This is a genomic window from Candidatus Epulonipiscium viviparus (assembly GCF_000171335.1).
Classification (GTDB): domain Bacteria; phylum Bacillota; class Clostridia; order Lachnospirales; family Cellulosilyticaceae; genus Epulonipiscioides; species Epulonipiscioides viviparus.
In genome coordinates, this window is record NZ_ABEQ01000009.3 from 1 (window position 1) to 47206 (window position 47206).

Annotated in this window: 43 protein-coding genes; 16 read left to right on the plus strand and 27 right to left on the minus strand. The window is 37.8% G+C overall.

What is annotated here, in order from left to right:
- The coding region (locus EPU_RS13855) for a hypothetical protein (protein ID WP_010166364.1) at positions 1–408 on the plus strand (408 nt) is incomplete at its 5' end.
- A 223-nt stretch (positions 409–631) separates the two neighbouring features.
- Here EPU_RS13855 and EPU_RS02245 read toward each other — a convergent pair.
- The 3 genes from EPU_RS02245 to EPU_RS11285 all read right to left on the minus strand — a co-directional run bounded on the left by EPU_RS02245 (position 632) and on the right by EPU_RS11285 (position 4664).
- Positions 632–1876 carry a family 43 glycosylhydrolase gene (locus EPU_RS02245; RefSeq protein WP_010166366.1) on the minus strand — a complete coding sequence of 415 codons (1245 nt, stop codon included), beginning with the start codon at positions 1874–1876 and terminating at the stop codon, positions 632–634.
- Between the two features lie 22 nt (positions 1877–1898).
- A complete protein-coding gene (locus EPU_RS02250) occupies positions 1899–3374 on the minus strand; it encodes a sulfatase-like hydrolase/transferase (RefSeq protein ID WP_010166368.1) in 1476 nt (491 codons plus the stop codon).
- A 72-nt stretch (positions 3375–3446) separates the two neighbouring features.
- Positions 3447–4664: a NosD domain-containing protein gene (locus EPU_RS11285; protein ID WP_010166369.1), complete on the minus strand. Its 1218-nt coding sequence runs from the start codon at positions 4662–4664 to the stop codon at positions 3447–3449.
- Between the two features lie 154 nt (positions 4665–4818).
- On the opposite strand from EPU_RS11285, the gene EPU_RS02260 reads away from it, so the two are divergent.
- Entirely contained in the window at positions 4819–5574 is a 756-nt protein-coding gene (locus EPU_RS02260; protein WP_010166370.1) for a DUF6062 family protein, read from the plus strand.
- A 53-nt stretch (positions 5575–5627) separates the two neighbouring features.
- Here EPU_RS02260 and EPU_RS02265 read toward each other — a convergent pair whose 3' ends face one another.
- The 5 genes from EPU_RS02265 to EPU_RS11290 all read right to left on the minus strand — a co-directional run bounded on the left by EPU_RS02265 (position 5628) and on the right by EPU_RS11290 (position 12947).
- Positions 5628–8051, minus strand: coding sequence for a hypothetical protein (locus tag EPU_RS02265; RefSeq protein WP_029487839.1), 2424 nt, complete (start codon positions 8049–8051; stop codon positions 5628–5630).
- A gap of 157 nt (positions 8052–8208) precedes the next feature.
- On the minus strand, positions 8209–10632 hold the full coding sequence (locus EPU_RS02270; RefSeq protein WP_029487840.1) for a hypothetical protein: 2424 nt from the start codon (positions 10630–10632) through the stop codon (positions 8209–8211).
- A 100-nt stretch (positions 10633–10732) separates the two neighbouring features.
- A complete protein-coding gene (locus tag EPU_RS02275; protein ID WP_010166373.1) occupies positions 10733–11074 on the minus strand; it encodes a hypothetical protein in 342 nt (113 codons plus the stop codon).
- An 80-nt stretch (positions 11075–11154) separates the two neighbouring features.
- Positions 11155–12259 (minus strand): peptide chain release factor 2 gene (prfB, locus tag EPU_RS02280; RefSeq protein WP_156778385.1). Its coding sequence is split into 2 segments (ribosomal slippage): positions 11155–12183 and positions 12185–12259, totalling 1104 coding nucleotides; the frame shifts between segments, so codons are not numbered across the junction.
- A gap of 139 nt (positions 12260–12398) precedes the next feature.
- Positions 12399–12947 carry a CAP domain-containing protein gene (locus EPU_RS11290; RefSeq protein ID WP_029487844.1) on the minus strand — a complete coding sequence of 183 codons (549 nt, stop codon included), beginning with the start codon at positions 12945–12947 and terminating at the stop codon, positions 12399–12401.
- Between the two features lie 148 nt (positions 12948–13095).
- Here EPU_RS11290 and EPU_RS02290 point away from each other — a divergent pair, with 148 nt between their 5' ends.
- Positions 13096–14268: an amidase domain-containing protein gene (locus EPU_RS02290; RefSeq protein ID WP_010166378.1), complete on the plus strand. Its 1173-nt coding sequence runs from the start codon at positions 13096–13098 to the stop codon at positions 14266–14268.
- Here the strand turns inward: EPU_RS02290 and EPU_RS02295 are convergent.
- From EPU_RS02295 to EPU_RS02350, 12 genes are all read right to left on the minus strand, one after another.
- Positions 14265–14456 carry a hypothetical protein gene (locus EPU_RS02295; protein ID WP_010166380.1) on the minus strand — a complete coding sequence of 64 codons (192 nt, stop codon included), beginning with the start codon at positions 14454–14456 and terminating at the stop codon, positions 14265–14267. The two genes, EPU_RS02290 and EPU_RS02295, sit on opposite strands and share 4 nt — an antisense overlap.
- Before the next feature lie 118 nt (positions 14457–14574).
- Positions 14575–15480, minus strand: a complete 906-nt coding sequence (locus EPU_RS02300; protein ID WP_029487845.1) for a dihydroorotate dehydrogenase — start codon at positions 15478–15480, stop codon at positions 14575–14577.
- A gap of 3 nt (positions 15481–15483) precedes the next feature.
- Positions 15484–16227, minus strand: coding sequence for a dihydroorotate dehydrogenase electron transfer subunit (locus EPU_RS02305; protein ID WP_010166383.1), 744 nt, complete (start codon positions 16225–16227; stop codon positions 15484–15486).
- A gap of 143 nt (positions 16228–16370) precedes the next feature.
- Positions 16371–16895 (minus strand): transcription repressor NadR, encoded by a 525-nt coding sequence (locus tag EPU_RS02310; protein ID WP_010166384.1) that lies wholly within the window; start codon positions 16893–16895, stop codon positions 16371–16373.
- A 90-nt stretch (positions 16896–16985) separates the two neighbouring features.
- Positions 16986–17348 (minus strand): PH domain-containing protein, encoded by a 363-nt coding sequence (locus tag EPU_RS02315; RefSeq protein ID WP_029487846.1) that lies wholly within the window; start codon positions 17346–17348, stop codon positions 16986–16988.
- A 76-nt stretch (positions 17349–17424) separates the two neighbouring features.
- Positions 17425–17784 (minus strand): PH domain-containing protein, encoded by a 360-nt coding sequence (locus EPU_RS02320; RefSeq protein ID WP_010166387.1) that lies wholly within the window; start codon positions 17782–17784, stop codon positions 17425–17427.
- A gap of 21 nt (positions 17785–17805) precedes the next feature.
- Positions 17806–18183, minus strand: a complete 378-nt coding sequence (locus EPU_RS02325) for a PH domain-containing protein (RefSeq protein WP_010166389.1) — start codon at positions 18181–18183, stop codon at positions 17806–17808.
- Between the two features lie 63 nt (positions 18184–18246).
- Positions 18247–19710, minus strand: a complete 1464-nt coding sequence (locus tag EPU_RS11295; RefSeq protein WP_044149320.1) for an ASKHA domain-containing protein — start codon at positions 19708–19710, stop codon at positions 18247–18249.
- Positions 19694–20377 (minus strand): hypothetical protein, encoded by a 684-nt coding sequence (locus EPU_RS02335; RefSeq protein ID WP_010166393.1) that lies wholly within the window; start codon positions 20375–20377, stop codon positions 19694–19696. The genes EPU_RS11295 and EPU_RS02335 overlap by 17 nt, the downstream gene beginning before the upstream one ends.
- Positions 20347–21252, minus strand: a complete 906-nt coding sequence (locus tag EPU_RS02340; RefSeq protein ID WP_010166395.1) for a CobW family GTP-binding protein — start codon at positions 21250–21252, stop codon at positions 20347–20349. Before EPU_RS02340 ends, EPU_RS02335 begins: the two co-directional genes overlap by 31 nt.
- Positions 21253–21327: 75 nt before the next feature.
- On the minus strand, positions 21328–22680 hold the full coding sequence (locus EPU_RS02345; protein WP_010166397.1) for a uroporphyrinogen decarboxylase family protein: 1353 nt from the start codon (positions 22678–22680) through the stop codon (positions 21328–21330).
- 21 nt (positions 22681–22701) lie between these two features.
- A complete protein-coding gene (locus EPU_RS02350) occupies positions 22702–23343 on the minus strand; it encodes a cobalamin B12-binding domain-containing protein (RefSeq protein ID WP_010166399.1) in 642 nt (213 codons plus the stop codon).
- Between the two features lie 398 nt (positions 23344–23741).
- On the opposite strand from EPU_RS02350, the gene rsmH reads away from it, so the two are divergent.
- The 13 genes from rsmH to rlmD all read left to right on the plus strand — a co-directional run bounded on the left by rsmH (position 23742) and on the right by rlmD (position 40559).
- Positions 23742–24677 (plus strand): 16S rRNA (cytosine(1402)-N(4))-methyltransferase RsmH, encoded by a 936-nt coding sequence (gene rsmH, locus EPU_RS02355; protein WP_029487848.1) that lies wholly within the window; start codon positions 23742–23744, stop codon positions 24675–24677.
- A gap of 238 nt (positions 24678–24915) precedes the next feature.
- Positions 24916–25275, plus strand: coding sequence for a hypothetical protein (locus EPU_RS02360; RefSeq protein ID WP_156778387.1), 360 nt, complete (start codon positions 24916–24918; stop codon positions 25273–25275).
- Entirely contained in the window at positions 25265–27445 is a 2181-nt protein-coding gene (locus EPU_RS02365) for a penicillin-binding transpeptidase domain-containing protein (protein ID WP_029487849.1), read from the plus strand. Before EPU_RS02360 ends, EPU_RS02365 begins: the two co-directional genes overlap by 11 nt.
- A 64-nt stretch (positions 27446–27509) precedes the next feature.
- A complete protein-coding gene (locus tag EPU_RS02370; protein WP_029487850.1) occupies positions 27510–29453 on the plus strand; it encodes a penicillin-binding transpeptidase domain-containing protein in 1944 nt (647 codons plus the stop codon).
- Between the two features lie 61 nt (positions 29454–29514).
- Entirely contained in the window at positions 29515–30960 is a 1446-nt protein-coding gene (locus tag EPU_RS02375; RefSeq protein WP_010166408.1) for a UDP-N-acetylmuramoyl-L-alanyl-D-glutamate--2,6-diaminopimelate ligase, read from the plus strand.
- Positions 30961–30964: 4 nt separating this feature from the next.
- Complete coding sequence (locus tag EPU_RS02380; protein WP_010166410.1) at positions 30965–32341, plus strand: UDP-N-acetylmuramoyl-tripeptide--D-alanyl-D-alanine ligase; 1377 nt, start codon at positions 30965–30967, stop codon at positions 32339–32341.
- A 3-nt stretch (positions 32342–32344) separates the two neighbouring features.
- Entirely contained in the window at positions 32345–33298 is a 954-nt protein-coding gene (gene mraY / locus EPU_RS02385; protein ID WP_029487852.1) for a phospho-N-acetylmuramoyl-pentapeptide-transferase, read from the plus strand.
- A 207-nt stretch (positions 33299–33505) separates the two neighbouring features.
- Positions 33506–34876: a UDP-N-acetylmuramoyl-L-alanine--D-glutamate ligase gene (gene murD, locus EPU_RS02390; RefSeq protein WP_029487853.1), complete on the plus strand. Its 1371-nt coding sequence runs from the start codon at positions 33506–33508 to the stop codon at positions 34874–34876.
- Entirely contained in the window at positions 34866–36026 is a 1161-nt protein-coding gene (locus EPU_RS02395; RefSeq protein ID WP_044149323.1) for an FtsW/RodA/SpoVE family cell cycle protein, read from the plus strand. Before murD ends, EPU_RS02395 begins: the two co-directional genes overlap by 11 nt.
- Before the next feature lie 117 nt (positions 36027–36143).
- Positions 36144–37295, plus strand: coding sequence for an FtsW/RodA/SpoVE family cell cycle protein (locus EPU_RS02400; protein ID WP_029487855.1), 1152 nt, complete (start codon positions 36144–36146; stop codon positions 37293–37295).
- A gap of 21 nt (positions 37296–37316) precedes the next feature.
- Positions 37317–38036 (plus strand): cell division protein FtsQ/DivIB, encoded by a 720-nt coding sequence (locus tag EPU_RS02405; RefSeq protein ID WP_010166419.1) that lies wholly within the window; start codon positions 37317–37319, stop codon positions 38034–38036.
- Between the two features lie 6 nt (positions 38037–38042).
- Complete coding sequence (gene ftsZ / locus EPU_RS02410; protein ID WP_029487856.1) at positions 38043–39158, plus strand: cell division protein FtsZ; 1116 nt, start codon at positions 38043–38045, stop codon at positions 39156–39158.
- 60 nt (positions 39159–39218) lie between these two features.
- Entirely contained in the window at positions 39219–40559 is a 1341-nt protein-coding gene (rlmD, locus tag EPU_RS02415) for a 23S rRNA (uracil(1939)-C(5))-methyltransferase RlmD (protein WP_052296444.1), read from the plus strand.
- A 58-nt stretch (positions 40560–40617) separates the two neighbouring features.
- On the opposite strand, the gene EPU_RS02420 is transcribed toward rlmD, so the two are convergent.
- The 7 genes from EPU_RS02420 to deoC form a co-directional block, all read right to left on the minus strand.
- Positions 40618–41385, minus strand: a complete 768-nt coding sequence (locus EPU_RS02420) for a nitroreductase family protein (protein WP_010166423.1) — start codon at positions 41383–41385, stop codon at positions 40618–40620.
- A 21-nt stretch (positions 41386–41406) separates the two neighbouring features.
- Positions 41407–42435 carry a LacI family DNA-binding transcriptional regulator gene (locus tag EPU_RS02425; protein WP_010166424.1) on the minus strand — a complete coding sequence of 343 codons (1029 nt, stop codon included), beginning with the start codon at positions 42433–42435 and terminating at the stop codon, positions 41407–41409.
- Positions 42436–42529: 94 nt separating this feature from the next.
- Entirely contained in the window at positions 42530–43714 is a 1185-nt protein-coding gene (locus tag EPU_RS02430) for an iron-containing alcohol dehydrogenase (protein WP_010166425.1), read from the minus strand.
- 30 nt (positions 43715–43744) lie between these two features.
- Entirely contained in the window at positions 43745–44791 is a 1047-nt protein-coding gene (locus EPU_RS02435) for a zinc-dependent alcohol dehydrogenase (RefSeq protein ID WP_010166427.1), read from the minus strand.
- A 23-nt stretch (positions 44792–44814) separates the two neighbouring features.
- Positions 44815–45564 (minus strand): SDR family NAD(P)-dependent oxidoreductase, encoded by a 750-nt coding sequence (locus EPU_RS02440; protein ID WP_010166429.1) that lies wholly within the window; start codon positions 45562–45564, stop codon positions 44815–44817.
- Positions 45565–45578: 14 nt separating this feature from the next.
- Positions 45579–46559: an AEC family transporter gene (locus EPU_RS02445; RefSeq protein ID WP_029487859.1), complete on the minus strand. Its 981-nt coding sequence runs from the start codon at positions 46557–46559 to the stop codon at positions 45579–45581.
- Between the two features lie 64 nt (positions 46560–46623).
- Positions 46624–47206: deoxyribose-phosphate aldolase (deoC, locus tag EPU_RS11300; RefSeq protein ID WP_010166433.1), on the minus strand; the 583-nt coding region annotated here is incomplete at its 5' end.

A 47206-nucleotide genomic window follows, 5' to 3' on the forward strand; every position in this document is an offset into this window, starting at 1 on the left:
GAAGCCGATGCGGAAGTTGCGGAAGCCGATGCAATAGAAGTTGCGGAAGCCGATGCGATAGAAGTTGCGGAAGCCGATGCGATAGAAGTTGCGGAAGCCGATGCGATAGAAGTTGCGGAAGCCGATGCGATAGAAGTTGCGGAAGCCGATGCGATAGAAGTTGCGGAAGCCGATGCAATAGAAGTTGCGGAAGCCGATGCGATAGAAGTTGCGGAAGCCGATGCAATAGAAGTTGCGGAAGCCGATGCAATAGAAGTTGCGGAAGCCGATGCAATAGAAGTTGCGGAAGCCGATGCAATAGAAGTTGCGGAAGCCGATGCGATAGAAGTTGCGGAAGCCGATGCAATAGAAGTTGCGGAAGCCGATGCAATAGAAGTTGCGGAAGCCGATGCGATAGAAGTTGCGTGAGCTGATGCAATAGAAGTTGCGGAAGCCGATGCGATAGAAGTTGCGTGAGCTGATGCAATAGAAGTTGCGGAAGCCGATGCGATAGAAGTTGCGTGAGCTGATGCGATAGAAGTTGCGTGAGCCGATGCGATAGAAGTTGCGTGAGCCGATGCAATAGAAGTTGCGGAAGCATAGCGGACAATGAAAAGGCCGCAGATACTAAATTCTTCTCTGCGGCATAAATCTACTTTGCTTTCAATTCGATATTCTTAATGCTGATCTCACCCATATCCTCGGGGCCAGCTCCAAAAATTCGAATGCATCTAAGATGCGCATCTGCTTCGTGGGTCTCTATAATATCATAAGTTTGCGTTCCTTTGGCTAGTTCAATTGTTGTGGAATGCGTAAAAATGTTTGGATCCTTTGCAAAGCCTCTCATACTTCGAACTGTGTCAATGAGAACTTTGAGTTTAACATCGGCGTTGTAGTTTTCAAGCGTAATTTTGAGAACATAGTCTTTGTCCATAACAAGTCTTGGAAATACTGGGCTCCTAAGGCCAACGTAGCTATTTAACTCATATGCTATGCCATCGTCTACGTGAGTTGCGTCAGCACCATTGGTGAGGAACCAGAAGTCTGTACTGCTAGAAAAATCCCAATATCGATATGTGAATACATCACTTAAATTGTCTGGGTGAAGCACTAGTTTTCCGTCTTCTGCAAACTCTAAACTGGTTATGGCGATTCCTCTAAAATATATATTGACATCGTGCATTTCATACGATAGATATGGTTTGCCGTTGAAAATAAAAAAGTCGTTGTGGTGCCCTCCAGGAAATGTTCCAATAAAAGTATATGGCCCTTTTAAAGTATCCGCCATAGCATATTTGTTTCCACTGGCTAAATAATATTTGTCATTGTGCTTGAACACGGTGGATTTATCACCCATGCCAACGTTTTTGCCATTGGCATCTAGAACGTCAATAGCAGAAGGTGGACCATCGACCGAGATCATATCTTCGGCTAAGTCAACGCAAAAGTATTTTCCTGCACCGAAAAATAAAGTGTATTTGCCATCTTCTTCGTATACGCAAGGATCGTACGACTTTGTTGCAGCAAATTTATCGGGAATTAATGGCTTTCCTAGTGCATCAACAAATGGGCCAGTGGGGCTTTTAGATGTCATAACTCCTATGCTATATGTGAGATTAGAAAAATACCAGTAAAAGGTATCGTCCTTTTTTACAATATGACCCGCAAAACAGTGATTCTTTTCTCCGATATATGTGTCTTTGGGTAAGATATCGGCTTCGTATCGCCAGTGTATAAGGTCATTAGACGAAATTATACTCCATTTGTGCATTCTACAAAAATCTTCTATACGAGTACTTAGATCACGTCCGCAAAATAAATAAACTCTGCCATCATGAATAACTGCATGAGGATCTGCGTAGCCTTCACCCGGAAAAATATTCGCGTTTATAATCATAGATGATTCTCCTTTTTCTAATTTAGTCGACTGAAACTGTTGTCTCAGAAATAAAAGTATCGAGAAGGTTGCGCATTTCGTTGAGCGTGGTTCGATATTCGGGGTTATTAACCAAATTGGTAGTTTCGAGAGGGTCGTTATGAATGTCCCACATTTCTTCGACGATTGGGTGGCATAAATGATATCGAACATACTTGAAATTTTTKGTGCGTACATATTTAGAGTGAATAGATTGGTAATTTTCAGGATTTGGATGGTGACCAATATCGAGATAATTGTCGTTGAAATCATTTTCGCCATAAACAGCATCGTGAATTTCTTCTTTTTGGCCATCGATTAGCGAAATGACACTGTCGCCAAACATTTCGTCGGTTTTGCTAAGACCAGCATATGCCAAAATTGTAGGGCAAATATCTACTGTAGAAACCAATCCATCTACCCATTTTCCAACTTTAGAACGTGGATCATATATAATAAGAGGCGCTTTAATAGATTCTTCATATAGCAATTCCTTGCCACCCAATTGTTTAGATCCACAAAAATAGCCGTTATCAGAAGTGTAAATGATAATAGTATTTTCCGCAAGGCCAAGTTCGTCGAGTTTGTGGCGAATGCTGCCGACTGCTTCATCAACACCAGAAATCAGCCCATAATAATTTCTAAAGTCGTGTTGAAAAGTTGCGTCATCATTCCAAGCTTTGCGAGTATATCTATGTCCGCCCCAATATTCGTCCGCATTGCGGCTGTGAGTTCGAACTACTTCTGGCAAAACGGCAAAATATTCTGGTTTGTCATTATCCATTCTTTTTATAGTCATATCTTTATAAAATTGAACCCACTTGGGACTTGCAGTGTGTGGACGATGCGGTGCCTTAAAACTAACAGATAGCATGAAAGGTTTGCCAGAATCTGCCGCTTTTTCTAAGAAYGCATCTGCTTGGTGAGCATTAAACATAGTTAGGTGATCGTCGTTCCATTGATTTTCATAGCCATTAAACTTGTTTTCTTTGTCCGGAAAATATTTTAGGTTAGAGGGTGAACCGTTCCAAACATCAAAATACTGAGGTGCAAGAGCCTCTTCGCTAAAGTTTCTGGTGGGTTTATAATAAGGATCTTCGGGAAGACTATTAGGATGAATTTCTCTAGTACCATTGTGAGCCTTGACGTTTGCAATAGGGAATCCAAATTTGCCAATAAAGCCTGTAAAATAGCCATTTTGACGTAGCAATACAGGATAAGAATGCTGGTATTCTTCGGTAGTAATGGTATAATCTGTAGGCAAATCGAAGCCGCAGTTATGTTGCGCAATATATTTGCCTAGCTGCATCGATGCTCGAGAAGGCATGCAAATAGGAGCAACATGAAAAGCGTTATTAAACTTGGCAGACTCACTAGCTAGCTTATCAATATTAGGTGTAAAAACTTGGCTGTGCCCCATAAATCCAAAAGTATCGTACCGCTGGTCATCGGTTAAGAAAAATATAATATTTGGTTTCAATATAATAACCTCCATAGAAAATATATTAGAAGCAGTTGAAATAGCCCTGTCAACTGCTTGAAACAAGGAATATTAATTTAATTGCTGATCGGTTAGCTTAATGTTTTGGCACTTGTCTGCAATAGTATAGGCCATTCCGCCTGCTCCATATAATATCATATTACTATATGATGTGAAATTAGTACACATTGTTAACTTTACGACGGGTTCTGTTTGAGCTGTGTCCAACAAGTTGCCTATAAAAATTGTGTTAGAGCAATTATCAAAATCCACAAATGCGCGCCCGTTGGGTTCAGAATCAACAGTGCGAGTTTTGGTGCGGCTGTCGAGGGCATTTAAAACGGTGTTAGAACTAACTGTAAGGTTTTTACATTGCTGTGCAGAGAGAAACGCACCACAGGTGGCAGTTCCGGTGGCCTGATGCCAATTGCGTACAACATTGGAGTTAATATTTATTTCACTAGAATTTTTTAAGATAAAGCATTTGCTTATATACGCAAAAGTATTATTATGAAGTGTCGACATGCAGGCCTTATTTAACTGAATGGCCGTTTCTAGATCAGCAAAACAGTTGTCGTTCATCATGATACATTGCCCAGCGCCATGATAGCGAATGCCATATACCATTTGTCCAAACCAAGAGTGACGAATATTACTGACATCACAGTTGGCAATATCAAGACCCACATATAGATCGGTAAAATAGCAGCTGTCGATTGAAAGCATCTCAGGTTTTTCACTTGCCTTGGCCTGGCTAATAGTGATGGCTCGTTGCCCTTCCAATTCTATATCTGTGTATCGATCGGCGGCAGGGTACCAACAAAATCTTCTAAAGTTGGGTTCATTGTCTTTAAATCGCGAGTATCCATTTTGTGTATCGACATCTGTATTGTTATAACCGACAAAATTAATATTGGCAACAGATATTCGAGTAGTTTTATATGGCCAAGGTGATTGACCAGCTGGAAAAGAATGCGGAGCACTGGCACAAAAGAATGTCAAGCAGCTTGGAAAACAGTCTTTGCCTAATTGAAAAATAGTTCCGCTGGCCAGATTGGTTCCATGAATATCAACGCCCCCATGTGCTGCACCGCGGATGGCGATACTAATAAATTTCAATGTTAAAGGTTTATTAATGTAATAAATTCCAGGAAGAAACTGTAATGTTAATGCTGTTATGCCGATTGAATATAAGTTATCAAAAATTTCTTGTAGTGAATCAGATACATCTGTTTGTCCAGAAGGATCTATATCATAAAAACGTATTCCATCAGATGTGATGACTTGCATATGGCATCTCCTTTCAAAAACGTATTGTACTACATATAATTATTATAATACGATAGTCTGTAAAAAGATAGCCACTGCAATAACTTTTTGAGCAAGAATAGTAAAACATTGAATAAACTATGATGTACCTAAAAAAATAATAATGAGGTGATTTATGAAGGAAACAATTTATACAATTCCATTAACAGAAGCATTTGAAGCGAAGACGGAATGTCCATTTTGCGTAATTCACAATAAATTGGAGCAAGAAGCGATAAGTTTTACTTTGGGCAATTCCTATATGCAATCTGATTTTAGAGACATTACTAATAAGACGGGTTTTTGTGGGCATCATTATAAAATGTTATATGATTATGGAAACAGATTGGGGTTGGGCCTAATTTTGTCGACGCACTATAAAAGCCTGTATAATTCTTTGGACAAACTGCTAAACAAAAATGCGTTGCCAAAGTCTACATTTATAGAAAAGCTTAGAGGTATACAACCACAAGCAACAACGATAAATGAAGCGATTGATTTGAGTATCAACTCCTGTTTTATCTGCAATAAAATGGAGGCGGATATGGTAAGGTATATCTCAACATTCTTCTATTTATATACTAGTAGCAGTGATTTTCAACAAATATTTAGTCAAAGTCAAGGCTTTTGTTTGTTACATTTTAACGAGGTGTTGCAGCAGGCGCCGCGGTATCTAAACGATAAGCAAAAGGAGGAGTTTTATGTGCAGAGCAAGCAAATGCTCTTGAAATCAATAGAGCGGATCCAGGGAGAGATAGAGTGGTTTGTGGATAAAAACGACTATGCCAATGCGGATAAGCCATGGAAAAATTCAAAAGATGCGATCTCGAGAGGGATTCAAAAAATAGCAGGAGTGTGCCCAGACATTCCAGTATATAAAGAAACAAAGTGAGCAGCAGTGGGAGGTGTTTAGACTGCTGCTCGAATGAAGATAAATGAAGTGATCTATTTTTCTAAGTTTATCAATGCYACYGTGGAGATTTTGCCACCACCCTGTGCAACATGGACGGTGATATTATTTTGCGGTTGCAATATTGCGGTAGGAACGATGAAGTCGACGTACCCAAAGTATCTGTCAGGTTTGTTGGTATAAGACATATCGTGTGCCGCAAAGTTATGGTTATTGATCGATACTTGCAAAGGAACATTRAACCCGTTCATTTTGCCAAGCGAAACCCTAAGTATGCTAGAGTCGACATTGGTATTCGGTGTGTGAATTACAAAGTTGGCAGGGGAACCAGTATCTTGTAGCACACTGTCTCCATAGTAAGTCGTTTTGGTAAGAGTTGAATCTATATTAGGAGATTCATTTAGCGTAACTTTGATGATACTGGTTTCTTCGACGTGCATAAAAATATCGTTGAGACTGTCGAGAGGCTCATTGTCTATAAAGTGTAATTTGCCAAGATCTAGATACATAGAAGTTCGCTCGATTTTGTCGATTTGCTCGTCATCTAGCATGAGATTTATATCAAACTTTGCTTGTTGCGGATTCATATTRTTGATTGCAATATATATAACATTGCCGTCTTGTGCACTATGGGCAAATACATTGTYGTTGACATCGTTGGTATAAACTGGAAGTAAGCTGCCGTTGTACTCATCCCACATCTCAAAGAAATAYTTCATAGGAGTAAGGCCAAATTCAGCATCAGTGTACAGCTGACCATATTTGTTATATGCCCACAGCGCCTCGGGAGCGTCTTTGTCCCACCACATAGCAGGGAGAATAAACGGAACTACCATATCAAATTCGTTGGCACGGTTCATGTATCTAATCATATAAGAGTTGTGATTTTTTAACTTGATCCAATAATCGGGATCGGTTGGTCCGYTGTGTAGGGTACCGGTTTCTGAGATGACCATAGGCTTTATGTTGTTGGTGTTGACCATGTGATTTCGAAGTAAGTCTAAGTCGGCTTCGAGGCGACCGGTTAAATATCCGCCGTAGTTTGTTGCTGTATCATTTAATATGAGATCTTTGCTTTCGTAGAAGTGGTACGAATAAAAATCCAGTGCGTGCGCCGTGTCATCCATAAATTTCATATGATTTTCGGCTTCTTTGAAATTTTGGTTATCAAGCGCCATCCAGGCTGCAGCAGAGCCACCGACAAATGTATCTGGGCTGAGCTCTTTGATTGCAAGCGCGGTTTTGTTGTGGAAATCTGCTAGGACATCCCATCCATAGCCAGGAGTGGGGTTGTTATGATGAGACCATTCGTTTGAAATAGAAGATTCATTTTTTACTTCGATCCAAGTAGGGCCGCGTCCATCTAAGTATTCATCATATTTGGAAACATATTGTGCCGCAAGGTCGGCCGCTGCATCAAAGTTGTTAACTCCAGGGGTACCGCGTCCATTATTTTGTCCTTCCACATACCAGCTAGGCCATTCGTCAAAGCATATTACATATTGCAAATCTTCTCCATATAATGCATCGAAGGTAGCGATCTTGCTCTGAGCACCGCTGTCGAAAATTTCATCGAAAGTATCATAGGTGCCATACCCAGGTCGGTTGGGGTCTTCTGTCATTTTTGGATCTGATGCGCTATATCCAGTTTCTAAAGCTGGTGCAAATTTATATATCTGACGCCCAGGAGAAAAATCTTTGTCAACATAATATTCTCTAGCAACTTTGTCGCCGTCCGGTGCAGCGATAGGATTTGCATATACCCGCTTAAACTTATCGTTTTCAAATTCTGTGATGCCTTCTAAGCTGAGGCGRTTTGTRGCATCAACATTGATAGTTATTCCATCTAAGACAGGCAAATCTGCGCCAAGCACTTCCCAAGCAGTCGTATCCATCTTCATAGAAAGTCCATTTTGTTCAAACAATCTCATAGATTTTACGCTCAGAGGCCCGGTAAAAAGAAATTTATAGCCAGTGTATGCAGCATCGCCGCGTGCAAGCTCCGCAACATGGTCGATCTCAAAAGTACTGGGCCTAATTTGATAGTTGGTATCTCCAAACCAAGGAGAAGACACCTTGCCTTGATTCCCTTTGCTAGGAGAAATTCCCTTAATAAAATCGGTAGATTTATATCCGGAGCCAAACACATCTATTCTATGAAAAGAGGACATAACACGCACAATATCAGCAGGAAGCTCAATTTCTTTAGTTTGGCCGCGGCTTAAAGTGAACGGCTCTATAGGAATAGCAATCGATTGAACGAGYTGCTCTTTGTCATTAACTTGAGTAATAATTTTAGTATCATATTTTTCGATTAACGTTGGAAAGGTATCAAAAGCAGATTTTTCCGCTTGTATTTCGGGTGGCAAAACTACTTCAGATGCTTGAATACCGCCAGAAGATGGCAATGCAAAAAGCAGGGCACAACTCAAAAATAAACATTTTTTTAATAATTTCACAATATCGCCTCCATATCTTTTAACATATTTTAACAATAGATGCTGCAAAAGTATATGGGTAAATTATACAAAAACGTTTAGAAATCATTATAAAAAGTTACAAAATTATATTGTATTAACAAAAGATGAAAGAGCGACGTGTGTTACGACAGTTGCTTTATTTTTCTAAGTTTATTAAGGCCACTGTAGAGATTTTTCCACCATCTTGAGCAACGTTGACGATGATGTTATTTTGGAGCCCCAATATATTGGGCGGAATGATGAAGTCGACGTATCCAAAGTATCTGTCAGCTTTGTTGGTGTACGACATGTCGTGAGCTTCCAAATTGTAGCCGTTGATTGATACTTGCAAAGGGACGTTAAACCCATTCATTTTGCCCAATGAAACTCTGAGTATGCTGGAGTCGACGTTGGTATTTGGTGTGTGGATCACAAAGTTTACAGGAGAACCAGTCTCTTGTAGCATATTGTCTCCGTAGTAAGTCATTTTGGTGAGAGTTGAGTTTATTGTAGGAGCTTTGTTGAGGGTGATTTTGATAATGCTGGTTTCTTCGACGTGCATAAAAATATCGTTGAGACTGTCGAGAGGCTCGTTGTCTATAAAGTGTAGTTTGCCAAGATCGAGATACATAGAAGTTCGCTCGATTTTGTCGATTTGCTCATCGTCTATCATGAGGTTTATATCAAACTTTGCTTGTTGCGGATTCATATTGTTGATTGCAATATATATAACATTGCCATCTTGCGCGCTATGGGCAAATACATTGTCGTTGACATCGTTGGTATAAACTGGAAGTAAATTGCCGTTGTACTCATCCCACATTTCAAAGAAATACTTCATAGGAGTAAGGCCAAATTCGGCATCGGTGTATAATTGACCGTTTTTGTTATATGCCCACAGTCCTTCAGGCGCATCTTTATCCCACCATATTGCAGGGATGATAAATGGAACTACCATATCAAATTCATTGGCACGGTTCATGTATCTAATCATATAAGAATTGTGATTTTTGAGGTTAATCCAATAGTCGGGATCGTTTGGTCCGCTGTGTAGGGTGCCGGTTTCTGAGATGACAATAGGCTTTACGTTGTTGGTGTTGACCATGTGATTTCGAAGTAAGTCTAAGTCGGCTTCGAGGCGACCGGTTAAGTATCCGCCATAGTTTGTTGCTGTATTATTTAATATGAGATCTTTGCTTTCGTAGAAGTGGTACGAATAAAAATCCAGTGCGTGTGCGGTATCATCTATAAATTTCATATGATACTTGGCTTCTTGGAAATTTTGGTTATCGAGCGCCATCCACGCAGCGGTGGAACCTCCGACGAGGGTATCGGGGCTGAGCGCTTTTATGGCAATAGCAGTTTTGTTGTGAAAATCTGCTAAAGTATCCCAGCCATAGCCAGGAGTAGGGTTGTTATGATGCGACCACTGATTAGAAATGGAGGCTTCATTTTTTACTTCAATCCAGGTAGGKCCGCGTCCATCTAAGTATTGATCGTATTTGGAAACATATTGAGCTGCAAGGTCGGCCGCKGCATCRAAATTGTCAATTCCTGGAGTTCCATGCGCATTGTTGGGTCCTTCTACATACCAGCTAGGCCAATCGTTAAAGCATAGTACATATTGTAAATCCTTTCCATATAGCGCATCAAACATCGCAATGTCGTGTTCAGCACCGCTAGCAAACATCTCGTCCAAAGTATCGTAGGTGCCATACCCGGGTCTATTAGGATCTTCTGTCATTTTGGGATCTGCTGGGCTATAGCCTATTTCCAAAGAAGGTGCAAATTTATATATTTGGCGACCAGGAAAAAAGCCTTTGTCGATATAATATTCTCTAGCAACCTTGTAGCCGTCGGGCGCTGTTATGGGGTTTGCGTACACTCGCTTAAATTTATCATTTTCAAATTTTGTAATGCCTTCTAAGCTGAGGYGATTTGTGGCATCAACATTGATTGTGATTTGGTCTAAGATAGGCAAATTTGCGCCAAGTACTTCCCAAGCGGTGGTATCCATTTTTATGGAACGTCCATTTGGTTCAAATAGTTTGATGGAATCTACGCTGAGAGGTCCGGTAAAGAGAAATTTGTAGCCAGTATAGGCCGCATCGCCACGTGCAAGCTCTGCAACATGATTAATTTCAAAGGTGCTAGATCGAATTTGATAAGTTGTGTCACTAAACCAAGGCGAGGATACTTTACCCTGATTACCTTTGGCAGGAGAAATGCCCTGAATAAAATCAGTAGTTTTGAAGCCAGAACCAAATACATCTATTCTATAAAATGTGGGCATAACGCGAACAAGATCAGCCGGAAATTCAATTTCTTTAGTTTGACCTGCGCTTAACGTGAAAGGTTCTAGGGGGATAGTAATAGACTGAATGCGCTGTTCTTGGTCATTAACTTGAGTAATAATTTTAGTCTCATATCTTTCGATTAGTGTTGGAAAGGTATCAAAAGCAGCTTTTTCGGCTTGTACTTCGGGTGGCAAAATCACTTCGGATGCTTGAATACCGCCAGAAGATGGCAATGCAAAAAACAGGGCACAACTTAAAAACAAACATTTTTTTAATAATTTCACAATATCGCCTCCATATCTTTTACCATATTTTAGCAATAAATAACACAAAAATATATAGAAAAAATATACAAAAAAAACCTTCCAGATGAGGAAGGTACAGTTAGAGTTTCTTTACATATAAGTAGGGAGTTTCTTTTAAGTGATAATAACGATCTTGTTCTTCTTGTGTAAAACTATATACATCTTTTAAAACTCTATATGCTTCTATGCTGGCGGTTTCCTTTATAAAAGTTGTACAATGATTGCGTTTTAAAAACTCTATAAAGTCGGCAGTAACCTCGGGCATAAATTTAATTTCGGCTTTATACCCGGAGCATTCAAATACATTAGTTTTGCTGCAATTCAATTCAGTAATAATTTGATCTCGAAGCAAAATAAGTTCTTGTTGGATGGCAAGTTCTTTTTGTTTTAAATTATAATATTTGGTTAACGATTCGATCATAAATGTAAAACCCCCCTTAGTGTATTGTTAATACATTATATGATTGAACAGCTTGTTTGTGTTACTAAAAGTCGTAAATATTAGCTTTTAAGCCAAGCCAAATAAGCGTTAACAAATGCATCGATATCGCCATCCATTACAGCGCCGGTGTTGCCAGTTTCCTGATTTGTGCGATGATCCTTTACCATATTATATGGATGAAATACATAAGAACGGATTTGACTACCCCAAGCAATATCTTTCTTTTCGCCACGAATTTCATCAATCTTAAGCAGTTGCTCCTGATGTTGCTTGTATAAAAGTTTGGAGGCAAGCATTTTCATACAAGTTTCTCGATTTTGAATTTGAGAGCGTTCGTTTTGGCATTGAACAACAATCCCCGATGGTTTATGAGTAATGCGAACAGCAGAATCGGTGGTGTTGACATGTTGCCCACCAGCACCAGATGAACGATAAGTGTCTATTTGTAAATCTTCGGGGTTGATAGTAATTTCTGCAGTATCATCTATTTTGGGCATAACATCGAGAGAAGCAAAAGAAGTATGGCGACGTCCGCCACTGTCGAATGGTGAAATTCGAACAAGACGATGAATTCCCTTTTCTGATTTTAGGTAGCCATAGGCATTTTGGCCAGAAATTTCGAGAGTAGCAGATTTGACGCCAGCCTCTTCGCCGTCTAGAATATCCAATAATTTTGATTTAAACCCATGTTTTTCGGCCCATCGGGTATACATTCGAAGAAGCATATTGTTCCAATCACAAGCTTCGGTTCCGCCGGCGCCGGCATGGAGTGAAATGATAGCATCGTTTTTGTCATATTCCCCATCTAATAAAGTACTAGTTCGTAAGTTGTCATAAAATTCTATAAAACTATTGGCATCGGAGATGGCTTCTGCGCACATGTCGGCATCATGTTCTTCTATGCCCATATCGATCAATACTAATACATCTTCATACATATTACATAATTTTTTATATTTTGAAATAATCTCTTTATAATCTTTTARTTCTTGAAGAACAGATTGAGCATATTTTGAATTTTGCCAAAAGTCTGGAGTAGCTGAAATGGTTTCTAGTTCGGTTATTTGTTCTTGAACATGAGTGACGTCAAAGAGATCGCCCCATTTCATCGATTTTGTCCTTATAGCCTGCTAAAGACAAACTTAGTTGTTCTAATTCTATCATTAAATCACTTCCTTAAAATCAATATGAAAAGTATTATATAATAGAGTACTTGTTTTGTATAGGGACAAGGGACAAAAAAAGGAGTAATTAGAGAGAAGAGTATTTATTAGTGGCGGAGCAGTTCCTTGTCCAAAAGGCATTAATTAATAAATAGTTGAGTCCAGATATTTTGATCTTCGAGATAGCTAATACCTATTTCTGTAAATGAAGGATATAGGATATTTGCTTTATGTGTTTCGCTATACATCCAGGCATYGACGGTATCTTCTGGAGTTGTATAACCTTTAGCAATATTTTCGCCGACAACCGTAGGAGTAAGATTGAAGTGGCGAACCATATTATATGCTGTTCCGTATGTAGGGCTATCATGTTTGAAGTAGTGATTTTCTTGCATATCAAGGGATTTTACATCAGCAATATAGCTAAGTGGAAGATTTAAATCAAGAGTATTTAAACCATGGCTAATACGTTGTTCGTTAACTAATCGTAAAATTTCTTTTTCTTGATCATTGATCTGAATATCATCTGGAATATCGGGGTGTGGCGCGGAAGGTGTTGTGTTGTTATTGGGTCTAAAACTTAAAAAGCTTTGAATTTCTTCTTGAGAGTAGGTTTTGGCTATTGTAGGAATAGTTAGTATACAGCTTCCAACAGTAATTGCTAAAAGTAATTTGGTGAAAAATCTCATATGTTTATATGCCTCCTTAATAATATATGTATATAAGAGACATTATAGCATGTATAAATAAGTTTGTCTATGTAAAATGAATACTATTGATAAAAAAAATGTTTTTGGAGAAACTAAAATAAATTATAATTGATAAGGAGAAAATATAGTGAAAAAAAGTATACTATTGCCAATCATGTTGTGTTACTCATGTATAAGCACAGGACTAACCGATGCTTTAGAATTGGATTTGGACACAATAGAAGAGCAAATCTTGAGTCAACTAAATGAAAAAGAAAATGAACTAACCGAAAATATAACAGAAGAGATTGCGCGAATTAAAGAAGAGGAGTTAAAAGTAAAGTTTACAAAAATTTTATCAGAAATAATAACAAATAGAAATGAATATGTGTTAACAGAAAATTATGAAGGGCTAGAAAATTTATATAACCTGGATGTTAAAGTGAGTCGCTACGCATTTGAACGTGAAGTAATTAAAGCAAAATATTTGAAAACTTGGGCTCAAAAGCAAGGGGTAACTTTTACTGATATTGTATCTAACCTCAAATTGAGAAAAGTACGAGATAGATTAGATTCTCTTTACGGAATGACTTGTAATATTTGTACAACATACACATATTTTTATAATGACGAACCCGAAAAATTGAACATATTTAGCCTTGGCACATCGCATTATATTCATCTAAAAGAAGAAGAAGATCAATATAAGATTGTCAAAGAATGGTATACAGACCCATTTTCAGATTCGTTAGAAATGGAGCTTGCAGAACCAGATGAACATACACAATTTTTAATGGCACAAGAGTTACCCGATTTTATACCAAACGAAACACTACAAAAGGCTATTGAGTATGCGCAAACATATTGCGGAATAGGTGCTGACGAAAATATGTTTAAGTATAATAAGCAATATATGGATTGTAACTCACTGGGAGGTGATTGCGCTAATTTTGCGTCTCAAATTATGTATGAGAGCGGAGCATTTAAGAAAAATGAAAAGTGGAATTACACTGATGAAGGGACCAAAACTTGGGTGAATGCACAAGAGCTCTCGTTGTATTTAATAAACTCTGGAAGAGGTAATAGAATAGCGCAAGGATCGTATGAAACTATATATAAGGCAGCATTCAAATTGAGACCTGGAGATATTGTGGCATACGAAAAAAATGACCGAATCACACATGTGTCGACGGTCACTTCTTTAGATTCGAAAGGATATCCATTAGTTACTTGTCACAACACCGATAGACTAGCGGTACCCTATGATCTTGGATGGAGCAATTCAAATATTATTTTTCATTTGATTGATGTTCATTATTAATTTTTTATAGACGCATCTAATAAACTTGGTGCGTCAGTATTATCTGTAGTTTTAAATGTAAGATTTGAAATAGCAAGTGGTTTTTGAAGAATTGGAGTTAAAGAATGACTAATGTTTATTGTGAAATCAAGTTTGGAATCTTTTGCCAGAAGCGCTATTTCTCGACGATATCGTTTTATTAAAGCCATAAAACCATCTCCTTTGATAAATTAAACGTATATTACATATAATATTGTTTTGTATAGTGTATTGACTTAAGATCAAAGTTAGAACGATATACAAAATATAGCGCATAATTAATTTGGATTATATTTCTCGAAAGGCAGCTTTTAGATCTGCAATGGTATGGAAATTGTGCTTTTCCATATATTCAGTAAAAGTTCGTTTTATATCTAAGAAAATTAATGGATTATGAAGACAGGCAGTGCCGATGCTCACGAGATCCGCACCGGCTAATAAAAATTCTGCAACATCTTCTCCGGTTGCAATGCCGCCAAGCCCAATGATAGGAAGGGCAACTGCACGTCGCACTTGGTATACCATTCTAACTGCAATAGGCTTGATAGCAGGACCAGATAAACCTCCAACTTTGTTTTTTAAAATAGGACTAAATTTGTGTACATCGATTTTCATTCCAAGGAGCGTATTTATTAATGAGATACAGTCTGCTCCTTCGGCCTCTACAGCTTTCGCAATTTCTGTAATGTCGGTTACATTGGGAGTAAGTTTAATGATAAGAGGCTTGGTGGAAATATGTCTAACAGCTTTTGTAACGGAGGCGGCTAATTTGGCATCAGTTCCAAAGCCGATTCCTCCACATTTGACATTAGGGCAAGAGATATTAATTTCTAACATGTCGACAGTAGTTTCGTTTAATTTTTCGACTACTTTACAGTAATCTTCTATAGTTCGTCCCGCAACATTTACAATAACATTAGTGTTAAATTTTGACAATAACGGAAGTTCAGAAGATATAAATTCATCGACTCCAGGATTTTGTAGACCTATTGAGTTGAGCATTCCACCATATGTTTCAGCTATTCTAGGAGTAGGATTGCCGTCCCAAGGTTCACTAGAAACACCTTTGGTGATTACTGCGCCAAGCTCGCTGGGATTATAAAATTCGGAAGATGCTTGAGTAGAAAATGTTCCGGAGGCAGTTGTAAGAGGGTTTTTGAAATTAATACCACATAGGGCTACACTTAAATCCAACATTTAAAAATTCACCTCATTTCCTAAAAATACAGGGCCGTCAACACAAATTTTGAGAAGTTCGTTATTAATTTTTGATACACAGCCAACACAAGCACCATATCCGCAACCCATTCTTTCTTCAAGAGAGAGTTGAACTGGTTTGTTAATATCTTTGCAATGCATTTTAACAGCTTTTAACATAGGTTTGGGACCACAAGCATAATAATAATCTCCCAAAATCCCTTCAGAGGTTATCAAATCGATAACATTTCCCTTAAAACCTACGCTTCCAGTTTCGGTAGCAACATAAACAGTGGCACCAGCTTCTTGAAACTTATCTACTAAGATTGGTTCATCTTGATAGCCTAAAATAGCAATTTTGTTGCTAGTAATTCTTTTTGCAAGTTCAACAAGAGGAGGGACACCGATTCCGCCACCAATTAAGATATGCGTCTTCGCATCAGCGATAGTGTAGCCATGACCTAAGGCAGAGCTGATTCGAATTGCATCACCTGCTTTGAGTTTAGAAAATTCAGCCGTTCCACATCCTACAACGTGGTATACAATAGTAATGGTGGTATCGGATATTTCACTAATGCTGATTGGGCGAGGTAATAACGTACTAGCATTTTTAGGGTATAAATTGATAAACCTACCTACATCTGCTGTTTGAGCGATTTGGAGATCATCTAAAACCATTCTGTAAACATCTGTTGCGATTAAAGTATTTTCAATTATTGTTACATCTTTAATAATTTTTGCCATATCAAACTCCTTTGCTAAAGATAAATGCGATATTGCTATTTTGTATTATCTCAATAATTTATATGCTTTTTGTCCAGTAAAAAATACTGGATTTGGTATTAAAAATTAAATATAACAAACAGTTTTATATTAGAATTACTATTTTATAGTAGTTGCTTATTGTAGGTAAAATCATATGGCATTTCTATTAAAATATCTTTGAGCTCGGCTTTTACATCTTCAAAATGATGAAGCGTTGGGCAAGATAATGTGTGAGAATGGATACCATTTGTAATTTCAGATAAAGGAGAAAGCCCATTATTTTCCATTTGAGCAAGAAATTGATCAGCATCCTTTTTGCTATAAATATTTAGTTTTCCTACAATTTTGCCATAAATTTCATGATATATAATAACATCGAGGATACCGCAACCGCAGTCTATGATGGTATATAACTCTTTTTGTAGATCATTTAAATCGTGTTTACAAGTGATGACATATAAAGATTTGTTTGCGAGTACATAGCCTCGAGCCATCGCGTGGATTTCATGACCTGATGCTCTAAGTAAAGCAATGTCGCCAACTATAATTTGCCTGCTTACGCCTAGCATAGTGGCTATAGCGCTGGCGCTAACAGGTTTTGTGTTAGTCTGAAGTATTTCTAAAATTTGATTTTTTCTAGCATTCATTTATTCATCTCCTTTTGTAAAGCAATACAATATCATATTTCAAAAAAATAGGCAACCACCTAAAGTAGGGTAATTGCCAGATTTGTAGTATTATTTGATATAAGATGCGATAATCTTTCCAACTTCGAATATATCAATTCCYGCAGCAAAATTTAATTTGATAGATTCTTCTAGTGAAAGCCAAAGTTCGAGCTCGCAGTCAGAATCCGCAAYTCCTGCAGTTTCAATATAATAAAATAAGATTTGTTTATATGGAAGAGAAGTATAGCGCACTTGCTTTCCWGTGACACCCTTAAAGTCTATTCCRATAATGCGTCTGTTAGTAAATACAATTCCATCATTTATTGCTTTATATGTTGCAAGAATTCCTTCGCCATCAGCGAGCAAGCCTTCTAGKATAGAAGAATACTCAGAGTCTGATGCCTTATTTAATTTTCCGTTTATAATATTCATATTACTGTGCCACCTTTCGAATTATAAAGTATAGGTGTGTACCTATAGTTATATCTATTTTATGTTATTTTTTGGATTAAAATACATAATTAGAAAGTAGCAGCCCAAGATTTTTAATGTCAACCTTTTTACCAAAATTTAGGTGAATTGATTCRCCGGCTACCCAAATTTCTAATTCTGTATCTCTATCGCCTACACCAGCAGTCTCAATAAAAAACATATCTATTTTTTTGTAATGAATAGAATTATAGCGCACTTGTTTTCCGGTAATTCCTTTAAAGTCTATAGCAATAATGCGTTTGTTAGTAAATACTATACCGTCGTTTATGGCTTTATAAGTAGCAAGAACACCCTCGCCATCAGCAAGCAAGCCTTCAAGATGGGATGCGTATTCAGAGTTAGAGGCTTCTTTTAATTTTCCATTTACAATATTCATATTGTTATACCACCTTTCGAATTATAATATATATGTTGAGAGTAATTGACCAATCTGGTGAATATCAACTTTTTTACTAAAATTTAAATGAATTAATTCACCGGCTACCCAAATTTCTAATTCTGTATCGAGGTCACCCATGCCAGCAGTTTCGATAAAAAACATATCTATTTTTTTGTATGGTATAGTAGTAGCTTTTTCTTTTTGCCCAGCAATTCCTGAAACATCCACTCCAATAATTCGTTTATTAGTAAAAATAATTCCATCATTTACAGCCTTAAATGATGCCAAAATCTCTTCATTTGCGATTAATAATGGTTGTAATAATCCCCAAAATTTGTTATTATCAGTTTGTTCTAATTTTTTTAATCCTTTTGAAATAATATCTAATGTAGCCATTAAACGCCTCCCCAAATTATAATATAAAAAAATCAATTTATGGAGTGGAAATGGTGTGTTCGGTTATTCAAAAAGCATATGTTCCATAAATAATTCATTAAAAAGTGGATCATGAGCTAGGTTTAAATCTTTTGCAATAGATTTAATTTGCTGAACCTCATCTTTAATATCTTTATATAAAAGAAATTTTCTAACTCCTCCTAATGAAGTATTTCCTACTTTTTGAATTTTATCAGCAAAATCATTTGGCAACAACCCTATGCTTATTGCATTGTCGAGGTTAATAAATTTGCCAAAACCACCTGCAAGATATACATGGTCAATCTCACTTGCTGCTACGCCATATTTAACTAATAATACTTCTATGCCAGCTCGTATGGCAGATTTTGCAAGCTGAAATTCGCGAATATCTTTTTGAGTTAAGTATATATCTTCGGCTATATGAATAACCTCTGTTTCGATAGAGCCAGTCTCATCTAATGTTTCGTTTGCTAATGCGACCGCAATAGCGTCAATTAAACCACTGCCACATATTCCAACAGCTTTGGCGTCACCAATTGTTTTAATGTGGCCATCTGAAGCTACCTGACATATTGCTCCGGCGATGCTTCCGACACCGCAACTGATATTTCCGCCTTCAAAAGCTGGCCCAGCTGCTGTGGCTAAAGTTAGTATGTTATGTTTGTTGCCGATAGCCATTTCACCATTTGTTCCAATATCAATAAGTATGCAAATGGCGTCGTTTTTATGCATATTGGTGTGCAAAATTCCCGATAAGATATCTGCTCCGACATACGTAGATATTCCAGCCAAAAGAGTATATTCGCCAGATAGCGCTAATAATTGTGATAAATCTCCGACTTTCATATCCAGAAAATTTGCCGTAAAAGGGTAAATTCCAAGACCACTACAATCTGCTTTGGTAAGTAAGTGAAGCATTGTAGTATTTCCTGCGATGATGGCTTTTGAGAGAACYGCGTTTCCTAAAATTGTGGCAAGCCCTTCTTTTAAACTAGAAATRATCTTTGCGTTAAGATCGTCCATTCCACCTTTATTGGCATAGTCGATTCTAGAAATAACATCGGAACCGTAGGTCCTTTGTGTATTGAGAAAAGTGTGGGTTCTAAGTAATTCTCCTGTTGCTAAATCAAAAAGTTCGATAGCGATTGTGGTGGTGCCTATGTCTATTCCGACACCAAAGCCTTCTGCGTAGCAAAGCTCGGCAACTTCTTCAAATACCTCGTAGGAGGATAAAATACTAAAGCTATCTTTTTCGATGGCATCTTCTAATTCGACTATATAAGTTCCAGGAGCTGTAACGGCACAAGCAAGACGTATGCCCGAKGCWATTTCATCGGCAGAAAAAAATTTTGTCTCGATCGCAGTGGCGGGGGGGACATTTTCTGTAATTTTGATTTTACATTTGCCGCAAACACCCCGGCCGTTGCAGGGTGCGTTGGTATAAATTGTAGTTTTGCGTAAAGCATCTAATAGAGTGCCATGGTCTAAATTAACTTGTACTAACATAAGCAGTTCTCCTCCATTTACATAAATTGTCATTGCAGCTTTTGCAATTGTGAAGCTCGCGAGCTGCAGGAATGCCTGGCTTTAAGCCGTATATTCTAGAACTCGATTTGATAGGTTCTAACAAAAATGATTCTGTAACATCAACATTATTTTGGCTACCCATTTTATTTTTGATAGTATTTTGATATGCACTAGAAGCGCCATATTCACCTGGAGATAGCATAACAGCGCCAAAACCATTTTCGGTAATGTAATTGTAGATTAAAAAATGTAGTTGGTTACCGATCTCCATAACAATTTCTGTTGCAATGGCATCTAATATCACGCCTTCGATCTGATCATACTTAGCAAACAGCTCGGCAATTTTTTCACTGATGCGTGATCCGATAGTGGYTGTTGTGTAAATAGTTTGACTGCAATCTTGGATTTCCCATATTTCGGAAGTCGATTTGGTATCTTCTATATAGAATGAGGCAGTAACGTCGAGCAAATCGTCAATACCAGCAATAAGTTCATAATAAATTTCATCCATAATGTCATAGACAGGACTATCTGTAAAGCAATCCAAAGACTTGAAAACTCTATCTTTGTCAATGTTGATTTTGTAATTATGAAAAAAATGGATGGTGTCTTTGTTTATTTGGATATTTTTAATAAAGTGTTGCAATACATCTCCTCCGTTCGTTTTAAACTTGTTGCGATAGGTAAACCGCCACCAGACAGAACAATTATTTTGTTTTCGTAGACTTTTCCGTGATATGCATCAATAATTATACTGTCGCCAACACAATTAATCAAGAAATTTTTGCCACACAATTTCAAAAATCCTTTGACACGATAGGTATCTTCTATAAAACTTTCAAGCAATTTAGTTAACTCTTCTTTTGTACACGATTCACTAATTGTAAGTTCGTAGCTAATGAGCGTAATGTCTCTGATGTTAGCTTCGTTAAATGGTTTTTTGCTAAGGCATAGATTGGTAAGCCACGTGGAATCAATTTTGCCGTATGATGTTTGCTCGATTACAGCAAAAGGGTTGAGTTCATATATGAGTTGCTTAACCTGGGCGAGTTGTTCGGTGGTTGCGAGGTCGATTTTGTTTATTACAATTAAATCGGAAATTCGCACTTGCTTTTTGGAGACACGAGCAGTGTGAATAACTTTTTTGAAGTAGAGAGCATCCACAAGGCAGATGCAGCCTTTATACGTTATGTGGGCAAATTTATCTTGTGCCAAAATTTGGTATGCGGAGCTGGGATCTGAGAGTCCAGAAGTTTCGACCAAAATGATGTCTGGCTCTTGCGCTACAATATCAGCTAACACGGTTTCGAAGTGACTGATCTTGCATGTACAAAAAATAGATCCGCCGGCAACTTCAAATACGTTTGCAGTAACGTCGGTTAGGATTTGTCCATCCACTCCAGTTTTGCCAAATTCATTAATAATTAATGCGACTTTTTTGTCCTTAAAAATAGTTAACAATTCTTTAATAGTTGTAGTTTTGCCCGCTCCCAAAAATCCAGTCATTAAATATAAATCCATAGCATCCTCCTATAAAATAAAAAAAGCCACGCAAGGAAACTGTGAAGCATCCTGGTGGTTAATTAAAAAAATATATTACATCGCAGTATTAATTGCTTGATCAAGCTCTTCTTTGCTTGGAATTATAGAAGAAAACTTAAGCTGGCCATTGATATAGATACAAGGAAGGTTTGTAACACCCATTTTTACGCAGCGTGCAATATTTTCTTTTTGAGTGAATTTATATTCTACAACATCTATTGCGTCGCCAAATGAAGCTTTAGCATTGTTAACTGCCGCCATCATATAGGTACAAGCTGCACAGGTTAGAGAATCTAGCGTAAAGACTTCTATGAGTGGTTTTGTGAGCGCTCCATAGTCTGGTAGATCGACGTGGATATCTTCTTGAACTGCAACATAATCTTTTAATGCTTCTCGCATTTCGTCCATTTGTGAAATTGCTTGAGCGATACCAATGCTGTTTTCTATAGGTACGTCATATGGCATATCACAGCCTGGAGCGATGATTAAATTGGTCTTGTTTTCTATTTTGTCGACAAGATCGATGACATATTTCATGTTATCTTGTTGAGTACCGTGAAGCATAACAGATGTTAGAGGAATATTTCCACCAATAGCTATATTGTAGGAGTCTGTGATCTTTTTGGCTGCAACAAGGTTGACATTTTCATCTACAGAAATAGAATCTGGCTTGGTTTCGCACATCACAGCTATATTTCGGGTCGCATTACCGCAAACAAAGAATGAGCTATATACGCCAAGTTCTCGGATATAAGCAAATAATTTGCTAAATGGATCGTGCAAAAACTCCTGGAAGTGTTCTGCTGAAATTTGAGATACAAGAGGGTCAACAACAGCAATGACGTCCATGCCAGCATCAACATACATTTTTGTCATGGCTTTAGCAACTAATAGACAAAACTCTAATAATTTTTTTACATAGTCTTCGTCATCGTACAGATCCATAAAAATATCATTGCCACGAAGATGCGATGCGAGAGTAAACGGACCACAAATCAGGCCATATAAAGCTGTAGTATCGCCAACCTGCTCTTTGAGTGATTTCATAACATCGAGAACCATTGGAAGTCTACCATCTTCTGGTCCAGGAACGCTGCATGTGCAAGGGATGATGTTTTCTGATCCTTCAAGTGGGTGAGTTTTTACAGAAGGAGGACCGTCTTTGGTCCAGACCAATTCGCAACCAAGAATTTCAGCTTCCAATTGAAGGTCGAAAACTACTGGCTGACCATCTGGTTTATAGAGCTTATTTACTTCTAATAAAGAAGCAAGCAATTTGTCTTTGTCTTTGAGAACTGTTTCGGCATCATATCCCAAAAGCTTGCCGGCATGAACCCCTGCAAAAGGAACCCAAGGTAATCTGTCAGTTTTTTTATGCTCTAAAACATCAAATAAAATTTGTTTCAAAATAATTACCTCCTATTAAGTTTAGTGACTGCTCACGATTTCTTTTGCTACTTCTGCGGCAGTTGCTGCGTCTGGAGTATAATAGTCAGCATTGACTTTTTTCGCAAATTCTGCAGTAACAGGAGCGCCACCAATCATAATCTTATATTTGTTACGAACACCGCGATCTTCCATTTCTTTAATTATTTCACCAGTTGCTTCCATAGTAGTAGTAAGAAGCGATGACATGCAAATGATTTGTGCGTTATTTTGTTCAGCAAGCTCGAGGAATTTGTCGGTGGATACATCAACACCAGCGTCTATAACTTCTAGGCCTGCTCCGCGAAGCATCATCGCAACTAGGTTTTTGCCGATATCATGTAGATCGCCGCGAACTGTTCCTATAACCGCGGTTCCTATTGGCTCAATACCTTGTGCCGCAAGAAGAGGTTCAAGAATAGCTAGGCCAGCGTTTAATGCTCTAGCTGCAACTAAAACTTCAGGAACAAAGATTTCGTTTGCTTTAAATTTTACACCGATTTCGCCCATTGATTTAAGCATGGCATCATCGAGAATAGTTTTTGGAGGAATTCCCTCATCGATGGCTTGTTGAACTTTCTCTTTTACAGTTTTAGCCTTGCCTTTTTTTAATGCTTCCGAAATTTCTTCTAATATAATTGACATATTTTCGCCTCCATAATGATTATATTAAATAAATGTGTTATAACATAACTTTATTCTAACAAATATGTTAGCTGTATTCTTTAAAAATTTTTGAATATTTTTAATTTTTTTATGGTTTTTGAAATTGGTTGATGCATTGAATATTTTACACTAAAAATGACTATTTCTAGCAACCACATATATTCAATTATACTCAAAGTATAACCTTTTTTTTATTATAATATGTAAACTGAAAATTTTTTATGGATAATTTTATCTTTTGTCGATAGATTATGGGGGTATTTTGGTAATCTTTGGCTAAAGCCCCTTGATTAAATAGTTAAAATATGTAAAATATTAAAAAGATAAGAAATATAACCTCGATAAATTTTTGAGGACAAATGAAAAGGGATCATAAAATGGAATTTAATCATATATCAGTACTTTTAAATGAATGCATTGAAGGGCTTAATATCAAGACGAACGGAATTTATGTAGATGGAACATTGGGCGGCGCGGGGCATGCGACAGAAATTTGTAGGCATTTGAATTCTGAGGGTACGCTTGTTGGGATTGATCAAGATGCTATAGCAATTGCAACAGCAGAAGCGAGGTTGGCAGAAGCTGCAAATAGAGTTTTGGTTATCAAGAAYAATTTTGCAAACGTAGATGCAGTTTTAGAGGAGCTGGAGATCGACAAAATAGATGGAATGCTGCTAGATTTGGGAGTTTCGTCGTATCAGTTGGATGAAGCAGAGCGAGGATTTTCGTATATGAGAGATGCGAAATTGGATATGAGAATGAATCAGGATGCAAAATTTAGTGCATTTGATGTGGTAAACTCATATACAGAAGACGAATTGGCTGTAGTAATAAAAAATTTTGGCGAAGAAAAGTGGGCAAGGCGGATAGCAAAATTTATTGTCGAAGCGAGGGCAAGCTCAAGTATCGATACAACATACGAATTGGTCGAAATAATTAAGAAGGCCATTCCAAAGGCTGCAAGACTAGAAGGAGGGCATCCGGCAAAGCGAACATTTCAAGCAATAAGAATAGAAGTAAATAAAGAGATCGACATCATTGCACCAGCGATTAAAGAGATTGTTGCGCATCTTAATGTGGGAGGCAGGCTGGCCATCATCACGTTTCATTCATTGGAAGATAGAATAGTAAAGCATACGTTTAGGGAATTAGAAAATCCTTGCACATGCCCGTCGAATTTTCCGATATGCGTGTGTAATAAAAAGAGTCAGGTGAAGGTAATAACGAAGAAACCCATTTTGCCATCAGAGCAAGAGTTGGAGAACAATTCGCGATCTAAAAGTGCCAAGTTGAGAATTGTAGAAAAAATTTGAATTATGTATGTTGTAACAGAAAATTTGAGAAATGCTGTAATAAAAAGTATTGCAAAAGTGGATGCATCTGTGATAAAATGAGGAGTACTAGCAGCAGATGCTGAGAATACCGATGCAACGGAAGCTGCGACTGCAACTGCACCAGCAGCCAAGGTCGTAACTGCATCAGCAACATGTAAGATTTGGCAAAGTAACATGTAAGATTTGGTAAATGGAGGGCAACATGGAGAGGTATAACTTGAAAAATTACCAGAGAGTACAGTTATCTCCGGCGAAGCAACCAAAACGCAAGAGGCGGATTAATTCTAATATTGTTGTAAGTATAGTATGTGGAGCGGCTGTGTTTTTAAGCTCTTTTGCCTACATCGATTTGAATGCGACGCTCATACAGGAACAACACGATTTGAGAGCTATCAATGTAGCTTGGCAACAACAACAAAGTAAGCTGAATGAATTGACATCAGAGTTGGCGAAATCATATAACTTGGACATAATTGAGGACAAGGCTATCAACGAACTTTCTATGCACAAACCTATGGCGCATCAAATAGTCTACATAGACATAAAGGAAGAAAGTTTTGTGACGTATGCAAAATAAAAACAAGCTGATGTCGATTTCAGAAAGGCCGGAGACTCCCAAAAAACGATGGGTGAGGGTGAGAAATCGAGTATTAATATTGTTGCTAGGATATATGAGTGTGTTGAGTTTATTGCTAGTGAAGATGCTGTTCATTTGGTTTAATGATAATGAAAAATATGAGTTAGCAGTTTTGGAGAGGCTGGGCACTAGAGACATAATACTAGAGCCGCTGCGAGGAAGTATATTGGATAAAAATCACAAAACATTGGCTATCAGTCAAATCGCATATGATGTAATTTTGGACCCTAAAACATTGATAGAAAGTGTTTCAGAAGAAGCCAGAGCATATACAATAGCGGAGCTTGCTGCATTTTCGGGAAAATCGATAGCAGAAGTCGAAGGGGTAATAAATTTAAATCCGACTACTCGGTATAGATTATTTATGAAAAATATTTCGATTGATGACAAGGACAAGCTAGTGAACTTGGGTTTGAGTGCTGTTAGCTATGTGCAATCTGCAATGAGAATTTATCCAAAGCATGATTTCGCATCGGCAATGATTGGCTTTTATAATGGAGAAAATGGTCAATATGGATTAGAGCAGTTTTATAATTCGTATTTGAAAGGTGAAGAAGGACGCATTTTTACTAATATGACAAATGGCGAATTGCTAACGAGCAAGACGGTTCCCGCGGTGAATGGCTCAAGTTTGGTGTTGACAGTAGATGAAGCAATACAGCAAACGGTACAAAGGGTGATGAACRATTTTGTAAAAAGGTCGGATCCTGTTGGAGCGTCGGCAATAGTTATGAATCCAAATACGGGTGAGATATACGCAATGTATTCGTATCCATCGTTTGATCCAAATACGTATGGTAATTTACAAGCGCAGTTGGGTCTAAAATGGGACGAGATGACAGGTGAGCAAAAGTCTGTTGCTTTGCAGACAGCGTGGCGAAATTATAATATTCAGCATATTTATGAACCTGGTTCTACGTTTAAGCCGTTAATGGTAGCTGCAGCTATAGATACAGGATATTTGATCCCAGAGAAATTTAGAGCAAATTGTACGGGGTCGATAAATGTGGCAGGGACAACCATTAAGTGTTGGTACGCACCGGGACATGGAATTCAGACTGTCGAGCAGGTGTTGGCAAATTCTTGTAATCCGGGAGTAATTGAGATCGCAAACTTGGTGCCCAACGATGTATTTCACAAGTACATGCTGGAGTATGGGCTTTTAGAAAAGACGGGAATAGACCTTGCCGGAGAGAGAACAGGAATCATTCATAGCTTAGAAAATTTTGGACCATTGCAAAAGGCAACGTCATCGATGGGACAAACCTTTGAGCTAACTCCGATGCAATTGTTAACGGGATTTGTAAGTGTGATCAATGGCGGATATCTTGTGGAACCGTATGTGGTATCGCATATTATAGATTCTGCAGGAAGTATTATATATACAAAAACTCCGAGAGTAAAGCGACAAGTAATTTCTACAGAAACGTCGAAGCTACTAACTGCAGATATGGAGACCGTTATTACTGCGGGGACTGGCGGATTTGCTGCGGTGCCCGGATATAGAATTGGTGGAAAGACGGGAACGGCAGAGAAAGGCTATCCGCGTGATGGGGAGACAGAAATATTGTCGTTTGTGGGGTATACACCAATAGAGAAGCCAGAGATTGTTGCGATGGTATTGATTGATGAGGCAGAGTACGAAGAAATTGGTGGCTCCGCATTGGCATTTAGTACTATAATGAAAGAAATTTTGCCGTCGTTCGAAATTTTCGGAACAGATACAAAACGTACCCAGGCGCGCTTGGCTGAAGTGCCAAATATTAAAGGRATGGATATTTATACTGCAATAGAAACAATAAACGCTTTGGAATTAGATATCAGTACAAARGGTGGAGGAAACATTGTTGAAGAGCAATATCCGGCGCCAGGAATTTTGCTTCCGATAAGCGCAAATGTAACGTTGTATTTGAAAACGAAGAAGACACAAAATCTTGTAAATGTGCCRAATGTAGTTGGTTTGTATCCTGAAGATGCGGAGAGAATGCTAGGAAACGCGTTGTATTTGGAAATACATGGGAAAGAAGATACAAAAATTTTGAATCAGATACCGCCTGAAGGAACAATAATAGATAGGAATTCTAAAATTATTGTGAAAACAGGCAACTAATATTTAACTGCTGCGAGAGTCTTGGCAGCAGTTGAATAAATAAATATAAGAAAGGATAATTACGATGGATAAAACACCTGTTAAGATTAAAAAGAGAATGTTGATATTGCTCTCAATTTTTGTGGGTCTATTTATATTTATGATTACTAGGTTATATCATGTGCAAGTGGTYGAAGGCGCAACTTTGCAAGAGCGTGCGTTTGATCAGCATACGCGTGACAGAAATATTACTCCAACTAGGGGCGATATATTGGATGTAAACGGAAATTTATTGGCAACAAGCGCGTCGGTATTTACGATTGGTGTTGTAAGGGCTCAGGTGGAAGAYCCCGAGTATGTGGCATCGGTGCTGGCTGAGAAACTCGGTAAGGATTATGAAGAAGTCTATAAGAAGGTTACAAAGCATGTTGCCTTTGAACGAATAGCAACTAAGGTAGATAAGGAGCTTGCAGATTCGATTAGATTGCTAAACCTACCGGGAGTAAAGGTGGATGGAGATTCGCAAAGATACTATCCATACGAAAATTTGGCAGCGCACGCACTCGGATTTGTAGGAAAAGATAATCAAGGAATTGTGGGGCTGGAGGTTAAGTATGATGAATATTTGAAAGGCGCTCCGGGAAAAATTTTAATGCAGACTAATGGCAAGGGTGAACGCGAAGTAAGCGAGGCAGAAATTAGAATAGATCCTATCAACGGTCATGATTTGGTAACCACAATTGATGTTACGCTTCAGCAATATGCGCAACAAGCGATTGATAGCGTTGTGGCAGAAAAGCAAGCAAAGGGTGGAACTATTGTATTGATGAATCCAAACGATGGAGCGATATATGCAATGGCAAATAGTCCAAGTTTTAATTTAAACGACCCATTTACAGTGCAAGATCCAGAGGTCGCGGCAATGTGGTCTACTTTAGACGCGGGTCAAAAACAAACTGAATTGAATGAAATGTGGCGCAACTTTGCGATAAATGATACATATGAGCCAGGCTCAACATTTAAAATAGTGACTTCTGCAATTGGACTTTCAGAAGGCGTTGTAACCCCAACTACTCCGTTTGTATGTAATGGATATCATATGGTTGAGGGAGTTAAGATTAAATGTTGGAGAAGTTCAAATCCGCATGGATATCAAACGTTTACTCAGGGTGTACAAAACTCTTGTAATCCGGTATTTATGATGGTGGGAGATGCCATTGGAGCCTTAGATTTTTACCAGTATATGGCAGATATGGGCTTAATGAGAAAAACAGGCATTGATCTTCCTGGAGAAGCGCGAGGGGTTATGCATAAGGAAGAAAAAATTGGACCTGTGGAGTTAGCAACAATTTCGTTTGGACAATCATTTCAAATTACTCCGATTCAATTGTTAAGCGCGGCATCGGCAACTATAAATGGTGGAAAGCAAATTATTCCTCACTTTGGAAAATACCTTTTAAATGAAGCAGGACAAATTATCAGAGAATTTGATTATACAACTAATAATCAGATTGTGAGCCCAGAAGTAAGCGAACAGATGAAAACTATTTTGGAGAGCGTTGTTGCAGATGGAACCGGTAACAAGAGCTATATTCCGGGATACAAAATTGGCGGGAAAACTGCAACATCGCAAAAGCTGCCTCGCGGTTCCGGAAAATATATAGCATCGTTTTTGGCTTTTGCACCTGCGGATGACCCCAAAGTGATTGCGATTGTTCTAATTGATGAGCCTAAAGGAGTATACTATGGAGGAACGATTGCGGGGCCAGTTATGAAAGAAGTATTAGCAAACGCTTTGCCGTATTTGGGAATAGAGCCAAAGTACACTAAAAAAGAGTTGACATTATTAGAAACTCAGACTTATACCGTGCCAAAGTTTGTGGAGCTGAAAATTCAGGAAGCAAAATCTAAGGCATATAGAGATAGCGTAACTCTAGAAATTATTGGCGAGGGAGATACGGTTATAGATCAGTTTCCCGCAGAGGGCGAAATCATCAACAAGACTAGCAAAATTATTTTATATACCTAATAGGAATAATGTGGTATAATAATGTCGTTCATCGTTAAATCAAAGTAGAGAGAGGTTTGTTATGGAGCTTAAAAAAATACTAGAAAACGTGGAGTATGAATTGCAACAGGGAGATATTAATAGAGATATTAGCGAGATAATTTACGATTCTAGAATAAAAACGAGATGCGGATTATTTATTGCGATAAAAGGGTATATGAGTGATGGGCATAAGTATGTGTCAAATGCTATTGAGAACGGTGCGCGAGTGATCGTAGTGTCTGACGCAGTTTTTGTTGCAGCCAATATTGCTGTTGTTAGAGTAAAAGATACGAGAGCCGTAATGGCAGCTATTGCAGGAAACTTCTATGGGCATCCATCCAAAGAGCTTGCCTTGGTGGGCGTTACCGGAACTAACGGAAAGACCAGCACTACATTTTTACTTGCAGAAATATTGGAAGCGTATCGTAAAAAAATTGGGGTAATCGGAACCATTGAAAATAGAATTGGTAAGCAGGTTATGGAAACCGCAAGAACCACGCCCGAATCAATTGATTTGCAAAAATTATTTCGCAAGATGAACACAGAAGATGTAGATGTCGCGATAATGGAGGTCTCTTCACATGCATTAGTTTTGAATAGAGTGGATGGTTGCGATTTTGATATCGGAGTATTTACAAATTTAACGCAAGATCACTTAGATTTTCATGAAACAATGGATAATTATGCGGCGGCAAAGGCAAAGCTTTTTTCGATGTGTAAAATTAGTATTATCAACGTTGACAGCCCGTATAGCAAAGTGATGCTAGATTCATGTAAAGCAGAGACGATCACATATGGAATTAAGAATCCTGCAACATTTTTTGCAAAAGATATAGTGATACATGCACATGAAACGCAATATGTGCTAGAATATAATGGTAAAGATTTACAAATCGTGGTACCAATACCAGGAGAGTTTACAGTATATAATACTATGTGCGCGATAATTTGTGCTTATAAACTGGGAGTGCCATTAGATTTTATAGCARAAGCATTAAAAAATGTAAAAGGAGTACCGGGTCGAGTTCAAAGTTTTCAATCAACTAAGGGGTATAGTGTTTTGGTTGACTATGCTCATACACCAGATGGTTTAGAAAATGTATTGACTGCGATAAAGCAGTTTGCTAAAGGAGATATAGTAACAGTGTTTGGGTGCGGTGGAGACAGAGACAATAAGAAACGTCCGATAATGGGGGAAATTGCATCTAAATATTCTACCAAAGTTTATATTACATCCGATAATCCGAGAAGTGAAGAACCAGATGAGATTATTAGGCAAATAGAAGTGGGAGCAAAAAAGCATATTACACCATATGAAATTGAATCAGACAGAAAAACTGCAATAATTAAAGCTTTATCATTTGCTAAAAAAGACGATGTTATTTTGATTGCAGGGAAGGGACACGAGACCTATCAGCATTTAAAAGATGGAATTATTCACTTTGATGATAGTGAAGTGGTTTTAGAATTTTTAGCAAAGGGGTGATGTTATGCAAATATCCATACAAGAACTAGTTCAGGAAACAGGAGGTATTTGTTTAAATAGTGAAGATTCTGGCAATACAGTAATTGAAGAAATCTTTACAGATTCGCGTCAAAAGGTAAATAAGGGGTTGTTTGTGCCGCTAATTGGAGAAAAATTTGATGGGCACGATTATATAGATGATGTGAAAGCGATGGGTGCACTAGCGACTTTAACTTCCAAAAAGAATGATTCGGTGCATCAAGATTTAATTACGATTGCAGTAGAAGATACCCAAAAGGCGTTGTTAGATGTCGCGCGTTATTATAGCTCAAAGGTAGACCGCCCTATTATTGCAATTACGGGAAGCGTGGGAAAGACTACGACAAAGGAAATGGTGGCAGCAGTTTTGGAAACGACGCTTAAAGTGCATAAAACTGTTGGCAATTATAATAATGAAATTGGCGTTCCAAAAACTATGTTTGCTTTATCTGAAGATGACCAAGTCAGTGTGATAGAAATGGGAATGAATCATTTTGGAGAGTTGAGCAGGTTGACTAGCGTTGTTAAGCCAGACTTTGCGGTAATTACGAATATCGGAACGGCGCATATAGAACATCTAGAGTCGAGAGAAGGAATTTTAAAGGCCAAGCTGGAGATATTAGAAGGGTTAAAACCAGAAGGAACCGTAATTATAAATGGTGACGAACCTTTGCTAATGGGAAAGAAGCAAGATAATTGGATAACATTTGGGTTTGATCCAAGGCTGGATTACTGCGTCTCTAACGTTGTAACATATGGCGTATTTACAGAAGCTGTCGTATATACTCCAAACTCTGTGTTTAAAATTAAAATTCCATCTCCGGGAGTGCATATGGCATTAAACGCTTTGATTGCGATCATTATTGCGGAGAAACTTGAAATTCCTAGGGATAAAATTATTAAAGGAATTGCAAATTATAAATCTGAAAAAATGAGAATGAATATTACTAATGTAGGTAATTTCACAGTGATTGATGATACCTATAACGCAAATTATGATTCTATGGTAGCAGCAATGAAGGTTTTGGGAAATTATCTTACCAAAAATAGGAAAATAGCAATTTTGGGAGATATCTTTGAGTTAGGAAAATATAGCGAATCAATTCATCGAAATTTGGGAGAATATATAGCATCATCGAGGATAAATTGCGTATTTACCATAGGCGACGCAGCTGCGTACATTACTGATGCGATTATAAATTCACCAAATAATAAAAATGTGACCAGTAAGCATTTTAAAAATAAGGAATTGTTTATAAAAGAATGGAGCCAGTATATTAACGCTGGTGACATAGTATTGGTTAAGGCATCGAGAGGGATGCATTTAGAAGAAGTCGTAAAAGCGATGAGAAAGGATAAATAAATTATGGAGAGAGATATGATATATGCAGCAGTTATAGCGTTTCTGCTAAATATAATAGTAAGCCCGATAATGATACCTATTTTGCATAGGCTAAAATTTGGGCAAAATGTACGTGATGATGGGCCGCAAACCCATCTAAAGAAATCTGGAACACCAACGATGGGTGGCATTATAATTYTGACTAGTATTTTTATTACGAGCTTGTTATTTTTGCGTGGCAATAGAGAGTTACAGAGTGTGCTATTTATTACGTTTGGTTTTGGAATGATAGGATTTTTGGATGATTATATTAAGGTAGTTAAGAAGCGTTCGCTAGGATTGACTGCGGCACAAAAATTGTTAGCGCAGCTGTTTGTAACTATTGGCTTTGCGTATTTATTAAGATTTTATATAGGAATGGACACCGCTATATTGATTCCATTTAGCAATGGCTTGTTGTTAGATATTGGATATGCGTATTATCCGTTGCTAGTATTTGGCGTGTTGGGCGTGGTGAATGCTGTAAACTTGACAGATGGGCTTGATGGGTTAGCAGCTAGCGTTACGGTTTTGATTGCAACATTTTTTGCTGTAGTTGCGTATGCTTATGGAAGTGGCGCAGACGTGTTTGCAGCGGCGGTGGCAGGTAGTTTGCTAGGATTTTTGTTATTTAATTCGCATCCGGCAAAAGTTTTTATGGGAGATACAGGATCGTTGGCATTGGGAGGATTTGTTGCAGCGATTTCGTTTATACTCAAGATGCCGTTGTTTATTTTGATTGTAGGATTGATATATGTAATAGAAAACTTATCTGTAATATTACAGGTGGGATATTTTAAGATGTATCATAAGAGAATATTTAAAATGGCTCCGATTCACCATCATTTTGAATTATCGGGATGGGAGGAGACAAAAGTAGTGAGCGTTTTTGCTATAATCACAGCAGTGATGTGTCTGATAGGCCTTGTTGCGATTTAATGTGGAGGTGTTGACATGGGTAGTTTAGTAGTATTTGTTGTGGCGCCGATAGTGATATGTACAGTATGTTATTATCTAATTGCTAGAGAAAAATATAAATAAAAATTGTGAAAGGGAAATTGAAAGATGAGCCTAATTTTATTTGTGTTAGCGACAATAGCAATTAGCTTTGTGGGATCTGTAGCGATTTCAAAGGAGGGTTAATTGATGAAAATACTGGTAATTGGATGCGCAAAAAGTGGTATAGGAGCGGCAAAGCTGGCGGCTAATGCGGGGCAAAACGTTGCTATATATGATGATAAGCGATTCGAAGATTTTGCCGATGARACTAAGCAAGCTCTGATAGATTTAGAGAATAAAGGGGTTAAATTATTTTTGGGGAAACGCGATAGTTATATTGATGATATAGAAAAAATTATTGTGAGCCCCGGGGTTCCTCTAGACATTCCGATCATAGAGCATTACCGCAAAGAAAATGTGAACATAGTGGGTGAATTCGAATTTGCAGCTACTTTTTGTAAGGCGCCAATACTTGGAATTACAGGAACTAATGGAAAAACGACAACAACAACACTGGTTGGTGAAATATTTAAGGCATATAATCCAAAAACTTTTGTGGTTGGAAACATAGGATGTGCATTTTCGGAAGAAGTTCAGGATATTACTGCCGATAGCGTTGTGATAGCAGAGCTGAGCAGCTTTCAATTAGAAACAATCGAAACTTTGAGTTGTCAAATTTGTTCGATATTAAATATTACACCAGATCATTTAAATAGACATGGTACGATGGAAAATTATATGGCAGCAAAATATAGAATTTTTGAAAATGGAGGTAAAAATGTAAAGGTTATTCTCAATAAAGAAGATGCGGAGCTTGCAAAACTTATTGGGAAAACCGGCAAAACTGAACTTTTATTTAGTTCGAAAGAATCTGTAGAAAAGGGGGTTTATCTAGAAAATGGAGCATTAGTGGACAATACGCTTGGAGACAACTTTGTGATTTGCAATATAGATGAACTTCATATTTTGGGAGTACATAACTACGAAAATGCGTTGGCGGCAATACTGATGGCAAGAGCATATGGTGTCCCTAGAGAAATTATTAGAAGCGTATTATTAGACTTTAGGGGTGTTGCGCATCGCATAGAGTATGTAACAACAGTATCAGACGTTAAATTTTACAACGACTCAAAAGCAACTAATGTGGGCGCGGCAGTTCCGGGGCTACTGGCAATGCAGTCAAAGATTAGATTGATCGGAGGAGGGCTTGATAAACACATAGAATTTGATGAGTGGGTCGAGTTGTTTGAGGGGCGTGTAGCTAAATTATATATTATTGGAGAAACTACAAATCAGATAATAGAAACTTGCAAAAAGCATGGTTTTCATAACTATGAAGCTTTTGAAACATTTGAGGAGGCAATAAAAGCGGCATATAACGAAGCCAAGAGAGGAGAATGYGTTTTGTTATCTCCGGCTTGTGCCAGCTGGGATATGTTTCCAAGTTATGAAGTGCGAGGTGAAATATTTAAGCAAGTGGCTTTATCTTTGAGAGAGGGTGCAAAGGATGAAAGATAAGAGAATAGACATTGTTTTGGTCATTCTTATTTTGGTAATCGTTTCGTTTGGAGTGCTGATGGTTTATAGTGCAAGTAACTATCATGCGCTGGTGATGTATGGTGATCCATTTAGCCTTGCGAAAAAGCAGGGCATGTTCGCCATACTGGGAATTTGTGCGATGTTATTTATAGGATCTAAAGTAGATTACAGAATTTTTTCGAACATGAAAGTTGCGGGGGCAATTTACATAGCATCGAATGCGTTGGTGGCATTGTTGCCGTTGATTGGACACGAAAGTAAAGGGGCAACCCGATGGATAATGATTGGGCCTATTACTGTTCAGCCTTCAGAATTTGCAAAGATCGCGACGATATTGATGGTATCAGCTTTTATAGTTAATTATAGAAACAAGCTCGAAAAGTGGCCACTTGTGATAGGGGGATTTGCAATTATCGGAGTTCCCGCAATATTGGTTTTGTTTGAAAATATGAGTTCTGCAATTGTAATAGGTGCTGCAGGGGTATTTATTATGTTTGTTGCAACCAAAGATGTGTGGTATTATGTTGCGGGACTTTTTGGAGCTGTGGGAATGGGTTGGCTAGGGCTACATCTTGCAGCAACTACAGATAGAGCAGTAGAAACTACAGGGATTTTGGGAGTAGTTTTTCCTCAATATCGTTTGGACAGGTTTAGAGTTTGGTTGGATCCGTGGATCGATCCGAAAAATGTTGGGTATCAGCCTATTCAATCACTCTACGCAATAGGAGCAGGGGGACTATTTGGACAAGGCCTAGGTAGTAGTATACAAAAACAAGGATTTTTGCCAGAGCCACACAACGACATTATCTTTTCTGTAATTTGTGAAGAGCTGGGTCTTGTGGGAGCGAGTTGTGTGCTTCTTATTTACGCATTGCTCGTGGTGCGAGGATTGATGATTGCAGTTGATGCGGATGACCTATTTGGATCATTGGTTGCGACGGGGTTGGTCGGTCTTGTGGCAGTTCAAGTTTTAATTAATGTGGCAGTAAATACAAATACGTTYCCAACCACAGGAATGCAATTACCAATGATAAGTTATGGAGGAACAGCCTTGGTGGTGTTGCTCTCATCATTGGGGCTATTGCTAAGCATTTCAAAATACTCAAAAATTAAGAAGATTGGAARATAGAAACATATGCCTTCTCTGGTAGCGGAGAGGGCTATTTTTGTGTTAAAAATATGTTGAATATTTCTGAGTCTAAGAGGAGAAAATAATCCCAAGTAAATATGGCAAGAGGTGTAGTCGATGAAAGATAAAAACATAGACATCGTGTTGGTTGTATTAATTTTGGTAATCGTATCTTTTGGAGTRTTGATGGTATATAGTGCAAGCAACTATCACGCGATACTCATGTATAATGACCCGTTTAATATAGCGAAGAAGCAAGCAGTGTTTGCCGTAATGGGAGTGTGTGTGATGCTGTTTATAGGATTTAATGTAGATTATAGGATATTTTCTAATCTGAGAATAGCAACCTTTATTTATATAGCGGCAAATGCGCTAGTGGCCTTGCTCCCATGGATAGGAGATGAAAGAAAAGGTGCGGTAAGATGGATTGTGTTAGGRCCTATAACAATTCAACCATCAGAAATTGTTAAGATAGCCACGCTAATAATGATCTCGGCCTTTATAGTGCATTTTAGGAATAAATTGAGCAATTTTTGGGTTGCTGTTGGAGGGTTTGCGATAGTGGGTATTCCGACAGTGTTGGTGTTGTTTGAAAATTTGAGTTCTGCCATTGTTATAGGCGCGGTTGGGGTTTTAGTGATGTTTGTGGCAACGAAAGAGATATGGTATTACGCTATTGGAGCCGCAGGTGCAGGAGGGTTTGTATGGCTTGCGCTCTATTTGGCCGCAACRACASAGAGCGATGTACCAACAACCGGGATTATTGGAATAATTTTTCCGCAATATAGACTTAATAGATTTAGAGTGTGGCTGGATCCATGGATCGATCCGCTAAGGAATGGGTATCAATCCATTCAGTCGTTATATGCGATAGGAGCAGGAGGATTGTTTGGCCGAGGATTGGGAATGAGCATACAAAAGCAAGGATTTTTGCCAGAGCCACACAACGACATTATTTTTTCTGTAATTTGTGAAGAGTTGGGGTTTGTGGGTGCAGCATGCGTGTTGATAATATACTCATTGTTAATTATGCGAGGGTTGATGATTGCGATAAACGCGTATGATTTGTTTGGATCGTTGCTGGCAGTGGGGTTGGTAGGATTAATAGCAGTGCAAGTGATAATTAATGTGGCGGTAAATACAAATACGTTTCCGACAACGGGAATGCAGCTGCCATTAATTAGTTATGGAGGAACAGCATTGGTGGTGTTGCTTGCGGCGCTGGGGATTTTGCTGAATATTTCAAAGTATTCAAAAATAGAAAAATAGAAAGCAAAGAGAGGAGTGCTAATGTCAAAACAGCTAAAGGTGATTTTGGGAGTAATTTTTGTATTGGCAGTCACGTTTATTTTGCCGATATGGCAAGCKCAGATTGCTCAAATAAATGTACGAAGTTATGGAGAAGTGCCATATTATACGCAACGAGATCTAGAAATAGTTTTGGGGATTTCAAAAAACGCTCATATATTGAATATTTCCAATCGAAAATGGGAAAAATATAAGAAAAGTTTACCTTTTATTGAAAGCTTAAAGATAACCAAAAAGTTTCCAAACTTATTAATTTTAGACATCGTTGAAAAGACTCCTCTAGGATATATTCCATTTAATGGCAGATATGTGTTAGTTGATGACCAAGCTATTGTGCTTGCAGAGTCTGCAAAACCAAATTTTGACTTGCCTGTAATAGAGGGCATAACAATTAATAATTTTACTATCGGTGAAAAAATAAATTTATACAGAGATGATGCGTTACTAACATTAGATTTTATATCACAAACGGCTATAGCATATGGGTTATTTTCGGATATTGATAGCATAAATTTAGTGGATTTGGAAAATATTATATTGAAGATAAAAAAATTAAAAGTTGAGTTAGGTAATGTAGATAATCTAGCTAAAAAAATGAATTGGCTGAGTGAAATCTACAGGGATTATAGTGTGGGAGTCTTGGATCTACGCAATATAGATTCGGGCGAGGCTATATTAACGATAGACGAAAGGATAAAGTGACTTATTATGGAAATGTATGATGTAAGCACAAGTCAAGAAGCGCGTATTAAAGTTATAGGGGTTGGTGGCGGAGGAAATAATGCCGTTGATCGAATGATTACAGAAGGGCTTAGTGGAGTAGAATTTATTACAGTAAATACTGATCACCAAGCACTAGAGAGATCCAAAGCAGATACCAGAATTCAAATTGGCGAAAAAATTACTCGCGGGTTGGGCGCAGGTGCAAATCCGGAGGTAGGGTATCAAGCTGCCGAAGAAAGCCACGAGGCAATCTATGAGGCAATAAAAGATACGGACATGCTATTTATTACTGCAGGAATGGGTGGGGGCACTGGAACTGGTGCAGCACCGGTGATTGCGCAAATTGCAAAGCAAGAGGGTATTTTAACTGTAGGCGTTGTAACGAAGCCGTTTACATTTGAAGGACGCAAGCGAATGGCAACTGCGGAACGCGGAATAGAAGAGTTGATTAAGGCAGTTGACACCCTGGTAATAATTCCRAATGACAGAATTTTAGATGTRATAGAAAAGAATACAACAATAGAAGATGCGTTTAAGAAGGCAGATTCGGTATTACAGCAAGGCGTTGGCGGGATAACTAATTTAATTACGAAGCCGGGGATTATTAACTTAGACTTTGCAGATGTGAGAACTATAATGTGTGACAAAGGCATTGCTCATATGGGAATTGGCCAGGCGAGCGGTGAAAATAGAGTGGATGAGGCAATCAAACAAGCAACTAGTAGTCCTCTTYTAGATACTACAATTAAAGGTGCAGGTGGCGTACTGATCAATATCACAGGTGACTCGACACTTGCAATGTCAGAGTTGAATGCGGGAGCTAGCTTGGTTCAAAATGATGCGGATGTAGATGCAGAAATAATTTTGGGAACATCTGTTAATGAAGAGCTTAAAGATGACATTATTGTTACCGTTATTGCAACAGGATTTGTGGACAAAGAAGTGGTGCCAGTAAGACTTGAAAATAAGAAGAATATTACGAATACACAGTCGGGTTTCAAAAAGGTCGAAACACGTTCGTCAACAAATTCGCATCCGCGTCAAGCATATGAAGGAACTCCAGAGATACCTGTTTTTTTAAGAAATGCCAATAAAAGATAAGTTATTTTTTGGGACACTTATAATGGTGTCCTTTTTATTATGTTGAGTGAAGGAATTATTATGATAAAAAATGAAGAATATATTGTAGAAGTGATAGATATTAATGCCAACGGAGGTGGAGTTGCAAAGTATGAGGGCATGGCGGTTTTTATACCAGGTGCAGTGCCGGGCGATGTGGCTAAAGTAAAAATTATAAAGGTCGCAAAAAGTTATGCAGTGGGAAAACTCCTMGAGCTTGTGGAGGCTTCAGAACATAGAGCAGAACCGCCATGTGTCTATGCTGCTAAATGTGGAGGATGCGTAGCGCAACATATTAAGTATGAGTTTCAGTTAAAATATAAGCAAAAGCAGGTGAAAGATTGTTTAGAACGAATTGGCAAAATTAGGGAGGTAGAAGTGCTTCCTACCATTGCAATGGAAAACCCGATCCATTATCGAAACAAAGCGCAATATCCAATAAGAGAAGTGGATGGCAAAATTCAGATTGGTTTTTACGCAGCAAAGAGTCATCAGGTAGTAGATATTGAGGACTGTGTGATAGGCAATCAAAAAAATGGGGCCATTGTGGATGCGATACGCAAGTTTTTRAAAGATAAYAAGATTTCGATCTATAATGAGGCAACTCACAAAGGTTTGGCACGGCATTTGGTAATTCGAAATAGTATAAATTTTGATGAAGCAATGGTGTGTTTGGTTATCAATGGCAAAAAGTTGCCGCATGCACAGGACTTGGTAGAAAGGCTTCGAGCAATCCCAGGGATAACTGGAATATTGCTAAATCACAACACTGCAAAGGGAAATGTGATATTGGCAGAGCAAACAACAACGTTGGATGGAAGAGATTATATTATGGATAAGATTGGCGAGTTGACGTTCAAAATTTCATTGCTATCATTTTTTCAAGTAAATCCAGTTCAAACTAAAGTATTGTATGATATAGCATTGGGTGTTGCGGCATTGACAGGAAGCGAAACAGTGTTAGATGCGTATTGTGGAATAGGTACAATTTCATTGTTCTTAGCAAAAGAGGCAAAGAGAGTAGTGGGGGTAGAAGCGATTCCGCAGGCTGTTGCCAATGCGAACGAAAATGCACAGATAAATGGAATAGCAAATGTGGAGTTTGTATTGGGGAATGCAGAAGATGTGGTGTTAGGAGAAAAGTTTGATGTTGTAGTTGTGGACCCTCCTAGAAAAGGATGCGAAGAGGACTTTTTAAAAACTATCGTTGCCAACGCACCTGCAAAGATGGTATATATATCGTGTGACCCCGCGACACTGGCTAGAGATGTAAAATTTATGTATGAGAATGGGTACGTTGTTAATAAGGTGCAGCCGGTTGATATGTTTCCTTATACTTCGCATGTTGAGACGTGCGTGCTTTTATCTCGTCTGACAACCTAATGTTAAAAAAAGAAAACTGTACCTGAGAAATTCAAAGTACAGTTTTTTTATATGTTATTTATATAATTGTAACAGTAGGTTTTTTCCTTGTTGGGAGTTTGCTATATACTTCATCGCTGTAGCCAAAACCTATCACCGAATATACTGTTTGCGATTTAGTAATGTTTAAATATTCCTTTAGTTCGGTAGAATTATTGATAAAATCTGCCAAAAAGCCAAGATAGCAAGAGCCGATTTTTTTCGTGTGCATAAGAATAGTTGCCATGCTCATTTTAATCATGCAATCATCATAAGGCTTTACAGCATTTGCCTCAGTATACGCTATTAAAAGATGTGGTGCGTCTACTGTTATCGGGTTTCTGACATTTTTTACAAATTCAATTAACCCTGGAAAAAGATTGTTCTGTTTTAGGTATTCTACCGATATATTAGAAATTTCTTTTACATTGTCATATCCATTTACGAGTACCCACTTAACAGGTTGCTCGTTTTTGGCACTTGCAGTATATTCTAAAGTTTGTAAAATATCCATTATTAATGTTTCTTCAACAAGATTTTCTTTAAAACGTCTGATCGAACGATTGCTTTTGATTAAGTTTTTAATATCATTGTACTCGACGTTTTGATAGGCAGGATTATCTTCGTAATCAATACCTAACAATGAAATAGCAGAAGAGGGACATACAGCCTGACAATGCCCACACAAAATACATGCCCCTGTATTTGAAATAATTGCCTTTTTATTTTGGATTTCAATAAGTCCACTTGGACAAGATTTTTGGCATTTAGAACATCCGATACATTTATTTTCATCTATGTTAATCATAATATTTATTCTTCCTTTTCGTTATTTTAGACAAGCTGAACTGCTTTCTCTTTCTTGGATATAATAAGGTACAGATATTTGAAGGGGTATTGTATGAACTTTGTTTATACGGTTTATTAGAGTTTGTGCTGCAAGCATTCCCATCGTTTTTAGCGGAATATGAATAGTGGAGAGAGTGGGTTTTGTGAAGGCCGACATTTCGATATCGTTTATGCCTATGATAGAGATGTCATTTGGAATTTTTAGACCATTTGTATAACAAGCATTGATTGCGCCAATAGCGATACGATCACTTATACATAATACAGCAGTGACACCGGTTTTGTGCTCTAGAAGTTGTTGCATAGCAAGTTTACCGCCGTTGAGTGTAAGAGAATTAGTGTTAATAAACATGTTTTTGTTGTAGGGAAGATTATAGCTTTGTAAGCTGTCAATATATCCCTTATATCTAATATCATCTTTTTGACCAATTAGAGCAATGTTTCTGTGTTGTAGGTTATATAAATATGAAAAGGCATCTTTACACACCTCATAGCCATCGCAGTATATTTGATCAAAATTGTCATCGAACTTGATGCGCATTTTATTAAGACTAACATAAACAATTGTATTGAAAGATTTTTGCAAAAGAAGTTCGGTTTGTTTATTAGTTCGACCGATTGCTATTAAATTTTTGTTAGAATGATCATCTGCGGCAAGAAGTATGTCTATCGTCCCATCTTCGAGTTCAAAAAGTTCGATGCGTCTTTTTAAGATATAGTTATTTTGGATAGCGTATTCATTGATGCCATCAATAACTTGATCATAAAAGCTGTCGTCTTTGGATTCATTATATGGTCTTGCGCATAAACAATAAAGGAATTTTTTGGGCACTTCAGAGGTATGTGCCCTATTTTTAGAAGTTGATAAAACATATCCATTTTCATCGGCAATTTTTAATATCAGTTGCTTAACGCTATCACTAGCAGCAGTAGTATTTTTATCGTTTAAAACACGAGATACTGTTGCTGTGGAAACATTTGCCATAACGGCTATGTCTTTTAAAGTCATAATCGCCTCCATATAAAAAGTATTTTCTGAATATTAACACAAGTGGTATCAAAAATCAAGAATATTTACGCAAAGAGAGATAAAGTTCTTGTTTTTAGACATTGGCCATATTATAAATAGCTAAAATATCATTTTTATCTAGAGGCTTTAATGCGCCGATTGTTTTGCGCTCGCCGTTATAGGTGCAGCTGTCTACCAATTCGTTTATTTCATCGCTGGTAAATTTTCTGCCCATAAGTTCGGTAATACTGGTTGGCATATTGTATTCTTTGAAAAAGTTTATGGTGCGTTCGATGCCTTCGGTTGCGGCTTCTTTGTCGTTGCAGTTGGAAACTCCAAAAACATTGCGTGCAAACTGTGCAAATCTTTCTACATTGGCATCGCACACATATTTTGCCCAATACCCCCACATAGTAGTAATAGTTGTTGCGTGAATTTTATCATGATAGTGACCAGAAATTTCATGTCCTAGATTGTGTGTAGACCAATCGAATTTACCACCAAGTCCGCCAGATAAGTAAGCATTGGTGCCTGCCCACATTATTTCTGATGCGGCATCATAATTGTCTGTTTCTTTGATAAAAGTAGGTCCTACTTCGAGCAAAGTTTTCATATTGCCTTCGCTGCAAGTATCAGAAACCTTATTTTCTCCTCTGCTAGCGCAATACCTTTCGTGTGTGTGAACAAAAATATCTACAACAGTGCAGTTTCTTTGCATAAGTGGTAATGTATATAATTGTTCGGGATTCATAAAAGCATAAGCTGGGCGGCTAGCATCACTGAAGAGGCTTCTTTTTTGCGCTGTTGCGTCATTTGATAAAACAGATGATGGGTTTGTTTCGCTTCCAGTTGCAGCGGTTGTGGGAATAGCAGCGATCTTAATTGCTGTTGGAGGTGATGGAATTTTCCCTAAATAACAATCCCAAATGTCAATATCTGGGTTTGCGGCACCAACAGCTATTGCTTTGCAGGAGTCTAAAACGCTTCCGCCACCGATCGCAACTAGGCAATCAATAGAGTTTTTATGGCAAATATCAATAGCTTTATAAACGAGTTTAAGTTCTGGATTTGAACGAATATCACTAAATAGAGTTACATTTATAGAGTTCTCTTGAAGTTGTTTGACGATTTTATCAAGAAGACCTTTTTTCTCGGCAACAACATCATAACAAACAAGTGCATTTTTTACATTATCGCGGCTAAGTGTTTCACCAACTTTATCATCCACGCCTTTTCCAAACGCAATTTTTGTATTAAAATTTAGCTCAAAACTATTCATTATATATTTCCCCCTTGAATATAAAAGTAGTTATTCAAAAAATTTAAAACCAACTCTAAATGTTGTTGGAAGAAGTGAATTTTCAAAGGCTTGCTGTGCATTTGTGATTGGGTGAAGCTCAGATAAAAGAGCTGTTTCTGGTTTGATTTTGCCAGCTGCAAGTATTTTTGCCGCTCTCAAAAATGCTCTGTTTTCACTTGCCATAGTGCCGGCAAGTTTCATATTGGAGCTTTGGATTTTGTTAATATCAATGGCAATAGGTTCATCAGGAAATACTTTGCCGAACATTAAATAAGTTCCATTTTCACTGCAAAGTTTAATGCTTTGGGCGATAACAGATGGAATTGCCACAGTGTTTATTACAATCTCGAATCTTTTGCCTCGTGTAATTTTATCAACACTTTCCCATAAATCTGAGGCTTCTGAATTTAAAGCATGATCACAAATTCCCATGTTAAGTGCATTTTGGCGTCTTTGCTCATCTCTCTCGATAATGGTGACAACCGCACCTTTAAGCATTGCGACTTGTGCGTGCATGATGCCGATAATTCCAGCTCCTTGAATAACGACATTATCTCCTAGCTCGATATTAAATTTGTCTTGCCCAGTGATAACGCAAGCTAAAGGTTCGGTAAACATTATTCTTTCGTAAGATATATCATTGGGGAATAAATACGTATTTTTGGCATCAGCAAGTACGTATTCTGCAAGRCCACTACGCCCTTCCACATACTCGAGGTCATGTGTGTATTTGCATCTAGTTCCATCGGCACGACGACAGTTTTCACACACACCACAGTTATGCGTAAGTGCTGCCGCGCATCTTGATCCAATAGGAAAATCTTCTTCTCTTAAAGATGAGCCAATAGCAACGATTTCTCCTGCGAATTCATGGCCGCCAACAAATGGTAATGGCAATGGCATTATTTGTAAAAAWACACGTTGTTCCCAGGTGCAAAGCATTGAYGTTGCGACTCTTATAAGGACATCGGTAGGGCCTGGGGTTGGTATATTTTGATCGATGATTTCTATTTGTTTTGCTGCGGTGATGCATATTGCTTTCATTTTGGAACTCATACTGCCTCTCCTCTCACTTTTAATTACATTGCAGTTTTGCCACCATCCATATTAACAATGGAGCCTACCATGTCATTTGCTAAATCTGAACAAAGGTATACAGCCATGCTTGCGACAGAATCAATACTAACAAATCTTTTTGTAGGTCTAGTGTTAGCTAACGCGTCTTGTTGATCTTGCGGAAAAGCTGCGACCAATGGAGTAAGCATAGTTCCTGGTGCGATAGCGTTAATGTTAATTCCTGTATCGGCATATGCAATGGCGGCGTTTCTGGTTAACCCACCTAAAGCGTGTTTGCTAATACAATAAACTGAACGCAGAGGGTGGCCAGCTGTAAAGGTAGCCTCTGAACCAATATTTACGATTTTTCCTGATTTGTTTTTAAGCATGATTTTAAGTTCTTCTTGCATACAAAGAAAAACACCTTTTACATTGACGTCCATAACAAAGTCATACTCATTTTCTGGCATATCAACAAATGGATGCATAGCACCAGTAACGCCGGCGCAGTTTATAGCAAAGTCAAGTGTTCCAAATCTTGCCAAAATAATTTCCATCGCATTCTTGATATCTGCAGAGTTTCTTGTGTCGCCTTTTATGAAAAGAACTTCTGTTTTCGACTGTAATTCAGCTTCTAATTTTTTATCGAGAGCAGTATCAATACTGAAAATAGCAATCTTAGCGCCCTCATCTGCAAACCTTTTGGAAATACTAGCTCCCAAACCCTGTGAGCCTCCGGTTATAAAAACAACTTTGCCATTAATATTTTTCATAATTTTCTCCTATTCTAATTATTAGCTAATGCGGCAATACTTTCTGGTGGTATGATAAATGATATGATAATAAGTAAAATGATACTGATTATAGTGGAAATACCAATTGCGCTGTTTACGATTTCCACTTCTTCTTCTGAACTAACACCTTCTACGAGTAAAGTAAGTGTAAACATTGGAGGAAGCACGAAGAATCCTATGAACGATAAATCTAAAATGAGACTTGGTTCAAAGAAGAAATCGATAACTAAAAATTTGAATAAAAAGCCTAGTCCAAACATAACAATTAGTCTTGAAATCACAAGTTTCATGCTTTCTTTTAGATATTTTGCTTTAAAGGTAAGTCCATAACCTAAAGTAACTAAGATAAGTGGTGATGCAAGACCAGAAAGAGTCGTGATTGATTTTAGGATACCTAAGCCTATTTCGTTTGAGTTGAGAAGATCTCCAACGCCTAAGAGATTTAAAATCATACCAAAAACCATACTTAAAATAAGCGGTGATTTTATAATATTTTTTGCTGTACTTAAATCAAATTTGTGGGTTTCTGATGTTTCAAATTTAAATAATACTAGATATACAGTCCATACAAACAATTCGTTACCAACGCCAATAAATGAGTAAATTTCTAAATTATCTGTACCATAAATCATRGTGTATAACGCCATACCTACAAGCATAAATCCTGTTCCAGAGCAAATGTATGGATTGAATTTATTCCTTAAAAATGGAATAAAATTACAGAGTTTTCCTCCAACAAGGAATACACATAACATRACGTAACTTAAACCGATCATCAAAAAAGAGTTAGCTTCGATGTGCATGAATAATGTCATATTAAAAAGTGTGCAAGGTAAGCAAATATTAAGTAAGAATTTTTTWATTTCAGCTATTGTTGCTGGCAAAATATATTGCTTGTAATTTAGAATTTTTCCTAAAATAACTAAAACAATTATAGGTAATACCGGACCTAACATATTAATTATTTCTAACATATTTTAAATTTCTCCTTTCTATGTTGGGTAAGCAAGTCTAAARCATAYTGGCTAATATATATCTTTAGTAAGAATTTGGATCCGCTGCGTTGTTGCTGGCAATACCTCTTGCCTCGTCATAAATAGAATCAGCAAAACCATATCCAAGACCAAGTTTATGCGCACCCATATCAAGGAATTTTTGTGCTGTTGGATAATCAAAAATACCAGGTCCAGAAACTTTAACTTTTGCGCGACCGTTAGCTGTTTTTAACATGATGGCAACTGCTTCTTCTGTTACTGGCTCAAAGAAACCGGTGCAAGTTTTTATGTATTCCGCACCGCATTCGATAGAAACTTCGGTAGCTTTGGCAATTTCTTCGGGTGTTAAGTATCCAATTTCAAAGATAACTTTAACGATGGCATCATATTCATGAGCTTTGGTAACAACTCCACGAATTTCATCCGCAACAATATTCCAAAGTCCAGAACGAGCGTAACCATAGTTCATGACCATGTCGATTTCTTTGATGCCTTTTTTACAATAAATTTCAGTAAGAGCAATTTTAGCTTCTAATCCACCTGTTCCATGAGGAAAATCAAGCACGCAACAAGGTACAGTGTCGGAATCTTTACAAAGTTCAACAGCAATATCTATATCGCAAGGC

What these genes read in the sequence shown, in the direction of transcription:
- EPU_RS02350 (WP_010166399.1), bottom strand. Translation starts at nt 23,343, where the DNA reads ATGTCAATTATATTAGAAGAAATTTCGGAAGCATTAAAAAAAGGCAAG.
- EPU_RS02440 (WP_010166429.1), bottom strand. Translation starts at nt 45,564, where the DNA reads ATGAAAAATATTAATGGCAAAGTTGTTTTTATAACCGGAGGCTCACAG.
- EPU_RS02425 (WP_010166424.1), bottom strand. Translation starts at nt 42,435, where the DNA reads ATGACTTTAAAAGACATAGCCGTTATGGCAAATGTTTCCACAGCAACA.
- EPU_RS02380 (WP_010166410.1), top strand. Translation starts at nt 30,965, where the DNA reads ATGCAAATATCCATACAAGAACTAGTTCAGGAAACAGGAGGTATTTGT.
- EPU_RS02340 (WP_010166395.1), bottom strand. Translation starts at nt 21,252, where the DNA reads ATGGATTTATATTTAATGACTGGATTTTTGGGAGCGGGCAAAACTACA.
- EPU_RS02310 (WP_010166384.1), bottom strand. Translation starts at nt 16,895, where the DNA reads ATGAATGCTAGAAAAAATCAAATTTTAGAAATACTTCAGACTAACACA.
- EPU_RS02305 (WP_010166383.1), bottom strand. Translation starts at nt 16,227, where the DNA reads ATGGCAAAAATTATTAAAGATGTAACAATAATTGAAAATACTTTAATC.
- EPU_RS02420 (WP_010166423.1), bottom strand. Translation starts at nt 41,385, where the DNA reads ATGATTAACATAGATGAAAATAAATGTATCGGATGTTCTAAATGCCAA.
- EPU_RS02295 (WP_010166380.1), bottom strand. Translation starts at nt 14,456, where the DNA reads ATGGCTTTAATAAAACGATATCGTCGAGAAATAGCGCTTCTGGCAAAA.
- EPU_RS11285 (WP_010166369.1), bottom strand. Translation starts at nt 4,664, where the DNA reads ATGCAAGTCATCACATCTGATGGAATACGTTTTTATGATATAGATCCT.
- EPU_RS02260 (WP_010166370.1), top strand. Translation starts at nt 4,819, where the DNA reads ATGAAGGAAACAATTTATACAATTCCATTAACAGAAGCATTTGAAGCG.
- EPU_RS02325 (WP_010166389.1), bottom strand. Translation starts at nt 18,183, where the DNA reads ATGGCTACATTAGATATTATTTCAAAAGGATTAAAAAAATTAGAACAA.
- EPU_RS02245 (WP_010166366.1), bottom strand. Translation starts at nt 1,876, where the DNA reads ATGATTATAAACGCGAATATTTTTCCGGGTGAAGGCTACGCAGATCCT.
- EPU_RS02275 (WP_010166373.1), bottom strand. Translation starts at nt 11,074, where the DNA reads ATGATCGAATCGTTAACCAAATATTATAATTTAAAACAAAAAGAACTT.
- EPU_RS02430 (WP_010166425.1), bottom strand. Translation starts at nt 43,714, where the DNA reads ATGAATAGTTTTGAGCTAAATTTTAATACAAAAATTGCGTTTGGAAAA.